Below are 57,671 nucleotides of genomic sequence, written 5' to 3'. Positions count from 1 at the left end.
AGCGATTCTTCGGCGCCTTCCCAGTCCTGGTCGTAGTCGATGTAGGTGATCGCGGCGCCGTTGGGGTTCAGACTCGCGCGTTCGCGCAGCACGGCAGGGATCGAAGAGCCAACCACGGCTGGCAACACTACCTGCCGCCGCCGTACCGCCGCGGTCGCTTTGCCCGAAGTCGGACATCCCCGGCACCCGGCAACCGCGCAAACGTCGGCGCGTTGCTCCCCGGCGACACGGCTTTGAACAGGAAGGATGTGTTTCCAAGCGCGAGGCAGCGCGAGACGCGACGACAAGGCGGTACGGACAGTGCGCCACCGGCAGGTCACTCCGGTAGCCGTCATCGGCATGGCCTGTCGGCTGCCCGCCGGCATCGATTCCCCCGACGAGTTCTGGGATGCGTTGCTGCGCGGCGACGACCTGATCACCACAGTGCCCGCCGACCGCTGGGACGCCGAGGACTACTACGACCCCGAACCGGGGATGACAGATCGGTCGGTGTCGCGCTGGGGCGGTTTCTTGGACGATGTCGCCGGCTTCGATCCCGACTTCTTCGGGATCAGCGAGCGTGAGGCGACCGCGATCGACCCGCAGCACCGGCTGCTCATGCAGACCTCGTGGGAAGCGTTGGAGCACGCCGGATTGCCGCCGAAGTCCCTGGCCGACTCGCCGACCGGCGTGTTCGTCGGACTGTGCCACGACGACTACGCCCACGTCACCGACGCGGCCGGGGCGCTGGGCGACGCCTACGGGTTCACCGGCACCGCGATGAGCATGGCCGCCGGCCGGGTCTCCTACGCACTGGGCCTGCGCGGCCCGTCGCTGACTGTGGACACCGCATGCTCGTCGAGCCTGGTGGCGCTGCACCTGGCGTGCCGCAGTCTGCATGAGCACGAGAGCGACCTGGCCCTGGCCGGCGGTTGCATGGTGATGCTGGAACCACAGCTGTTCGCCTCGGCCTCCGGGCAGGGCATGCTCTCCCCCACCGGGCGTTGCCGACCGTTCGACGCCGCCGCCGACGGGTTCGTCCGTTCCGAGGCGTGCGCGGTCGTGTCGTTGAAGCGGCTGCCCGACGCGATACGTGACGGTGACCGGATCCTGGCCGTGGTGCGCGGTACGGCGATCAACCAGGATGGCCGCACCGACACCATCACCACTCCCTCGTTGGACGCACAAGTCGCCGCCTACCACGCGGCCTTGCTCGCCGCGGGTGTGGACGCCGACACCGTCGGTCTGATCGAGGCGCACGGTACCGGCACACCGGTCGGTGACCCCATCGAATTCCGCAGTCTGGCAACGGTTTACGGTACACCCGGGCACCGCTGTGCGCTGGGCTCGGCGAAGGGCAACCTCGGCCACACCGAGGCAGCCGCCGGAGCGGTCGGGCTGGTGAAAGCGATTCTGTCCCTGCGGCACGGCGTGATACCGCCGATGGCGAATTTCACCCGACTGCCCGACGAGCTCGCCGCCGTCGACACCGGGCTCTTTGTGCCGCAACGGATTACCACCTGGCCGGGACAAGGTCCGCGGCGTGCTGCGTTGTCGTCGTACGGCATGTCGGGGACCAACGCGCACGCCATCCTCGAGCAGGCACCGCCAGTCGCCGACGAGCCGATCATCCGGCCCGTGCCGCAGCCGCGGTTGTTCGCGATCTCGGCCGGCTCCCCCGCGGCCTTGCGAGAGACCGCACACCGACTGGCCGACTGGGTGGACCAGAAGCAGCCCGCGGCCCAGGACCTGGCCTACACCCTGGGACGGCGGCGCGCTCACCGCCCGGTGCGCATCGCGGTGCCGGCCTGCGACACCGGAGAGCTGATCGCGCGGTTGCGTGAATTCGCCGACGGCGACGTCGCCCCGGCCGCCGCCGTCGGGCTCGACGACCGCGGTCCGGTATGGGTGTTTTCCGGGCAAGGCTCGCAGTGGGCGGGTATGGGCGCCGACCTGTTAATCAACGAGCCGGCGTTCGCGGCGGCGGTGGCGGCCGCCGAACCGCTCATCGCCGCCGAATCCGGCTTCTCGGTGACCGCCGCCATGACCGACCCGCAGACCGTTGCCGGCATCGACCGGGTGCAGCCGACGCTGTTCGCCATGCAGGTCGCACTGGCCGCGGCCATGAAGTCGCACGGCGTCCGGCCCGCGGCCGTGATCGGGCATTCACTGGGCGAAGTGTCGGCAGCCGTTGTGGCGGGCGCACTTTCGGTCGAAGACGGGATCCGGGTGATCTGCCGTCGCTCCCGGTTGTGCCTGACGCTGGCCGGCACCGGGGCGATGGCGGCCGTCGAATTGCCCGCCGCACAAGTCCGCGAGGAACTTGCCAGGCGCGGCGTCAAAGACGTGGTGATCGCCGTGGTGGCCGCACCGCATTCCACCGTGATCGGCGGCGCGGCCGACGCGGTCCGCGAGCTGATCGGGGCGTGGGAGAAGCGCGACGTCATGGCCCGCGAGGTCGCCGTCGACGTGGCCTCCCACACGCCGCACGTGGCTCCGATACTCGACGAGCTCACCGATCTGCTGGCCGATCTGAAACCGCGGCCCCCGCAGCTGCCCTACTACTCGGCGACGCTGTTCGATCCCCGCGAACGGCCGGTCTGCGACGCCCGCTACTGGGTGGACAACCTGCGGCACGCCGTGCGGTTCTCCGCTGCGGTCAAGGCCGCGCTGGAGGACGGACACCGGGTGTTCGGCGAACTGTCCCCGCACCCCCTGCTGACCCGTGCCGTCGAACAGACCGCGCAGAGCCTGGACATGCAGGTGGCCGCGATCGCCGCGATGCGCCGCGACGTGACCGGCCCATCCGGGCTGCACGCGATGGCGGCCGATCTGCACGCCGCCGGTGCCGGTCCCGATTTCGCGGAGTTGTGTCCCGAGGGCCGGTTGGTGGATGCGCCGCTGCCGGTGTGGGCGAACCGGCGCCTGCTGCTCACCGCCGCGACGCGGGGCCCGGCCAAAGCCAATACCGTTGCCGCACATCCACTTCTGGGTGCCCACGTGCAACTCATGGAAGAACCCGAGCGGCACGCCTGGCAGGCCGAGGTCGGCACCACGACGTTGCCGTGGCTGAGCGATCACCGGATCAACGGCGTGCCCGCGCTTCCGGGCGCGGCCTATTGCGAGATGGCGCTGACCGCGGCCGCCACGATGCTGGGTGCGCAGACCGAGATCCGCGATGTCCGGTTCGAACGGATGCTGTTACTGGACGACGAGACCCGGGTGGGCTCAGTCGCGGTGGTCGAGTCCGGCGACGAAGCCACCTTCGTGGTGCAGACCGAATCCGGGGGCGAAAGGATCCGGCGGGCCTCGGCCATGCTGCGGCGCAGCGACGACGACCGGCCCCCCGCCCACGACCTGGACACGCTGCTGGCCGAACACCCTTGCCGCGTCGAGGGCGACCAGTTACGAGAGTGGTTCGCTGGCAGGGGAATTCAGTTCGGGCCGGCGTTCGCGGGTTTGGCCGCGGCGCACCTCGCCGATGGCGCGGTCGGCACCGTCCTGGGCGAGATCGTCGCGACCCGGCCGATCCGCACCCATCAATCGGGCTACGCGATACACCCCGCGCTGCTGGACGCCTGCTTTCAATCGGTGGCAGCCCATCCCGCGGTGCGCGGCGTGGGCAACGGCGGGTTGCTGGTGCCCCTCGGCGTGCGCCGACTCCGCGCCTTCGGCGTGGCGCGTAACGCGCGTTACTGCCTCACCACGGTGACGGTCTGCGGCGGCGAAGTCGAAGCCGACATCGACGTCACCGACGAGCACGGGGACATGCTGTTGGTGATACGTGGACTACTGATGGGCACCGGGCGCTCCGAAACCGCCGACCGCGACCGGCTGTTGAGTGAGCGACTGTCGACCATCGAGTGGCGACGCCGCGAACCGCCCTCACCCACAGCCACCGCTGAAAGCTGGTTGCTGATAACCCTTTCCGGCGACGACCCGTTCGCAACGGACCTCGCGGCGATGTTGCGCCGGCGTGGCGCGCGATGCACCGCCATGCGCTGGGTCGGAGACCCCGCGGAACTGCGCCGCCAGCTGAACGTCGGCGACGTGCGCGGGGTGGTCGTGGTCGCCGGACGGGCAAGTTCAGATCCGGTGGCCGTCGATCGCGTTCGGCATCTGATCCGCATCGCCGGTGAACTCCCCGGTGCCCGCGACGAAGCACCCAGGCTCTACCTGATCAGCACAAACGCCCAACCGGTCCGGCCCGACGACCCCGTCGACCTCGGCCAGGCCGGCCTGCGCGGCCTGTCGCGGGTGATCGGCGCCGAGCACCCCTATCTACGTGCCACCCAGATCGACGTCGACCGCGGCACTCATCCGGACCACGTTGCCGGCGAACTACTCGCGGACACCACCGAAGACGAGACCGCGTGGCGCAGCGGCGAATGGCTGACCGCACGCTTGTGTCCGGCGCCGCTGCGTCCCGAGGAACGGATGACCGCGGTAGTCGACCACGCGGACGGCGGTCTGCGCGTGCGGGTCCGCACCCCGGGTGACCTGCAGACCGTGGAGTGCGTCAAGGTCGACCGGAAGCCGCCGGGCGCCGGACAGATCGAGGTCGCGGTCCGCGCATCCAGCGTCAACTTCGCCGACGTGCTCGCGGCGTTCGGACGCTACCCGTCCTTCGACGGGACACCACCCCAGCTCGGCCTCGACTTCGTCGGGGTGGTGAGCGCGGTCGGACCCGATGTCACCGACCACCGGGTCGGCGACCGGGTCGGCGGTATGGCGCCGGGCGGTTGCTGGGGAACGTTCGTCACCTGTGATGCGGCCCTGGCCGCAAAACTTCCCACCGACCTGAGCGACGGCGATGCCGCCGCGGTCACCACCGCATACGCCACCGCCTGGTACGCGTTGAACGAACTGGCCCGCATCCGCGCAGCCGACAATGTGCTCATCCACTCCGCGACCGGAGGCGTCGGCCAGGCGGCGATCGCGATCGCCAGCGCCTTCGGCGCCGAAGTGTTCGCCACCGCCGGCAGCCCGGAGCGCCGGAACTTGTTGCGCGACATGGGCATCAAGCATGTCTACGACTCCCGCAGCACCGACTTCGCCGCGCAGATCCGCGCCGACACCGACGGCTACGGCGTCGACGTCATCCTCAACTCATTGACCGGCGCGGCCCAGCGCGCCGGCCTCGACCTGTTGTCCTTCGGCGGGCGGTTCGTCGAGATCGGCAAGCGCGACATCTACGCCGACAGCCGCCTGGGCCTTTTCTCGTTGCGGCGCAACATATCCCTGCACGCCGTCGACCTGGCCCTGATGAGCGTCACCCATCCGCGCCGGCTGGGTGCTGTGTTGAAAGACGTATACCGGCTCGTCGCGGACGGTTGCCTGGCGCCGCCGTCGCGGACCCACTACCCACTTGCCGACGCGGCCGAAGTGATTCGTGCCATGAGCGCCGCCGAGCACACCGGCAAGCTCGTCCTCGACGTTTCCCATGCTGAGCACAGCACCGTGCTGGTTCCCCCCGAACAGGTCCCGGTGTTCCGGCCCGACGGCTCCTACGTCGTCACCGGCGGTCTCGGTGGCCTCGGACTCTTCCTCGCCGAACAGATGGCCGCCGCCGGCGCGGGGCGCATCGTGCTCAACTCCCGCTCGCGGACGACCCGAAAGGCGTCGGAGACAATCGAATTGGTCAGATCCACCGGCGCCGACGTGGTGGTCGAGTGCGGCGACATCGCCCACCCCGACACCGCGGCCCGGCTGGTCGCCGCGGCAACCGCCACCGGTCTGCCGTTGCGGGGTGTGTTGCACGCCGCCGGGGTGGTCGACGACGCCACGTTGACCAACATCACCGACGAGCTGTTGGAGCGGGACTGGGTTCCGAAGGTGCATGGCGCGTGGAACCTGCATCACGCCAGCGCATCTGCGGACCTGGACTGGTTCTGCTCGTTCTCCTCGGCTGCGGCCTTGCTGGGTTCGGCGGGACAGGGCGCCTACGCCGCGGCCAACAGCTGGCTGGACGCCTTCGCCCACTGGCAGCGAGCCCAGGGTCGGCGGGCCGTGACCGTCGCGTGGGGAGCCTGGGCCGAGATCGGTCGCGGCGCGGCCCTAGCCGACAGCGGTGAGACGACGATGATCACCCCGGACGAAGGTGCCTACGCCTTCGAAAGCCTGTTGCGCCATACCCGTTGCTACTCCGGATATTTCCCGTTCAGCTCCGCTTCAACTGTCGGGTCGCCCTGGCTCACCGCGCTGGCAGCACGCAGTCGGTTCGCCGAATTGCTCTGTGCCGCAACACCGAGCCGGCGATGCGGCGGATCGGAGTTCCGCACCGAACTGATGGCGCTGCCGACCGAGGAATGGCACGACCGGCTTCGGCAGTTGGTATCCGAGCAGATCGGCGACATCCTGCGCCGCAGCGTGGACCCGGATCGGCCGCTGTCGGACTACGGTCTGGATTCGCTGGGAAATCTGGAAGTACGCACCCGGCTCGAGACGGAGACCGGTATTCGGTTGCGCTCCACCGACATCACCACGGTCCGTGATCTCGCCCAGCGGCTGGGCCAGAAACTCGCCCTGACCCACGACGCTCCGGTGTCAATGTGAGGGTCGGCCGCCGCCACGAAATACCCTGAACTGTCGGCACTGCCCGAGGAGCGAATTTGGTCGTCATGGGCCACCTGGGTCTCGGGACAATCAGTGACTGGATCCCCGAACCCGGTTCCGTCTGGTCGTGGCACGCGACGGCGGCGTGCCGGCAAGCGGTGCGGCAGGCGCCGATCAGCGTCGTCCCCCCGAGTTACATCCAGGCCCGGCATCTGCGCTGTTTCCGGCAACAGCAGATTCGCGGTCTGGACATGTCGCGGCTGCTGGTGATCGCGTTCGACATCGGGGGCCAGTGCGACATCCGCGCGATGACCTATGTCTTCAACGCCCATCTGCGCCGGCACGACACCTATCGCAGCTGGTTCGAATTCACCGATACCGGGCACATCGTCCGGCACACCATCGCCGATCCGGAAGCCATCGAACTCATCCCGGCCGAACAGGGCGAGCTCACGGCCAGGCAATGGCAGGAACATCTGCTTACCACGCCGAACCCGCTGGAATGGGACTGCTTCCGCTTCGCGATCATCCAGCGCGACGACCATTTCACCGTCTGCGTCAGTGTCGACCACCTGCACGTCGACCCGATGTTCATCGGCGATGTCTTCTGGGAGATCCGGGCGATGTACAACGCGCTGATGGACGGCGACGGTCCCATCGCCCTGCCGCCGGCCGGGAGCTACGCCGACTACTGCTTACGGGAGCGCGCCTACACCGCGGCGCTGACGCTGGATTCCCCGGACGTGCGGCAGTGGATCGAGTTCTTCGAGGACAACGACGGACACCTGCCGACCTTTCCGTTGCCCCTGGGTGACACGTCCGTACCGGCCGGCGGTGAGCTGCTCTCGGTGCGACTGCTCGACGCCGACCAGACCGCCGGCTTCGAGTCCGCCTGCACCGCGGCCGGTGCCCGCTTCAGCGGTGGCGTGTTCGCGTGTGCCGCGCTCACCGAGTACGAACTGGTCGGATCGCGGACGTATCACGCCCTCACCCCCGTCGGGACCCGCAGCACAGCGGCTGAGTTCCGCACGACCGGATGGTTCATCGGTCACGTTCCGTTTGCCGTCCCGGTCGCCGCGTCGTTCGGCGAGACCGCCCGCGGCGCCCAGACGGCGTTCGATGCCCGCAGTCACCTGGCCCATGTCCCGTTCGAACGGATCCTGGAACTCGCTCCCTGGCTGCACGCGCCGCCCGCGCACCACAGCTTCCCGATGCTGTCGTTCCTGGACGCCGGCGTCCCGCCGCTGTCCGCGGTGATCGCCACCCAGCTGGACCGGATGAACACCCGGGCCTTCAGCGACGGCCGCATCGCCGCGCGAGTCTGCATGTGGGTCAACAAGTTCCACGAGGAAACCACCGTGACCGCCTCTTTTCCCAGCAATCCGGTCGCCTACGAGTCGATCGCGCGGTACCTGCAGACGATGAAATCGGTCTACGTCCGGCTGGCCGAGGGACGCCTCAGCACCCATTCGCCGAGTGTGAATCTCGTGACGTGACACGCCGGTGAACCGTCGCCAGGTTCACTCTCGCCGCCCGGGAAAACAGTAGGAAGGGTGCGATCTGCCCGCGCCGCGCCAGACCCCGCACGAGCCCCGGCCCTGAACCGCGCCGACGCCATGAGCTGGGACTTCGCCATCCCGCGGCGGTCAACACCCGCCCGCTGAAGCGTCCCGTCGCCGTCGGCGTCGGCATCTTTTTTTGTACGTCCGCACGATTTTCCCAAGTGAGACCACGCAACCGGCTACGCTGCTGATCGCCACCTCTGACAATTCAGCGTGGGGACAGAGGGGCACGTCTGCTGCTGCGGCTCGTCTCATAGCGGACAGCCTGGAAGATCGCCCGCCGAAGCGGGCTCGACGCGGTGTTGAGGAGTTGAAGAAGAACCGTGGATAAGACGCGCGTGACGCCGGTTGCTGTGATTGGGATGGCATGCCGCCTGCCGGGGGGCATCGATTCACCGACGCAGCTGTGGGAGGCGTTGCTGCGTGGCGAGGATTTCGTCACCGAGGTTCCCCCCGACCGCTGGGACATCGACGAATACTACGACCCCGAGCCTGGTGTGCCGGGACGTTCCCACTGCAAGTGGGGCGCCTTCATGGACAACCTCGGTGACTTCGATCCCGAATTCTTCAACCTTCCGGAAAACGAAGCCGTCGCCATGGACCCCCAGCACCGTTTGCTGCTGGAGACGTCCTGGGAGGCCATGGAGCACGCCGGTCTGACCCCCGCTCAGCTGGCCGATTCGCTGACCGGCGTCTACGTCGGGTTCACGCACGCCGACTACCAATTCGTGCAGGCCGAGACCGGCACCTTGGAAGGCCCCTACGGCAACACCGGGACCAACTCCTGCATGGCCTCTGGACGGGTCTCCTATGCGCTGGGTCTGCGCGGCCCGGCCGTGACCGTGGACACCGCGTGCTCGTCCGGCCTGTTCGCCGCCCACCTGGCCGCCCGCAGCCTCAATGAGGGGGAAACCGACCTGGCGTTCGCCGGCGGCGTCTACGCGATGCTGGAACCGCGCCGGTTCGCCTCGGGTTCGGCCAACGGCATGCTGTCGCGCACCGGCCGCTGCCACGCCTTCGACGTCGAAGCCGACGGCTTCGTCTCCGGCGAGGGCGTGGTCGTGCTGCTGCTCAAGCGCCTGCCGGACGCGCAGCGTGACGGCGACCGGATCTGGGCCGTCATCCGCGGCACCGCCGCCAACCAGGACGGTCACACGGTCAACATCGTGACACCGTCGGCCGACGCGCAGGAAGCCGTCTACCGTGCGGCGCTGACCGCCGGCGACGTGGACCCCGCCACCGTCGGCATGGTCGAAGCGCACGGCACCGGTACGCCCGTCGGCGACCCGTTGGAATATTCCAGCCTGGCCGCGGTCTACGGCATCGAGGAACCTTGCGCCCTCGGCTCGGTGAAGACCAACTTCGGCCACACCCAGTCCACCGCGGGTGCGCTGGGATTGCTGAAGGCGGTTCTGGCGGTACAGCACGGCGTGGTCCCGCAGAACCTGCACTTCAACACGATGCCCGAGCAAATGGCCGAGATCGAGACCAATCTCTTTGTGGCGCAGGATGTTACGCCGTGGCCGTCGCGTCAGGAGGGCACCCCGCGGCGGGCCGCGGTGTCGTCGTACGGCATGTCGGGCACCAATGTGCACGCCATCGTGGAACAAGCACCCGAGCCGGGCGCCACGCAAGCAACCGGCGCGGTCACCGGCCTGGACGGCGTCCTGGTCTTCCCGCTTTCGGCGAGTTCGGAGGACGCACTGCGCGTCACCGCGGCGCGGTTGGCCGACTGGGTGGACGCACAGCAGGACCTGAACATCTCGGATCTGGCCTACACGCTGGCGCGCCGGCGCGGACACCGGTCGGTGCGCACCGCCGTGCTGGCCGGCACCGCCACCGAGCTGCGCGATGCGTTGCGGGAAATCGCCGACGGTGAGGTCCCCTACCCGGCCGCGGTCGGTTCGGACAAGGGACCGGTCTGGGTGTTCTCCGGGCAGGGTTCGCAATGGGCGGAGATGGGCAAGGACCTGCTGGCCAGCGAGCCGGTGTTCGCCACCAAGATCGCCGAGATCGAGCCGCTGATCGCCGCCGAGTCGGGATTCTCGGTGACCGAGGCGATGACCTCGCCGGAGAAGGTGAGCGGCATCGACCGCGTCCAGCCGACCCTGTTCGCCATGCAGGTCGCGCTGGCCGCCGCGATGAAGGAGTACGGGGCGCAACCCGGTGCGGTGATCGGGCACTCGCTCGGCGAATCCGCAGCCGCCGTCGTCGCCGGGGCGCTGTCGCTGGAAGACGGCGTCAAGGTGATCTGCCGGCGCTCCAAGCTGATGACCCGCATCGCCGGTGCCGGGGCCATGGCGTCGGTGGAACTGCCTGCCCAGCAAGTGTTTTCGGAGTTGTTGGGTAGCGGCATCGACGATGTGACCGTCGCCGTCGTGGCCTCGCCGCAGTCCACCGTGATCGGCGGTGCCACCGAGCGGGTGCGCGAGCTGATCGCCTCCTGGGAGGAGCGCGACGTGATGGCCCGCGAGGTGGCCGTCGACGTGGCCTCGCACTCCCCGCAGGTCGAACCGATCCTGGACGACCTGACCGAGGCGCTGGCCGACATCGAAGCGCTCGAACCCGAGGTGCCCTACTACTCGGCGACGTTGTTCGATCCGCGGGAAGAGCCCTACTGCGACGCCTACTACTGGGCCGACAACCTGCGCCACACCGTGCGGTTCTCGGCCGCGGTGCAGGCCGCGCTGGAAGACGGCTTCCGGGTCTTCGCCGAGCTGTCGCCGCACCCGCTGCTCACCCACGCGGTCGACCAGACCGCCCGCGGCCTGGACATGTCGGCCGCCGCCCTGGCCGCGATGCGTCGACGCGAACTGGGGGCACCTCCCGCTTGCGGGGGACCGCTGCCGCACGGGCTGCGCGGACTCATCGGCGACCTCTATGCCGCCGGCGCGGCCCTGGACTTCGCCGCGCTCTACCCCGCCGGGAACCTGGTCGACGCGACCCTGCCGGTCTGGAACCATCGCCGCCTGATGCTGCTGGAAAGCACCGACCGCCTGGCCCACACCCACGCCGTCGCTGTCCACCCGCTGCTGGGCTCGCACGTGCGGCTGCCCGAGGAACCCGAGCGCCACGTCTGGCAGGGTGACGTCGGCACCGAGGCGCTGCCCTGGCTGGGTGACCACCAAATCCACGGCGCCCCAGCACTTCCCGGCGCTGCCTACTGCGAGATGGCGCTGTCCGCGGCCCACACGGTGCTGGGCGAAAACGCCGAAGTCCGCGACGTCCGCTTCGAGCGACTGCTGCTGCTCGACGAGCAGAGCCCGGTCGGGGCGACCGCGACCGTCGAGGCACCTGACGTCGTGCCGTTCGTGGTGGAGACGAACGAGGGCGGGGAACGTTCGCGGCGCGCGTCGGCGACGCTGCATGCAGCCGACGACGAGGAACCGGCAGTCCACGACATCGAGGCGCTGCTGGCGACGCACGCCAGCGCGGCCGAGGGCGACGACCTGCGCGACGAGTTCGACGAGCGCGGCATCCAGTACGGACCGGCCTTCGGCGGGCTGGTCTCGGCGCACACCGCCGAAGCCGGCGGGGACACCGTGCTCGCCGAGGTGGCCGTGCCCAGCTCGATCCGCTCCCAGCAACGCGCCTACGGCGTGCATCCGGCCCTCCTGGACGCCTGCTTCCAGTCGGTGGCCGCGCACCCCAGCGTCCGCTCAGCCGGCGGCGGCCTGTTGTTGCCGCTGGGTGTCGGCCGGCTGCGCGCCTACGGCCCGGCCCGCAACGCCCGCTACTGCCTGACGACGGTGACCCGCGGCGAAGCCGGCGTCAACGAGCTGGTCGCCGACATCGACATCCTCGACGAGCACGGCACGGTGCTGCTCGCGGTGCGCGGCCTGCAGATGGGCACCGGCGCCTCGGCGAGCAGCGAACGCGACCGCGTCCTGAGCGAGCGGCTGCTCACCATCGAGTGGCAGCAGCGCGACCTACCCGACAAGGCCGTGACCGAGCCCGGCACGTGGCTGCTGATCAGCACGTCGGAAGCCGCCGACATGACGGCCACTCAGCTGACCGACGCGTTGAAGGTGCACGACGCCGACACCACGACATTGTTCTGGCCGCTGCGAGCCGCCGACCACGAGACCCAGGCCGGTCGCCTGCGCGAGCACCTCAACGCGAGCGCCTGCCACGGCGTCGTCGTCGTCACCGCACCCGACCACGGCGACCCGGAACCCGGATCCGGTACGCGCGGCAGCGAGTACGTCGAGCACCTGGTGCGGATCGCGCGCGAGCTGCCCGAAATCATGGGTTACACCCCCCGGCTGTACGTGCTGACCCGAAACGCGCAGCCGGTGCTCAGCGACGACCGCGTCAACCTCGAGCAGGGCGGCCTGCGCGGTCTGCTGCGGGTCATCAGTGCCGAGCACCCGCATCTGAAGGTCACCCAGATCGACGTCGACGAGCAGACCGCCGCCGACCAGGTGGCCCGGCAACTGCTGCAGGCCGAGTCCGAAGAAGACGAGACGGCCTGGCGGCACGACGAGTGGTACACCGCGCGGCTCAACGCCACCCCGCTGGGACCCGACGAACGCCACACCACCGTCGTCGATCACCAGCACCACGGCATGCGCCTGCAGATCCGCACCCCCGGCGACCTGCAGACCTTGGAGTTCGCCGCGTTCGACCGGGTACCGCCCGGCCGCGGTGAGGTCGAGGTCGCCGTCAGCGCGTCCAGCATCAACTTCGCCGACGTCCTGGTCACCTTCGGGCGCTATCAGACGGTCGACGGACGGCAGCCGCAGCTGGGCACCGACTTCGCCGGCGTGGTGACCGCGGTCGGACCCGACGTCACCGACCTCAAGATCGGCGACCGGGTCGGCGGCACGTCCCCCAACGGGTGCTGGGCCACCTTCGTCACCTGCGACGCGCGCCTGGCCACGCCCATTCCCGACGGCCTGACCGACGTCGAGGCGGCCGCGGTCACCACTGCCTCGGCCACCGCCTGGTATGGCCTGCAGGACTTGGCCCGGATAAGGTCGGGCGACAAGGTGCTGATCCATTCCGCGACCGGCGGGGTGGGCCAGGCGGCCATTGCGATCGCGCGTGCCGCCGGGGCCGAGATCTACGCCACCGCGGGCAACGAGAAGCGTCGACAACTGTTGCGCGACATGGGAATCGAGCATGTCTACGACTCCCGCAGCGTCGAGTTCGCCGAGCAGATCCGCCGCGACACCGACGGCTACGGCGTGGACATCGTGCTCAACTCCGTCACCGGCGCCGCCCAGCTGGCCGGGATCAAGCTGCTGGCCCGCGGTGGACAGTTCGTCGAGATCGGCAAGCGCGACATCTACGCCGACACCAAGCTGGGGTTGTTCCCGTTCCGGCAGAACCTCTCGTTCCACGGTTTGGACCTGGGGTTGCTCTCGATCACCGACCCCGCCGCCCTGCGCGACCTGCTCAGCACGGTGTACAACGCGACCGCCGAGGGTGTGTTGCCGGTGCCCGAGTGCACCCGCTACCCGCTGGCCGACGCGGCCACCGCCATCCGGGTGATGGGTGCGGCCGAACACACCGGCAAGCTCATCCTGGAGATCCCCCATGCAGGCCGCAGCAGTGTGGTGCTGCCTCCGGAGCACTCCCAGGTCTTCCGCAGCGACGGCGCCTACATCATCACCGGCGGTCTGGGTGGTCTGGGGTTGTTCCTGGCCGAGAAGATGGCGGGAGCCGGTGCCGGCCGGATCGTGTTGAGCTCGCGATCCCAGCCGAGCCAGAAGGCGCTGGAAACCGTCGAATTGATCCGCGGCATCGGTTCGGACGTCGTGGTGGAGTGCGGCGACATCGCCGAACCGGACACCGCCGAGCGGCTGGTGATCGCTGCCACCGCCACCGGGCTGCCCCTGCGCGGGGTGCTGCACGGCGCCGCCGTCGTCGAGGACGCCGTCCTGTCCAACATCACCGACGAACTCGTCCGGCGCGACTGGGCACCGAAGGTTCACGGCGCGTGGCATCTGCACGAGGCAACCGCGGGCCATCAGCTGGACTGGTTCTGCTCGTTCTCGTCCGCGGCCGCCCTGGTGGGCTCGCCGGGTCAGGGCGCCTACGCGGCGGCCAACAGCTGGCTGGACGCGTTCACCCACTGGCGACGTGCCCAGGGGTTGCCGGCGACGTCGATCGCCTGGGGCGCCTGGGCCGAGATCGGGCGCGGCAGCACGTTCGCCGCGGAATCCGGTGAAGGTGACGCGATCGACCCGGACGAAGGCGCCTACGCGTTCGAGGCGTTGCTGCGCCACAACCGCGCCTACACCGGGTACGCCCCGGTGATCGGGTCGCCGTGGCTGACCGCCTTCGCGCAACGCAGCCCGTTCGCCGAATCGTTCAAGTCGGCAAGGGGCAAGTCCGGCGGTAGCAAGCTGCTGTCCAAGCTGATGGAGCTGCCTCGCGAAGAGTGGCCCGGTCAGCTGCGACGGCTGGTGTCCGAGCAGGTGAGCCTGATCCTGCGCCGCGCGGTCGACCCGGACTGGGCCCTGGCGGAGTACGGCCTGGATTCGCTGGGCAACCTCGAGTTGCGGACCCGCATCGAATCGGAGACGGGGGTACGGCTGCGCTCGTCGGATATCAGCACGGTGCGCGTCCTGGCCGACCACCTGACCGAGAAACTGGCTCCGGCACAGGACAATCCGGACTCGATCTGAAGGCGTGCCCGTGGCCGGGCGAACGCCGGGCAAACCTCGGGCAATCGGGGGCGGAAATTTTTTCGTTTTGACCGTGCCGACCAGCCGAAACGCCTAGCCTGATCAGTGCAGATCGGGCCGGCGCGGGCACGTTTCGCCGGTTCGGCGACGGTCGCCAGCAACCACGATCGCTGGTGACCGAATCGCCGTTCACCATCACGTTATGACTTCAAAACAGCAGCAGACAGTACGGCGGCGAGGTGCGTAGCGCCCACCGGGACCGGCCGTCCTAGCGGTCTGTCGCGCTTCCGAGCTGCTGTTTTAGGATCGAACACGGAGCTCTCCAGGTCACCGGGGAGCAATGTGATTGCAGTCACCTTCGCCGGAAAATTTTTGTACGTTCGCACGATTTTTCTACATGTGACGAACCGACCGGCTACGCTTCTGAATCGCGCTCGACGAAGTGGGCGTCGAAGTACGGGGGTCGGTGGGCGCGTTCACGGCTGCGGAACGACAGCAGCGCGGCGCGAAGTTCGACCAGGACTTTCCGAAGAGGTCTTGCAGCGCGGGTTAAGGAGTGACGTACGACCGTGGAGAAATCACACGCCACACCGGTTGCCGTCATTGGTCTGGCGTGCCGGTTGCCGGGCGGCATCAACTCACCCGACCTGCTGTGGCAGGCCCTCCTCCAAGGCGAGGACTTCGTCACCGAGGTACCTCTCGAGCGCTGGGACGTCGACGAGTACTACGACCCCGAACCCGGTGTGCCGGGGCGTTCGCACTGCAAATGGGGCGCGTTCCTGGACAACATCGGCGACTTCGACGCCGAGTTCTTCAACATCACCGAAAAAGAAGCGACGGCCATGGACCCGCAGCACCGGTTGCTGCTGGAAACCTCCTGGGAGGCCATGGAGCACGCCGGCCTGACCCCGCAGCAAATGCTCGACACCGCCACCGGGGTATTCATCGGCCTGAACCACGGCGACTACCAGTTCGTGCAGGCCGAGACCGGCACTCTGGAAGGGCCCTACGGCAACACCGGAACCAACTCGTGCATGGCTTCCGGACGGGTCTCCTATGCGCTGGGCCTGCGCGGCCCGTCGGTCACCGTCGACACCGCGTGCTCCTCGGGTTTGTTCGCCGCGCACCTCGCGTTCCGCAGCCTCAACGACGGCGAGAGCGACCTGGCGTTCGCCGGCGGGGTGTACGCGATGCTGGAACCGCGCCGGTTCGCCTCGGGTTCGGCCAACGGCATGCTCTCCCGGACCGGACGCTGCCACGCCTTCGACGTCGAGGCCGACGGCTTCGTCTCCGGCGAGGGCGCGGTCGTCCTGTTGCTCAAGCGTCTCGAAGACGCCCAGCGGGACGGTGACCGGATTCTGGCCGTGATGCGGGGTACCTCCGCAAACCAGGACGGTCACACCGTCAACATCGTGACCCCGTCGGTGGACGCCCAGGAGGCGGCCTACCGCGCCGCACTCGCAGCCGCCGACATCGATCCCAACACCGTCGGCATGGTCGAGGCGCACGGCACCGGCACACCGGTCGGCGACCCGGTCGAGTTCGCCAGCCTCGCTGCGGTCTACGGCACCGAGCGCCCCTGTGCGCTCGGGTCGGTGAAGACCAACTTCGGCCACACCCAGTCCACCGCGGGTGCGTTGGGGCTGATGAAAGCGGTCCTGTCCGTGCAGCACGGGGTGGTCCCGCAGAACCTGCACTTCAACACCATGCCGGACAAGATCGCCGAGATCGCAACCAATCTTTTTGTGGTGCAAGAGAACACGCCGTGGCCGTTGCGCGACGAGGGCGCCCCACGGCGGGCCGCGGTGTCGTCGTACGGCATGTCCGGCACCAACGTGCACGCGGTACTGGAACAAGCGCCCGAAACCCCGGCGCCCGATGCCGCGACCACCGCAACCGAGACGCACGGCGCCCTGGTGTTCCCGATCTCGGCCAGCTCCGAAGAAGCCCTGCGCAAGACCGCCGGGCAGCTCGCCGACTGGGTCGACGCGCAGCAGGACCTGAACATCTCGGACCTGGCCTACACCCTGGCCCGCCGGCGCGGGCACCGACCGGTGCGCACCGCCGCGGTAGCCGCAACCGCCACCGAGCTGCGGGACGCGTTGCGCGAGATCGCCGACTCGGAAACCCCATACCCGCCCGCGGTCGGGCAGGACGACAAGGGTCCGGTCTGGGTGTTCTCCGGCCAGGGTTCGCAGTGGGCCGAGATGGGCCGCGACCTGCTGGCAGCAGAGCCGGTGTTCGCGGCCAAGATCGCCGAGATCGAGCCGCTGATCGCCGCGGAGTCCGGCTTCTCGGTGACTGAGGCGATGACCGCACCGGAGAAGGTGAGCGGCATCGACCGGGTACAGCCGACCCTGTTCGCCATGCAGGTCGCCCTGGCCGCCACCATGAAGGACTACGGCGTGAGCCCGGGTGCGGTGATCGGGCACTCGCTCGGCGAGTCCGCTGCCGCCGTCGTCGCCGGTGCGTTGGCGCTGGAAGACGGCGTGAAGGTGATCTGCCGGCGCTCCAAGCTGATGACCCGCATCTCCGGTGCCGGGGCCATGGCGTCGGTGGAACTGCCCGCCCAACAGGTGCTGTCCGAACTGATGGCCCGCGGCGTCAACGATGCCGTCGTCGCGGTGGTCGCCTCCCCGCAGTCCACCGTGGTCGGCGGCGCCACCGAGACCGTGCGCGAGCTGGTCGCCGCGTGGGAAGAGCGCGACGTGATGGCCCGCGAGGTGGCTGTCGACGTCGCCTCGCACTCCCCGCAGGTCGATCCGATCCTCGACGACCTGACCGAGGCGCTGGCCGACATCGAAGCCCTGCAACCCGAGGTGCCCTACTACTCCGCGACGTCCTTCGACCCGCGCGAAGAGCCGTACTGCGACGCCTACTACTGGGCCGACAACCTGCGCCACACCGTCCGGTTCGCCGCGGCGGTGCAGGCCGCGCTGGAAGACGGTTTCCGGGTCTTCACCGAACTGTCCCCGCACCCGCTGCTCACCCACGCCGTCGATCAGACCGCCCGCGGCCTGGACATGTCGGCCGCCGCGCTGGCGGCGATGCGCCGCGAGCAACCGCTGCCGCACGGGCTGCGCGGGCTGGTCGGCGACCTGTACGCCGCGGGCGCCGCGGTCGACTTCGCGGTCCTCTACCCCGGCGGGCGTCTGGTGGACGCGACGCTGCCGGCCTGGAACCACCGCCGCCTGATGCTGCTGGAAAGCACCGACCGCCTGGCCCACACCCACGCCGTCGCCGTCCACCCGCTGCTGGGCTCGCACGTGCGGCTGCCCGAGGAACCCGAACGCCACGTCTGGCAGAGCGACATCGGCACCGAGGCGCTGCCCTGGCTGGACGACCACCAGATCCACGGCGCCCCAGCGCTTCCCGGCGCCGCCTACTGCGAAATGGCCCTGACCGCCGCCCGCACCGTGCTGGGCGACGCGTCGGAAGTCCGCGACGTCCGCTTCGAGCAGCTGCTGCTGCTCGACGAGGAAACACTCGTCGGCACCACCGCGACCGTCGACTCGCCCGGCGTGGTCCCGTTCGTGGTGGAGACGACCCACGAGGGGCAACGCACCCGGCGGGCATCGGCCGTGCTGCACGCGGTCGGGGAGGCCGACGCCGACGTGCCTCCGTCCTACGACATCCAGGCCCTGCTGGCCACCCACCAGACTTCGACCGACGGCGACGACCTGCGCCAGGACGCCGACCTGCGCGGCATTCAGTTCGGTCCGGCGTTTTGCGGCTTGGCCAGCGCCTCCACCTCGGACGCGGAAGACTCCGTGCTCGCCGAGGTGGGATTGCCGGTCGCGATCCGCTCCCAGCAGGGCGGCTATGGGATACATCCGGCGCTGCTGGACGCCTGCTTCCAGTCGGTGGCGGCGCACCCGGCCGTCCGCAACCTCGGGGGTCTGCTGCTGCCGTTGGGTGTCAGCCGGATTCGGGCCTGCGGCCCGGCCCGCAACGCGAGGTACTGCCACACCACGGTGACCCCGTCCGGAACCGGCGTGCAGGCCGACATCGACATCCTCGACGAGCACGGCGCCGTGCTGCTCGCGGTGCGCGGCCTGGAGATGGGCACCGGCACCTCGGCGAGCAGTGAAAGCGACCGCGTGCTGAGCGAGCGGCTGCTCACCATCGAATGGCAAGAACGTGAGTTGCCCGACAAGACCGTTACCGAACCGGGCAGCTGGTTGCTGGTCAGCACCTCCGAGGGTGCCGACATGCTGACTACCCAGCTGACCGATGCGCTCAAGATGCACGACGCGCAGAGCACGACGATGTCGTGGCCGCTGCACGGTGACCACGAAACCGAGGCGCAACGCCTGCGCGAACAATTCGAATCCGCTGCCTTCTCGGGATTGGTGGTGCTCACCGAACGGCAGAGCGGCACCGATGACTCCTCGATCGTCCGCGGTGCCGAGTACGTCAAACTCGCGGTTCGCATCGCCCGGGAACTGCCGGAGATAGTCGGGCAGTCACCCCGGCTCTACGTCCTGACCCGCAACGCTCAGACCGTGCTGAACCACGACGTGCCCAACCTCGAACAGGGTGGGCTGCGGGGACTGCTGCGGGTGATCGCCGCCGAGCACCCGCATCTCAAGGTCAGCTACATCGACCTCGACGACCAGACCGGTGCCGACAACGTGGCGCGTCAGCTGCTGCTGGGCACCGACGAGGACGAGACCGCCTGGCGCGACGACCAGTGGTACACCGCACGCCTGTACCCGAGTCCACTGCGACCGGAGGAACGTCACACCACCGTCGTCGACCACCGGGAACAGGGCATGCGGCTGCAGGTCCGCACGCCCGGTGACCTGCAGACGATGGAGTTCACCGCGTTCGACCGGGTCCCGCCGGGCCCGACCGAGATCGAGGTCTCGGTCACCGCATCGAGCATCAACTTCGCCGACGTGCTGGCGGCCTACGGCCGCTGCCCCACCTTCGACGGCAAGCAACCCCCGCTCGGCCTGGATTTCGCGGGCGTGGTGACCGCTGTCGGCTCGGACGTCACCGATCACAAAGTCGGCGACCACGTCGGCGGCCTGTCGCCGGACGGATGCTGGTCCACTTTCGTCACGTGTGACGCTCGTCTTGCCGTCACGCTGCCGGAGGGACTGACCGACGCGCAGGCTGCCGCGGTCACCACCGCCTCGGCCACCGCGTGGTACGGCCTGGAGGAACTGGCCCGGATCAGGGCCGGTGACAAGGTGCTGATCCACTCCGGTACCGGTGGGGTGGGCCAGGCGGCCATCGCGATCGCCCGCGCCGCCGGGGCCGAGATCTACGCCACCGCCGGCAGCGAGAAGCGTCGACAACTGTTGCGCGACATGGGAATCGAGCATGTGTACGACTCCCGCAGCGTCGAGTTCGCCGAGCAGATCCGCCGCGACACCGACGGCTACGGCGTGGACATCGTGCTCAACTCGGTCACCGGCGCCGCCCAGCTGGCCGGAATCAGACTGCTGGCCATGGGCGGGCGGTTCGTCGAGATCGGCAAGCGCGACATCTACGGCGACACCAAGGTCGGGCTGTTCCCGTTCCGGCAGAACCTCGCGTTCTTCGGCGTCGACCTGGCATTGATGTCGCGGACGCATCCCGCGCAGGTCCGTGGCCTGCTGAACACGGTGTACCGGCTGACCGCCGACGGAAAACTACCGTCGCCCGAGGCCACCAACTACCCGCTGGCCGAGGCCGCCACCGCGGTCCGGGTGATGGGTGCGGCCGAGCACACCGGCAAGTTGATCCTCGACGTGCCGCACACCGGTCGCAGCAGCGTGGTCATGCCGCCGGAGCAGGCCCACGTCTTCCGCGCCGACAGCTCCTACATCATCACCGGTGGTCTCGGTGGCCTCGGTCTGTTCCTGGCCGAGAAGATGGCGAACGCCGGTGCGGGCCGCATCGTGCTCAGTTCCCGGTCGCAGCCCAGCAAGCAGGCGCAGGAGACCATCGAGCTGATCCGCGCCATCGGCTGCGACGTGGTGGTGGAGTGCGGTGACATCGCCGAGGCGGGTACCGCCGACCGGTTGGTGGCCGCCGCCACCGCCACCGGGCTGCCGTTGCGCGGGGTGCTGCACGGGGCCGCGGTGGTCGAAGACGCCACGCTGCCCAACATCACCGACGAACTCGTCGAGCGGGACTGGACACCCAAGGTGTACGGCGCCTGGCACCTGCACCGGGCGACCACCGACCACGCACTGGACTGGTTCTGCTCGTTCTCCTCAGCCGCCGCGCTGGCCGGTTCACCCGGTCAAGGCGCCTACGCCGCGGCCAACAGCTGGCTGGATGCCTTCACCCTGTGGCGGCGCGCCCAGGGGCTGCCGGCCAGCTCGATCGCTTGGGGCGCATGGGGTGAGATCGGGCGCGGCAGCACGTTCGCCGAAACCTCCGGGGACGCGATCGACCCCGACGAAGGCGCCTACGCCTTCGAGGCACTGCTGCGGCACAACCGCCCGTACACCGGCTACGCTCCGGTCGTCGGATCGGCGTGGCTCACGGCGTTCGCGCAGCGCAGCCCGTTCGCCGAAGCGTTCAAGTCCGCCGGCAAGGGCCGCTCGGGCACCAGCCGGTTCCTTGCCGAGCTCGCGGAGTTGGACCAGGAAGAATGGCCCGCCCGGTTGCGCCGCATGATCTCCGAGCAAGTGAGCCTCATCTTGCGTCGCGCGGTCGACGTGGACCGACCGATCTCCGAGTTCGGGATGGACTCGCTGGGGAACCTGGAACTGCGCACTCACATCGAGTCCGAGGTCAAGATCCGGGTCACCACCACCGACATCACCACCATCCGCGGGCTGGCCGATCTGCTTTACGACGAATTGATGTCAAAAGGCGACATAGCAACACCCGCATGAGGTAAAACAGATCAAGCGCCGCTGTTCGACAGCTGGCTGATACGAGGAGGAACGTGTGATCATAGGTGGGGGATCCGCTGACGTCACGCTCGGCGTGGGAATTGTCTACGACTGGGAACCTGGTCCGGGTACCGTCGTGACCTGGAAGCCGACACCTGCGTCGATCGCAAAGGCCAAGCAAGCGCCGGTCGTCGACGCGCCGCCGAGTTTCATGCAGGCCGGCCACATGCGCGGTTACGTGGAATTCGGCGAGCGCGGGCTCGACTATTCCCGGCTGGTGATGGGCTCGTGGGAGATCCCCGGCAAGTGCGATATCCGCACTATGACGCACGTCATCAATGCCCACGTGCGCCGGCACGAAACTTATCGGAGCTGGTTCGAGTACAACGGCCCGAACGATATCGTCCGGCACAAAATTCAAAACCCGCGCGACATTCAACTCGCCCCGGTTCAGCACGGCGAGTTGACGCAGCCCGAATGGCGCAATCTCGTCGTCTCCACTCCGCCTCCGCTGGAATGGGACTGCTTCCGTTTCGGTCTGATTCAGCACGAAAATCACTGCTCGTTGTTCGCCATTGTGGACCACCTGCACTGCGACCCGGCCGTCGTTTCCTCGCTGTACGTCGAGATTCTGACGAATTACCGCGCGCTGCTCGAGGGCAAACCCCCACTGGTCATGCCCGAGCCCGGCAGCCACGACAACTTCTGCATCCGCGAGGCGAAGATGTCGGCCGAGATGACCTTGGACTCCCCCGATGTCCGCAAATGGATCGACTTCGCCGAGAACAACAACGGCGGACTGCCGGAGTTCCCATTGCCGCTGGGTGAGCAGACGTTGACCTGCGGTGGCGACATCCTGATTGAGAAGCTGCTGACCCCCGAGCAAACCGCGAAGTTCGAAGCTCGGTGCATGGCCGCCCAGGCCCGGTTCAGCGGTGGGCTGTTCGGCTGTGTCGCGCTGGCGCACTACGAACTGACCGGCCAGGAAACCTATTACGGAATGACTCCGGTCGACAAGCGCAATTCGCCCGAGGAATACCTTTCCATGGGCTGGTTCACCGGCGCGGTGCCTTATACCGTCGCCATCGACCCGAATTCCTTCGAGGAAACCGCCCGCTCTACCCAGGCGTCGTTCGACGACAACATGAGCATGGCGAATGTGCCCTACGAGCGCGTCCTGGAATTGGCGCCGTGGTTGAAGCGGAATTCGTCGCAGTTCTTCATGACGAATTACATGGACGCTGGTCTGCCGCCGCTTTCCGCGGTTGTCGCTACCGCGCTGAAAGGTGCGAATGCCACGGCCTACAACGACGGCAGAAACCCGGCTTACCTGTATTTCTCGGTAATCCGTCTGTTCGACGAGGTCTCCGTGATGGTGAACTTCCCGAACAACCCGGTCGCCCGCGAATCCGTCACCCGTTATCTCGAGGTGCTGAAGTCGGTGTTCGAGCGTGCCGCCGAGGGCCAGTTCGCGAACGCCGCAGTTCAGGTCGCTCAATAACGATCCGTTTACCCGGGTTCACGCTCCCGTCCTAGAAAGAATGCGGGAGCGTGAAACCGGAAAATGGTGGGCAAAAAGGTTTCGGATCGTACGTCGAGTATGAATTCGGAATTGCGCAAGGACGAATTGCCGCGCCAGCGAGCAAACTGGCGACAATTCCCCGTCCAGCGCCGGCCACCGGCCTGAGCCGGGACCTGAGAGCGCAAGCATATGTCGTCGGCAGCGCTGGCGTGGGCGTTTCGCAAAATTCGCGCACACCCGGTCGGCGGTCCCGCGGAAGGCGCGATCCGGCGCGCCGGGCCCCCGGGTGACAGGCTGGGACGGCCTTCGAATTTTTTGGTACGTTCGCACGAATTTTCCTCCTGCCCAGGACAAACCCGATACGCTGCTGAACGAACTGGGGGTGGCCCGGCGCGGGGCCCGACGGTCGCAGCGCCGCGGGCGACCCACCCCATGCCCTGAACAAATCCGCCGCCGAACGCCGCTGCGGGTCACTCGATTGGGCAGGGATATGGAAGGACGGGTAGACGACCATGGACAGGACGGGTGTCACCCCGGTTGCCGTCATCGGTATGGCGTGCCGGCTGCCGGGCGGCATCGACTCCCCTGAGCTGCTGTGGGAGGCGTTGCTCCGGGGCGACGACTTCGTCACCGAGGTCCCGTCGCACCGCTGGGACGTCGAGGAGTTCTACGACCCCGAACCCGGTGTCCCCGGCCGCACGGTCTGCAAGTGGGGCTCGTTTCTGGACGACGTCGCCGACTTCGACCCGGAGTTCTTCGGGATCACCGAGCGAGAAGCCACCGAGATGGACCCGCAGCACCGCTTGCTGCTGCAAACCGCCTGGGAGGCAATGGAACACGGCGGCCTGACCAGGAGCGCACTGACCAGCGTGCAGACCGGGGTGTTCGTCGGCCTGATGCACGACGACTACCTGTTCATGCACGCCGACGCCGACACCTTGAGCGGCCCCTACGGATACATGGGTAACAGTTTCGCAATGGGGTCCGGCCGGGTCTCCTACGCGATGGGACTGACCGGCCCGGCGATGACGGTCGACACCGCATGCTCGTCGGGGTTGTCCGCCGTCCACCTGGCCTGCCAGAGCCTGCACGACGGCGAGAGCGACATCGCCCTGGCCGGCGGCGCTTCGGTGACGCTGGAACCGCGCAAGGCCGCTTCGGGTTCGGCCATCGGGATGCTGTCGGCCACCGGGCACTGCCACGCGTTCGACGTGAAGGCCGACGGCTTCGTGTCCGGTGAGGGCGCGGTGATGCTGTTGCTCAAGCGTCTGGACGACGCCCAGCGCGACGGCGACCGGATTCTGGCCGTGGTGCGCGGTACCGCCGCCAACCAGGACGGTCGCACCGTCAACATCGTGACGCCGTCGCAGCCCGCGCAGGTCGCGGCGTACCGGGCGGCGCTGGCGGCGGGCGGTGTGGACCCCAGCACGGTCGGCATGGTCGAAGCCCACGGCACCGGCACCCCGATCGGTGACCCGATCGAGTACGCCAGCCTGGCCGAGGTCTACGGCGCCGACGGTCCGTGCGCGCTTGCCTCGGTCAAGACCAACTTCGGGCACACCCAGTCGGCCGCCGGAGCGCTGGGGCTGATGAAAGCGGTGCTGTCGGTGCAGCACGGCGTGATCCCGCAGAACCTGCACTTCACCAAGATGCCGGACAAGTTCGCCGATATCGAAACCAATCTGTTTGTGCCACAAGAGAACACGTTGTGGCCGATCGACGACTCGAAGACGCCACGACGGGCCGCGGTGTCCTCGTACGGCTTCTCCGGCACCAACGTGCATGCGGTGATCGAGCAGGCTCCCGCGCAAAAGGCGACCAAAGTCGTTGAGTCCGAGGCAGACACCCCCCTGCAGGGCGCGCTGGTCTTTCCGTTGTCGGCGACCTCGGAGGACGGACTCCGCCAGACCGCGGCCAGGCTCGCCGACTGGATCGACGACCAAGACGAACTCGACATCTCCGATCTGGCCTACACCCTGGCCCGGCGGCGTACTCCGCGTTCGGTGCGCACCGCGGTCATCGCCGAGGATCGCGCGCAGCTGACCGAGGCGCTACGTGCGGTTGCCACCGGCGACGCGCCCTACCCGCCGGCGACCGGGCAGGACGACAAGGGTCCGGTCTGGGTGTTCTCCGGGCAGGGTTCGCAGTGGGCCGAGATGGGGCGCGACCTGCTGATCACCGAGCCGGTGTTCGCGGCGAAGGTCGCCGAGATCGAACCGCTGATCGCCGCGGAGTCCGGCTTCTCGGTGACCGAGGCGATGACCGCACCGGAAAAGGTGACCGGCATCGACCGCGTCCAACCGACTTTGTTCGCCATGCAGGTTGCCCTGGCGGCGACGATGAAAGCCCACGGCGCCATCCCGGGCGCGGTCATCGGCCACTCGCTGGGCGAATCCGCCGCCGCCGTCGTCTCCGGCGCACTGTCGCTGCAGGACGGCGTCAAGGTCATCTGCCGGCGTTCCAAACTGATGACCCGCATCTCCGGTGCCGGCGCGATGGCCTCGGTGGAACTCCCCGCCGAGGAAGTGATCACGCAACTGGTGGCTCGCGGCATCAGTGACGTGGTGGTTGCCGTCGTCGCCTCTCCGCAGTCCACCGTGATCGGCGGGGCGACGCAGTCGGTGCGCGAACTGGTCGCCGCGTGGGAGGAGCGCGACGTGATGGCCCGCGAGGTGGCCGTCGACGTGGCCTCACACTCACCGCAGGTCGATCCGATCCTGGACGAACTCTACGAAGTGCTGGCCGATATCGAGCCGCTGCAGCCCGAGGTCCCGTACTACTCGGCGACCTCCTTCGATCCGCGCGAGGAGCCGTACTGCGACGCCGGCTACTGGGCCGACAACCTGCGCCACACCGTGCGTTTCGCGGCCGCCGTGCAGGCCGCGCTGGAAGACGGCTTCCGGGTATACACCGAGCTTTCCCCGCACCCGCTGCTCACCAATGCGGTCGACCAGACCGCCCGCGGCCTGGACAAGTCGGCCGCTGCGCTGGCGGGCATGCGGCGCGAGCAACCGCTGCCGCACGGCCTGCGGGGACTGCTGGGTGACCTGTACTCGGCCGGCGCCGCGGTGGACTTCTCGGTGCTCTATCCCGACGGCCGGCTGCTGGATGCGCCGCTGCCCGCCTGGAGCCAGCGTTCGCTGTTCCTGGCCACCAGCGGCTTGGATTCGGTCGCCCGTCGCAGCGCCCTGGTTCCCGCACATCCGCTGATGGGCGTGCATGTCCGGCTACCCGAAGAGCCCGAGCGGCACGTCTGGCAGGGCGAGGTCGGCACGGCGGCGCTGCCGTGGCTGGCCGATCACGAAATCCGTAACGCGGCAGCTTTGCCGGGCGCCGCCTACTGCGAGATGGCGCTGGTCGCGGCCCGCACCGTGCTGGGCGACGAGTCCGAAGTCCACGACCTGCGCTTCGAGCGCTCGCTGCGCCTCGACGACGTCACCCCCGTCGGCATCACCGCGACCTTCGAGGCACCCGACGTCGCCTCGTTCACGGTCGAAAGCAGCCAGGAAGGACGCTACGAGCGTCAGGCCACCGCCGTCCTGCACGCGGCCGACCCCGCCGACGAGCCGCAGGTGCACGACCTGACCGCGTTGCTGGCCAACCACCCGCGCGCGGTCGACAGCGACGAGATCCGTAGTTGGATGGGCAAGCGGGGTCACCGGCTGGGAGCGGCGTTCGCCGGGCTCGGCGGTGCCCACATCGCCGAGAACGCCGGCAACACAGTGCTCGCCGAGGTTTCGTTGCCGGGTCCGCTGCGCCCCCAACAGGGCACTTACGGGCTGGTGCATCCGGCGCTGCTGGATGCCTGTTTCCAGGCGGTGGCCGCCCATCCCAGTGTGGGCAGCGCGGTGAACGGCGGACTGCTGTTGCCGTTGAGCATCCGCCGGCTGCGGGCCTACGGTTCGGCCCGGCACGCCCGGTACTGCTATGCGACGGTGACGGCGTGCGGTGCCAATGGCGGCGCCAACACCATCGAGGCCGACTTGGACATCGTCGACGAGAGCGGCACCGTGCTGATGGCGGTGCGCGGACTGCAGCTGGGCACCGGCGCCTCCCCGGACAGCGAACGAAGCCGCGTCCTGGGTGAGCGGTTGCTGTCCGTCGAGTGGCAACAACGCGAGTTGCCCGACAAGCCGCTGACCGATCCCGGCTCCTGGCTGTTGGTCAGCATGTGTGAGGCCGCCGACCTGACGGCGACAGCGCTCACCGACTCGCTGAAGGTGCATGACGCGCAGGCCACCACGTTGTCGTGGCCGTTCGCCGGCGACCATGGGGTGCACGCCCAACAGCTGCGCAGCAAGTTGGAGGAAGGCGCATTCCATGGCGTGGTGCTGCTGACCGCCCCGCAGCACGATTCCGATCAGCAGTCCGCCGACCGGGGCATGCGGTACGTCGAGCATGTGGTGCGCATCGCCCGCGAGCTTCCGGAGCTGTTGGGTTCGCCGCCGCGGCTGTATGTGTTGACGCGCAACGCACAAACCGTGGTGGCCGAGGACCGGGCGAATCTCGAGCAGGGTGGCCTGCGGGGGCTGCTGCGGGTGATCAGCTCGGAAAACCCGCAGTTGAAGGTCACTTACGTCGACGTCGACGAAGCGACCGGCGCCGAGCAGGTGGCGCGCCAGTTGTTGCTGGCCACCGACGAGGACGAGACGGCGTGGCGCGACGACCAGTGGTACACGGCCCGGTTGCTGCCCACCCCCCTGCAACCCGAGGAACGCCACCGGACGGTCATCGACCACGAGCAAGCGGGGATGCGCCTGCAGATCCGCACCCCGGGCGACCTGGAGACGTTGGAGCTGGCCGCATTCGACCGGGTACCTCCCGGCCCCGGCGAGATCGAGGTCGCGGTCAGTGCGTCCAGCGTCAACTTCGCCGACGTGCTGGCCACCTTCGGCCGCTACCAGACCTTCGACGGGCGGTTGCCCGAACTGGGTCTGGACTTCAGCGGCGTGGTGACCGCTATCGGCCCGGACGTGACCGCCCACCAAGTGGGCGACCGGGTGGCCGGCCTGTCCAACAACGGTTGCTGGGCCACGTTCGTCACGTGCGATGCGCGGCTGGCCGCCGCCGTGCCGGACGGCATGACCGATGCCCAGGCGGCCGCGGCCACCACCGCCTACGCCACCGCCTGGTACGGGCTGCAGGACCTGGCGCGGATCCGGTCCGGGGACAAGGTGTTGATCCATTCGGCGACCGGCGGGGTGGGTCAGGCGGCAATCGCCATCGCACGCGCGGCCGGGGCGCAGATCTTCGCCACCGCCGGCAGCCCCGAGCGTCGAGAGATGTTGCGCGGCATGGGAATAGAGCACGTCTATGATTCCCGGAGCACCGAGTTCGCCGAGTCGATCCGGCGCGACACCGGTGGCTACGGCGTGGACATCGTGCTCAATTCCCTGACCGGCGCCGCCCAACAGGCCGGCATCAAACTGCTGGCGCTGGGCGGGCGGTTCATCGAGATCGGCAAACGCGACATCTACTCCAACACCCGGATGGAGTTGTTCCCGTTCCGGCAGAACCTGGCGTTCTACGGCGTGGATCTGGCGCTGATGGCCGAGAGCCACCCCGCGCAAGTACACGACTTGTTGAGCGCGGTGTACCGCCAACTCGCCGACGGCACCCTGCCGTCACCGGAGATCACCCATTACCCGATGGCCGACGCGGCCACCGCGATCCGGGTGATGGGCGCCGCCGAGCACACCGGCAAGTTGGTGCTCGACGTCCCGCATGTCGGGCGCAGCAGCGTGGTGATGCCCCCCGAGCAGGCCCCGGCGTTCCGAAGCGACGGCTCCTACATCATCACCGGCGGTCTCGGTGGCCTCGGGTTGTTCCTGGCCGAGAAGATGGCAGCAGCCGGCGCCGGCCGCATCGTGCTCACCTCCCGGTCGGCGCCCACCCAAAAGGCCTTGGAGACAATCGAACTGGTCCGCGCGATCGGATCCGACGTGGTGGTGGAATGTGGCGACATCGCCGAGCCCGGTACCGCCGAAAGGCTGGTCGCCACCGCCACCGCCACCGGCCTGCCGTTGCGCGGGGTGCTGCATGCGGCGGCCGTGGTGGAGGACGCCACGCTGCCCAACATCACCGAGGAGCTGATTCGCCGCGACTGGGCACCGAAGGTGCACGGGGCGTGGAATCTGCACGAGGCGATACAGGATCTGGAAGCGGATCGGCCGCTGGACTGGTTCTGCTCGTTCTCCTCGGCGGCGGCCCTGGTCGGCTCACCCGGTCAGGGGGCGTACGCGGCCGCCAACAGCTGGCTGGACGCGTTCACGCACTGGCGGCGGGCCCAGGGACTACCGGCCACCTCGATCGCCTGGGGCCCCTGGGGTGAGATCGGTCGCGCGACGTCCTTCGCCGAAGCGGCCGGGGATGCCATCGGGCCCGAGGAAGGCGCGTACGCGTTCGAGGCGCTGCTCCGGCACAACCGCGCTTACAGCGGCTACGCCCCCATCATCGGATCGCCATGGCTGGACGTCTTCGCCCAGCACAGTCCGTTCGCCGAGGCCTTCAAAGCCACCTCCAAGCACGCCGGCAACAGCAAGTTCCTGCTCGAACTGGACAAGCTGCCCCAGGAGGAGTGGCCGGCCCGGTTGCGGCGCATGGTCTCCGAGCAGATCGGGTTGATTCTGCGCCGGACCATCGACGTCGACCGGATGCTGACCGAGTACGGCCTGGATTCGCTCAGCAGTCAGGAACTGCGCACCCGCATCGAGTCCGAAACCGGCATCCGTATCACGGCGACCAACATCAACACGACGGTCCGGAGCCTGGCCGACCTGTTGTACGACGAGCTGACGTCCGCCTGACACGATGAAATTCGTCTTGGCGGTGCACGGCACGCGCGGTGACGTCGAACCTTGTGCCGCAGTCGGTATGGAGTTACTCCGTCGCGGTCACCAGGTCACCATGGCGGTCCCGCCCAACCTGATCGGGTTCGTCGAGTCCGGCGGGCTGACCGGTGTCGCCTACGGGCCGGACTCGGGCATACAGATCAACCAGGTCGCGGCGTTCGTGCACAACCTGACCAAAGCGCAGAACCCGTTCAACCTCGCCCGGGCGGGCAAGGAACTGTTCGTCGAGGGCTGGGCCGAGATGGGCAGGACGCTGACGCATCTGGCCGACGGCGCCGACCTGCTGATGACGGGCCAGACCTATCACGGGGTCGTCGCGAATGTCGCGGAGTACCACAAGGTTCCGATCGCGGCGCTGCATCACTTCCCGATGCACGTCAACGGCCAGGTCGGGCTGCCGTCGGTGCCGATGCCAGCGCAGCTGGCGCGTACCGTGGGCCGAACCTCCTGGCGGCTGTACTCCTACGTCACCAAGGACGCCGACCGCGCCCAGCGGCGGGAGCTCGGGTTGCCACCGGCTTCGACCGCCGCGCTGGATCGCATCGTGGCCGGTGACGCACCGGAGATCCAGGCCTACGACCCGGCCTTGTTCCCCGGGATCACCGACGAGTGGAACGGCCGGCGGCCGTTCGTCGGTGCGCTGTCGATGAATCTGCACACCGAACCCGACGACGAGCTACAGGCATGGGTCGCCGACGGCGCCCCGCCGATCTACTTCGGGTTCGGCAGCACGCCGGTGCAGTCGCCCACCGAGACCGTCGCGATGATCGCCGACGTGTGTGCCGAGCTGGGCGAACGGGCGTTGATCTACTCCCCCGGCCTGGATGCCGCGGTTCCTGATCACGTGAGACTCGTTGGGCTGATCGACTATTCGGTGTTCCTGCCGCGCTGCCGCGCGGTGGTGCACCACGGCGGGGCGGGTACCACCGCCGCGGGCCTGCGCGCCGGGATGCCCACGTTGGTCCTGTGGGACGTCGCCGACCAACCCATCTGGGGCGCCGCCGTGCAACGGTTGAAAGTGGGCACTACGCGGCGGCTTTCGCGGATCAACCGGAAATCTCTGGTGAAAGAGATCCGGACGATCCTGGCACCGGATTACGCGGCACGCGCCCAGGAGATCTCAAAGCGGATGGCCAACCCCGCGGATGCCGTGGCGCAGGCGGCGAACCTGTTGGAAAAGGCGGCGCGAACCTAATCCAGGGGGAACGACCTGTACCACTTGCGTCGATGAGCTGCGCCCATCTCGCGCAGGATTCCCATCGCAGCCAGCGGGCCCTGCGTCCGGTTCAACCCGCGGATCATCGCCCCGCTGGATCCCCAATGGTATTGGCGGCCACCGAAATGCGCGTTGGCGGTCTTGCGGCCGAAGTGGTTGATGTAGGCCATTTCCGTTGTGTACAAGCCGAATCCGGACTTACGCGCGCGCAGCGCCAGGTCGAGGTCCAGACCCCACCCGTAACGCCCGAAAGTGGACAGGTCCATACCCCCGACGGCATCCCAGCATTCGCGGGACATCACCAGTGCCGTCCCCTCCACGGCAGGCACCACCCGGTAGCGCGGTCGGGGAATGTAGTCCGCGGCGTCCGGCTTTTCCTCGGCCACCGCGTACGGGAACCCCGCGTCGAACATCGGCCCGACGATGCCCGCGTTGTCCGGCAGCCGCGTGTCGAGCAGAGCGGACACGAAGCCTTTCGAGATGCGGGTGTCGTTGTTGAGCGTCATCGCGTGCGAATAGCCCTCGGTGAACGCAGTCCGGAACCCGAGCTCACTGCCGCCGGCCCAACCCAGGTTCTCCCCCGGGGCGGTCACCCGCTCGTTGCTGATCTTCGGGTAATCCCCACGGTTGTCGACGATCAGATAATCCGCGCCCTCCCGCTCGAGGTCGGCCACCAGCGCATGCGTGTATTCGTGTTGACCGAACACCGGCACCGTAATCAGCAGGGACACAAGCGAATCCTATCCTCGGCGCCCACTGCGGGCGGCTTCTTCCAACAGATCCGCCGTGGCGGCAATGCTTTCGGCCGGTTTGGTCATCTGCGCGGCAATCGTGCGGGCTCGCCCGACATAATCTGGCGCCAGGATCGCCTCGAGGTCGGCCACCAGGGTGGCGGCGGTGCTGCTGGAAAACCGCCGTCCCCGACCGACTTTCAACTGCTTCACCTGGGCCGCCCAGAACGGCTGATCGGAGGTGATCCACAGGATCAGGCTGGGGACCCCGGCACGAAGCCCCGCGGCCGTCGTGCCGGCGCCGCCGTGATGCACGACGGCGCGGCAGGCGGGAAAGACCGCCGCGTGGCTGACCGCGCGGACCACCTTGACGTGGTCGAAGTGCGGAATCTGCGTCGAGGCGCTCGGACCGGAGCAGATCAACGCCCGCTCGCCCAACTGCGAGCACGCCGCGGCGATCATGTCGACCCGGTCGGCGAGCGGGCCCACCGGCATGCTGCCGAAACCGAAGTAGACCGGCGGCGTGCCGGCAGCGATCCACGACATCACCTCGTCGTCGGCAGCCGTCGGCAAACCCATCGTCAACGCACCCACGAACGGCCGACGACCGCCCCACTCCGCGGCGAGGCCCGGGAAGCAAACCTGGTCGTAGGCTTGGATTTCCAGGGCGGAGCGGTCGGCCATACGGGTGGGCGCCGGAATCGACGCCTTCGGCAGGCCGAGTTCGCGACGCTGGGCGTCCTCGACCCCCTTCGTCATCCGCCAGTACAGCCAGTCGGTGGTGTGGATCGTCGAGCGGACCACCGGTCCAGGTAGGCGGGCGGGGAAGGCGAGCTGGCCGTTGGCCCGCATCGGGTAGAAGTGCAGCGCGGCCAGCGGGACGTCGTAGTGCTCGGCCACATTGGCCACCACCTCCTGGTAGATCTGTCCGGTCAGGATCAGATCGGCGCCGGCGGCCACCGGTGTCAGCATGGTGCTGAGCTCCAGCCAGCCCTCGGTCACCGGCGCCATGGCCTCCCGCGCCAGCTTGACCGGATTCCGGATCTTCCAACCGTTGTGCAGGAACTGTTCGTCCAGTTGCAGCTGCGAGTCACGGGTCCCGTAGGCCACAGCTTCGAGGCCGACCGATTCGACGAAGCCAATCAGGTTGGGCGGCACGGCAAGACACACGTCGTGCCCGCGGCGCTGCAACTCCTGCCCGACGGCGGCACACGGCTCGATATCGCCGCGCGTGCCGTAACTGGCCACGACAAATTTCATGAGCGGTGAAGCTTCAGTCCTTGACGAACAGATAGATCCGGTAGGTGAATCCGCCGCCGCGCTTGAGGTCTCGGTCCAAGACGTTGACGGCGTAGCGGGTCAGCCCGGTCAGGAATGCCGGAGCACGCCGACCGATGATCTCCTGCGTGCGCCGGGTATTGGCGTCCAGCCCGCGCTTGGCCTCTTCCTGGATGTCACGCTGGGCTGTCTTGCGCAGCGGGATGTCGGCAAGTGCGGCTTCCCATTCGGCCACAACGGGATTACGCCGGGAGTCGGTGTACAGGAAGTGGCCGCCCGGTCGCAGCACGCGGGCCACCTGGGCGAGGAAGCCCGGGAAGTCCGGGTACTGGTGTGACGCCTCGACATTGACCACCGCGTCGAAGGACTCGTCGGGGAACGGCAGATTCTGGGCGTCGCCCTGCACGAAATCCAGTCCCGGAAGTTGGTGCCGCTCGCGGCACTTCTCGATGCTGGCCGGGTTCAGATCGAGACCCGTGTAGGACGCCGGGCCCAGGTTGCGCGTGATGTACGAAGCGCCTCCACCTGCGCCGCAACTGACCTCCAGCACCTTCTTACCGGTGAGATCCACCTGGCTTGCCGTCTGGTGATAGAGCTGTATGCAATACCGGTTCGGCTCGTCGGACGGGTCCAACGGCAAGGCCATCGGCGGGTCCTCTTCGTAACCGAAGTTGAAGAACACCACGTCGTCGCCGACCTGGCGGGTACCCAGCGGCAGCAGGTACTTGGTGGTGATCTTGCCGACCAAGGGATTGGATTGCAGGCGGTATCTCAAAGCCACGGGGAAGAGTGTCGCATGACCGGCCCACGCGGCGTGCCGAAAAGGCCAACCTCGATGACGACCAGATCAGCACGCCCGTCCAACTTTGCCTTCGCCGAGCTACCGACCGCGCGCCCCGATTCCGCGCCGAGACGAGCTTCATCGGAATCAGTAAACCGCCTTGACCTGTGCTTTTTCCACGCTATGGATAATGTGCGGGGTCCCGCGACCGGCGTCCCTCGGTTAATAAGGAAATTTCCATTCCCCCACTTCGTCAGCGCAGTCCTTGTACCTTTATTGGGTGGCTGGGCAGGCGCGATCGCATGACGAAGCAAAAGTTGGTGGCATCTTCGACCGCGTCGGCGACTTCGTGGTCAAGTGGCCGTGGCTGGCCATCGCCGGTTGGATCGCGGTCGTCGCATTCCTGGCTCTGACCTTCCCCCCGCTTCAGGTCCAGGCGGCCAAGCACGAACAGAAACCGCTACCCGACAACGCGCCGACGATGATCGCTCAAGCCGAGATGGAACGGGCCTTCAGCGGAGAAGCCAAAACAAGCGACGCCAAGCCAGCCGGGTCGATGCTGCTGGTCATCTTGACGAACGAAAGCGGACTCACAGCTGCTGACGAAGCCACTTACCACAAGCTGCTGGACAACCTGCGCCAGGACACGCAGGACAAGATGTCAGTGCAAGACTTCATGGGTACACCGGAATTGCGCCAGCTGCTGGAAAGCAAGGACAAGAAGGCCTGGAATCTACCGATCAATCTGCCGGGCGCAGAAGCAGCACCCGAGACTCAAGCGGCACTGACGAACATCCGAGCGATCGTCAACAAGACGGTCGCGGGAACCACACTGACGGCCAACCTCAGTGGCTCGGTAGCCACCGCCGCCGACGTGCAAAAACTCGGCGAAGACGACGTGCACATCATCGAGATGGGCACGATCATCAGTGTCCTGGTCATCCTGATCTTGGTCTATCGCAACCTGGTCACCATGCTGATGCCGCTGGCCACTATCGGCATTTCTATTGGTGGCGCACAGGGCGTCTTGTCGGTGTTGGCCGAACTGGGCCTGACCGTGAACATGCAATGCATCGTGTTCATGAGCGCAGTCATGATCGGCGCCGGCACCGACTATGCCGTGTTTTTGATCAGCAGATACCACGACTACGTACGGCACGGCGAGACCTCCGACCGGGCGGTCAAGAAGGCGTTGATGTCGATCGGCAAGGTTATTGCCGCCTCGGCGGCGACCGTGGCGGTGACCTTCCTGGCGATGGTGTTCACAAAGCTGGAAGTGTTCTCCGCGGTCGGTCCGGCGATCACCGTCTCCATCATCGTGTCGCTGCTGACCGCGACGACGTTCCTGCCCGCAATCCTGGTACTCACCGGACGTCGCGGCTGGATCAAGCCCCGACGCGATCTCACCACCCGCTTTTGGCGGATCTCCGGAACACGCATCGTGCGCCGCCCCAAGATTCACCTGGTCGCCAGCCTGATCGTGCTCGCCATTCTGGCCAGCAGCGCTGCCATGATCCAGTTCAACTACGACGACCTAAAAACAATGCCCCAGGACATGGAAAGTGTGCGAGGGCTCAACGCCTTGAATCGGCATTTCCCAATGAACTCAATGACGCCGATGATGCTGTTCGTCCACTCGCCGCGGGACCTGCGCACCCCAGCAGCGTTGGGCGACCTGGAGATGATGTCGCGTCGCATCACCGACTTACCCGACATCGTGATGGTGCGCGGCTTAACCCGACCTAACGGCGAGCCCCTCAAAGAGACCAAGGTCTCGTGGCAGGCCGGCGAGGTCGGCGGCAAACTCAACGAAGCCTCCACCGCGATCACCGAACACGGCGGCGACCTGGACCATCTCGTCGGGGGTTCCAGGCAGCTGGCCGAAGCTCTGGCCGGAGTGCGATCGCAGGTCAACGGGGCGGTCGCTAGCTCCGCCGGGATGGTCAGCATGCTGCAGAACATGCTGAAGCTGATGGGCGGGAACAAGACGATCCAAGAGCTGGACAATGCGTCGCAGTACGTCGGACGCATGCGGGCACTCGGGAACGATCTCAGCGGAACTGTCACGGACGGCGAAAACATCGCCGTGTGGGCCACCCCCATGGTCGCCTCGCTCAATGCCAGCCCGAGCTGCAACGCCGACCCCGCCTGCGTGCGCTCACGTTCGCAGTTGTCGGCGATGGTCGAAGCCAACAACAGCGGACTCTTGCGGGCGATGGGCAGGATGGCCGTCACCTTGCAGCAGACCGAGGGATACCAGAACCTGGCCCAGACGGTCGGCCAACTCGACGACCAACTGAAGCAGATCGTCGCGTTCCTCAAGCAGGTCGACGGTCTCCCCAGCACCTTGTCACAGCTGCAGACGGGTGCCGGTGCCCTCGCCGACGGCAGTGCCGCCGTTGCCGACGGTGTCCAGGCGCTGGTGGATCAGGTCAGAAAGATGGGCGGTGGCCTCAACGAAGCTTCGGACTTCCTGCTTGGGATGAAGCGTGACGCGGAGCGACCCAGCATGGCCGGCTTCAACATTCCCCCTCAAATCATGACCCGCGAGGAGTACAAGAAAGGTGCGCAGTTCTTCCTGTCGCCCGACGGACACGCGGCGCGCTACTTCGTACAAAGTGCGCTGGGTGCCTCCAGCAAAGAGGGCATGGATCAAGTCAACAAGATCCTGGCAGCTGCCCGGTCGACGCAACCGAACACCGAATTGGCCGACGCGACGGTGGAATTGGTTGGCGTCCCGAGCGGGCTGCGGGACACTCGCGACTTCTACAACGACGACATCAGATATATCGTCATCGCAACCATCGTCATCGTCTTCTTGATCCTGGTTATTCTGTTGCGAGCGATTGTCGCCCCGTTGTATCTCATCGCATCGGTGCTGATTTCCTTCTTGTCGGCCTTGGGTCTGGCCGTCATCGTGTTCAATTGGATTCTCGGACAAGGGATTCACTGGAGCCTGCCCGGTTTGTCGTTCATCTTATTGGTCGCCGTGGGTGCCGACTACAACATGCTGCTCATCTCCCGGATCCGAGACGAGTCACCGCACGGCGTGCGGGTCGGTGTCATCCGCACGGTGGGCTCCACCGGTGGCGTCATCACCTCGGCGGGCCTGATTTTCGCCGCTTCGATGTTTGGTTTGATAGCCGCCAGCATCACCACCATGGCTCAGGCTGGTTTCACCATCGGCATCGGAATTTTGATCGACACGTTCCTGGTACGCACTATCACGGTGCCCGCCGTCGCCGCGATGCTCGGACAGAAGAACTGGTGGCCATCCAAGCTGGGCCAGAAGAACGCCGGAAAGGGCAAGCAGGACAAGCGATCCGCGCAAGCACAACTGTGGCTCAACAGGGCGAGGCATTTCATCACCGGCAAAGCGCCGGGAGCGTCGGTCCCGCCGCCGATTAAGCCGGTCCGCAAAGCACCGGCGAAGCCCGCCGTCAGCACCATCGACGTACTGCCCGGCCACGCGCTGCCACTGTTCGGCCTGAGCACCATGCCCGCCTATGACCTGGCGAAATGCGCGTCGAGATCCAAGCGCAAGACCAGGAGCAGAGGCAGCGGGAAAGTGCCGGTCGATCACCTTCTCACCGACTCCCTACCGTTGTTCGGGTTGGGATACGAACTGCTGGAACGTGATTCGAACGGCAACGGCCACCGCGCCGTCGACTCGGGGACGTCCAAACCCGACACGTCGGTGACCACGTGATGCGGGCACACACCGCGGTGTCGTAGTCGTGACGAAAATGCCCGTTACACGGCAGCATTCGCCCTCCCGTCTTTATAGTGGGTGACCATGCGCCAGTCCGACAGCCTCACCCCGTCCGACAGCGCTAGCCCGTCCGACAGCGCCAGTCCGCTCGAAGCGGTGGTAGGACCGCCGCCGAAAAAGGCACAATTCCGCGACGACATCGAAGGGTTACGCGGCTTCACGCTGTTGGCCATCGTCGGCTGGCATATTTCCATGCCCGGTGTCAGCGGCGGCTTCGTCGGACCGGACATCTTCTTCGAGATCTCGGGCTTCGTCATCACCGGACAGCTCTGGAAGCAGGTGAGCACCACCGGGACCGTCGGACTGCGCAAGTTCTATGGAGCTCGGTCGCGCCGACTGCTGCCGGTATCGGCGACGGTCGGCGTCGTCACCGCGATCGCTGCGGCGTTATTGCTGCCCGTGGTGCAGGCTCAAAGCGCGTTGAAGGACGCCATTGCTTGCGCGCTCTACGTCCCCAACTTCTGGTTCATCGTCCAACAAGTCGACTATTTCGCCGGCGGCGCACCGTCGCCGTTCCAGCACTACTGGACGTTGGGCGTCGAGGAACAGTTCTACCTGTTGTGGCCGCCGCTGATCGTAGGCACGGCGTGGCTCGTCCGGCGGCTGCATCGGCGGGCCAAGACCGGCGCACCGTCCTCGAAGCCTCCGTCGAAGACGCCGTACCTGGTGCTTGTGACGTTGATCGCGGTGATTTCGTTCATGCTGTCGCTGCTGGTCACCTACGTGATGCCGCTCGCGGCGTACTTCTCGCTGTTCACCAGGGCCTGGCAGTTGGCTCTCGGCGCGCTGGTGGCTCTCACGGCCGAATACTGGAGTCGGCTGCCGGCGCGGGCGGCGGTGCTCATCGGCTGGATCGGCATGGGCATGGTCCTGTGGGCCTGCGTCGATTTCACCTCCGACATACCGTATCCGGGTACCGCCGCACTGCTGCCCGTGCTGGGTACGGCGCTGCTGCTCGGGGCGGGCTGCTCGACACCGTCCCAAGGCGCCGGACGCGTCCTGGGATGGTCACCGATGCGGGCCATCGGACGGCTGTCGTATTCCTGGTATCTGTGGCACTGGCCGGTGTTGGTGTTTGCCCCGATCGTGGTGGGACATCCGCTGGGGTTGTTCGGCAAATTCGTCGCGGCGGTCGTTGTCTCCGGTGGACTGGGTGTGCTCACCCTGCGTTTCATCGAGAACCCGTTGCGTTATGCCACGCCGCTAGCCCGGTCTCCGCTGAAAAGCCTTGCGGTTGGCGGTTTCGCCACGTCGCTCGCGGCCTGTGTGGGAGTGGCGTTGCTGATGTGGGTGTCGTCGATACCGATGCCCGTCGCGGTCGCACACGGCGCGGCGGCTCCGGCGGTGACCATCAAACCCCCGCCGGTGCCGACGGGTGACGACACAGCGGCCTACGACGCCGCGGTGCAGAACGTGTTCGCGCAGGTGCAAGCGGCGGTAGCGGCATCTGCCGAGCTGAAGGCGGTACCGTCGAACCTCGACCCGTCAATTGCCGACGCGGCCGGCGAACTCGGCGCGATGATGTTCGACGGCTGCCTGCGCCTGCCCATCCAGGCCGGCCAGCCCGAATGCGCCATGGGCGACAAGTCCTCGAAGACGACGGTAGCGGTGGTGGGCGACTCGCACGCGTCGATGTGGATTCCGGCCTTCCAGCAGATCGGCACGCAGCGGCCCTGGCGTATCGAAACCATGGCCAAGGCCGCCTGCCCGATGATGGATCTGCCGATCGCCAACCGCTGGGTGGCCCCCATCGTCGAATACCTGCAGCACTGCGAGCAGTGGCGCGGCCAGGTCATGGACCGGCTCCGCGCCGAGCACCCGAAACTGGTCTTGGTCAGCGTGTTTCGCGGCTACACCGCCACCCACAGCAACGGTTTCCTGTCCGGTTTCTCGTCGTACGATGCGGCGTGGAACGACGGCCTCAGACGTCTGGTGCAGCAGTTGCGCGGGACCGGCGCCAAGGTGCTGGTGCTCGGGCCGCTCCCCCATTTGAATGCCGCGGTTCCGGGCTGCCTGTCCGAGCACCTCGACGATGCCACCGCTTGCTCGCCACCCATGTCGACGGCGTTCAATCGACCCGGCATCGAAGCCGAAGCGGCCGCCGTGAAAGCCGGTGGCGGACAATACGCCGAACTCGACGCGCTGTTCTGCACGAAGACCCGCTGCCCGGTCATCGTCGGCAACACCTTGGTGTATGTCGACGCTGGTCACCTGACGCTCGAATACTCCCGGTTGTTGGCCCCGGCGATGGCGGCGCTGGCCGACCGCGCGATGGCCGCCAGCTGACCTCTCCCGCCGGCCGACCCCAGGCTAGGCGTCCAAGCGGGCGAACTGGTCCCGTCGATACAGCTCGACGCAATGTGCGCGACGCGGTTTGCCGCTCGTGGTGATCGGTATCGAACCCTGGGACACCAGCACGAGATCGGATGCGCTCAGCCCGTGCCCCTTCGAAATCGCCGATGTCACTTCACGTTTCACGACGCCGTAGCGTTCGGCTGCTTCCTGCGCCGACTCGTCCTTCTTCTTGAGTTCGATGATGGCGACCAGTTTCTCGACGCCGTCCTGCGGAACCGCGATCGCCACGCACCGACCGGGACTGATCTGCTGGATGGTGGCCTCGATGTCGTCGGGAGAGTGGTTGCGCCCGTACACGATCAGCAGGTCCTTGATGCGTCCCAGGATGAAAAGCTCACCCTCGGAATAGAATCCGGAATCTCCCGTTCGCAGCCATGGACTTTCCGGGGTGCCCTCGGAGGGGTTGACGATAGCGGCCCCAAATGTCGCCGCCGTGGTTTCGGGCTTCTGCCAATAGCCGGAGGCGACGTTGCCACCGTGCACCCAGATTTCGCCGACGGTGCCCTCTGGGCACTCCGTCCCGGTGTCCGGGTCGACGATGCGGACCAGCTGAGTGTCGACGATCCCGTAGCTGACAAGCGGTGTGCTGCCGTCGTTTTCGGTGTCGGACCGTTCTGCTTTGCCGTCCGGCAGCTTGCTGGCGTCGAAGTTGACGATCTTGGGTGGCTGGCCGGCTTGCCGGGTGGCGACGAAGACGGTGGTTTCGGCCATCCCGTAGGACGGGCGGATCACCTGCGGGTCGAGGCCGAAGGGAGCGAAACGGTCGATGAAACGCTTCAGCGTGACCGGTTGTACGCGCTCGCTCCCGTTGAGGATGTTGTGGATCCCACTGAGATCGAGACCTTCCAGATCTTCGTCTTTGGTCTTGCGCGACGCGAGGTCGAAGGCGAAGTTAGGAGCGGCCGTGAATGCCAGGGTGTTGGTGGCCAACAGTTGCATCCACCGGGCCGGCCGCTGCAGGAAGCCGATCGGGCTGGTCAGCTTGGCCGGCATACCGGTGAGAATGGGCATGATCAGCCCGAGAATGAAGCCCATGTCGTGGTAGAACGGCAGCCACGACACCACGGTCGACCCGGGCGGGGCCAGCTTGCCGTAGACGCCGTAGTAGGCGGTCATGATCTGTTCGAAATTGGCCATCAGGTTCTTGTTCGAAACCATGACCCCGGCCGGGGTGCGCGTGGAACCCGAGGTGTACTGCAGGTAGATGGTGTCCGGCTGTTCGTACTTCGCGCGGGAGGCGGCACCGGGCCGACCGTCGAGCTCCAACCGGTCGAGCTCGACGATTTGAGTCTTATGGTCACCGGGCTGCGCTCGCACGTACTCGGCCACATTGTCGACGACCCCGGATGCCGTCAGGACCAGGGCGGGAGCCGTGTCGGCCAGCACCGAAGACGTGCGTTCGTCATGCGCGCCGCCTCCCGGAACCGACAGCGGCACCGCGGTGATCCCGGCGTGCAATGACGCAAGGAAACCCACGATGTAGTCCAGGCTCTGCGGGGCCAAGATCAAGGCCCGGTCACCCGTCGTGCCGTGTTCGCTCATCAAGGCGGCGAGATTGAGCATCCGGCGATAGAGCTGCGCCCAGGTCAGGGTGTGCTCGACACCGTCCCACGAGTGGTCGTAGTCGATGTAGGTCAGCGCAATGTCGTTGGGCTGCAAACTCGCACGCTCGCGCACGACATTGGGAAGGGAGGATTCAACCACGGACAACAGATTACCTTTGCGCAGTCTGCTTCATCGCAAGATCCGAAATCCGCAGACCACGTCCGACCGCGGCAAAGTTTCTGGATAATTGCCATACCGTGGATAACCGACTCGCACACATAGACCAGGTGTCGTTTCTCGGATTGCGGACGCTCGGCTACGGAACTTTGGTGCAAGTTGTCTGGATATACAACCGTCCGATAAATGTCGACGGGCTGCACCGCTTTCACGAAAACCTTGGCTTCGGTCTATTGGGCCGACGGATAGAACGGTCCCCGTTGCCCTTCGCCCGGGATCGCTGGGTGACCTCGCGCGGGCCGGCCGACGTCGACATAGCGCCAGCCCCGCGGCCACGTGCCGCGCTGAACGACTGGGCGTACGAACGCGCATGCAAGCCAATCGATCCGGAGCTCGGACCCGGTTGGCACCTTGGCGTCCTGCCGCTGCAGGATTCTGGCGCCGCGGTCAGCTTGGTTGCATCACACACACTCGTCGACGGCCTGGGTGTCTGCGAGGTCATCACTGATGCGGTCGAGGGCCTAATCCGCGAGCTGGACTATCCCCCACCTGGGTCGCGCAGGCTCGGGCGAGCCCTGGTCGAGGACGGATGGCAAACCCTGGCGTCGATCCCGGAGATGGCGAGAGCGGCGAAGGCTGGGCTGCGGTTGGCCCGGCGAGACCGCCAAGACTTCGCCGCATCGGCCGCGGGAGCCCCTCCCTCCCCTCAGTCCGCACGCGAAGGCGAGCAAGTCGTGGTGCCCACGTTGGCGGCTCATGTCGACGTAGCGGATTGGGACTCCTGCGCAATGCGACTCGGGGGTACGAGTAACACACTCTTCGCCGCTTTCGCAGCCAGGCTCGGTGTCCGAATGGGACGCCGCCTACCGGATGGCTCGGTGACTCTGGCGTTCCCGATAGGCGAGCGAGTAGCAGACGATACCCGGGGAAACGCACTGACATTCGCGTCGCTAAGCGTCGACCCCACGCCTGCGGCGTCGGACCTCGGCGAGATTCGCGACAAGCTCAGGGAGGCGCTCACCGCGCGAGCGGCCCAGGCCAACGAATTGTTGGCTCCACTACCGCTGGCAGCCATCACACCGAAGTGGGCAGCGCGGCGGCTGGTCGGCGTCGGGTTGGGCTCAGCTGCCCTGCCGATCGGATGCTCCAATCTCGGACTGCTAGACCGGGCGGTGACGCGTCCGGACGGCACCGTTGCCGACTACACCTACGGACGACTGATCGAACCCGGCATCAGTCAGCGCACTCTGGAAGCCATTGGTGGTCAGCTTTTCATAGCTTCAGGACGGACCCCGGGAACGGTTTTCGTCACCGTGACCGCCTACCAGCCGGGCCGATCGAATTCAACAGAAGAGTTGCGGGAGTTGGTATTTCAAACCTTCAGCGAGTTCGGGTTGAGTGCAGAGATCGACTGCTGATCGATGTGCGACGTGAAGTCAACTAGCCGCCGCTGCTGCAACCGCTGCAGTTTGACTCGATCGGGCTCGCGCGTAGATCAGCACTAGAGCCCCGATGAGAAGCGGCAGCGGAAAAGTTATGTAGATGCTAGCTTCCCAATCCCAACGCGGCGACAGCACAAACTCTTTGATCGCTTCCGGTGTGAACAGCGAGAACATAGCCAGGTACATGCCAAGCATCCAGTGCGAGGCCATTGGTTTCATACGTAGCGCAATCCACCCAAGGCTGCACATCAACAAGATCAAGACAGCTACGCGCGCACTGAAGCCTGCACCGTTGGTGGCACGGCCGAACACGTGCATCGGTTGATACATGTGGCCCGCGCGATGAGACCATAGAGCAAAGATCCCATGGAGCATGCCACAAGTCAGAAACATCGACAGCGTGAAGTAGCAGCCCGTGCGGCGGTCCTTGCGAAATACGCCATAGCCGAGGATGGTCGTCATCAACACGATGGGAACCCGGGCTGTCGCCACGAATCCCGCCAACACTCCCAAAAAAACGGCCTTCCGTGACGAATCGTCAAGTCCTTCAGCGGCAAGCGCGAGGCAAGCCAATGCGATCGAGACTACGAACAAGTCCTGACCGTTGGTGGTCTGCGCCTGGAAGCTGGGCTGGAGAAACATCAAGACTAAGAAGACACTCGCCGCGTATCGGTCATCTCTGCGAAGAAGAAGTACGACCACACCCAGTGAAACTGCTCCCAGGATGGCGGTCAGATGCGTAAGCGTGAAGGGCGACAACAACATAAACCAACCGGGCCCAGGGCTAATCGGCGCACCGTCGGCCAGGTGGTCACGGTACGGTTCATGGCCGTGGAGGAGGAGCCACGCGGGAACTTCGAGCGCGGAAGCCGAAGTGGCGAAGTGCGGTGCATTGCGCACCGCAAGGTAGTGCCGCTCATTGCTCGCAGCTAGCAGCACCAGCAGCACGACAATCGCTACGACTACGGGTAAACCACCACCGAGGAACGACAGCTTGGCCGGCTTGCGCAACATCCAATAGGCAAGACCGGTCAGCAGCGCGGCATAGACGGTGCCGATAACCAGGCCTTGTGATGATTGGGCGGTCGTGACAGCAATCGAGCTCACGAACGACAGCAGCCCGAATTGAACAAGTAATCCGATTCTCAAAGCAGACGTATCGTCGTCTGCCGTAGCCGTGCGGAACACTTATCCCTTTCCCTAGCTGGTGCCACTCGCTGTCGATGCGGGTTCACGCAGACCGATGCTGGCGCGAAACTGACGGGCGCGGCGGAACTCGCCGAACAACGCGGCGACCATTGCCTTCGCGTGCCTCCACCTTTGCGGCCCCAGGATTGCCACCTCGATCAGCATGGACAGCCATGCGGGTAACCACCACACGGCAGCAGTGAGCCGGATGCCCACCGGGGCGGCCGGATCCACGATCGTCCAGGTGAGGATGCGGTGCTGATCGAGCAGATTGCGCCGAGCGGCCATGACCCGCGTCGTTTCGGTGGCGGTGGTGTGGCTGCGCACGGAAAGTTGGTCCGGCACAAAGCAAACGACGGATCGCAACATCAAGCGCGACCAGAAGTCGACGTCGACGAGCTGGTAGATGTCGGTGCGGAAGCCCCCTGCTGCCAACGCCAATTCCCGCCGGAACATGACGCAGGTCGGTTCTCCGATCCAGTTCTCCTTTCCACCGCGTAGCAACATCTGCTGCACCAGGGACGACCCGCGATTATGGGCGCGGAGATTGCGGAAGCGGGTGTGGACGTTGCCGTATCTTTCCGTCCAGAGCCGGTCGTCGCCCTCGATCCGGCGGGGCGCGAACGCCATGCCAACGGCGGCGTCGTCGAAGTAGGGAACCAAAGTCTGCAGGGCGCCGAGCAGCAACCAGTCGTCACCATGCACGAACTGAATGAGATCGCCGTGCGCCAGTTCCAGGCATTTGTTGTGGTTGTCGTTCAGACCCAAGCGAGGCTTATTGCGGACAAGTCGGTCCCCAGGCCGAAGCAACGCCGAAGCGATGGCGACACAGTCGTCGGTCGAATCGTCATCGACCACCAATATCTCGAACTCCACGCCCTGCTGATCGAGGATGCTGCGTAAACAACGGTCGATCGTGGCGCTGTTGTTGTACATCGGCACGCACACCGAGACCCGCGGGCGGGCCGTAGACCGTTCAATGTCGTTGACGTTCATAGACTGTGGGCTCGAGCACTCCCCGCTGTAACCTAGGGAGCGATCAGAGACGAGCTATACCCTGACAGATCAAGATGACGCCGGTGAAGCCCACGATGGTTTGAGTGATCTGCAGCCGGTACGTGCGCAGCCAGTCTTGGATCCGCTGCATCACCACATAAGTCTTGCCCGGCACCGCGAGATAGCAGACCAGCGGAATTTCGATGACCGCAAGCACCAGCAGCATGAACACCATCAACGCGCTGAACTGAGTTGTCACGGCGGCACCCGAGGCAAGGATGACCGTCACTATCACCCAGCCTTCGTAGGGCGGAAATGACGAGGACAGGCCGACGAAGAATGCTGGCCAGAGGCGATCGCCGCTCAAAATCTCCTGGGTCCGGGCGCCCATCCGCTGAAAGAAATTGGATGGACGCTCCTCCACCAACGTGACCGTATGGCTGCCACCCGCGCTCAGCCGCGCCGTCGCCCGTGCACGTTTTGTCATCAGGACCAGCATCAACAGGGCGAATAATCCAATGGCGATATGAAGGCGCCCACCCATGAAGATGACGGTTGTGGTCCGGATATAGGTGAAGGCATCGCCGACAAAATGCAAAGCCCCCAACGTCATCTCGCGCATCAGGACGAAAGCGGAGAGTCCAATCGCCAACCCCATCGCGATGCCGCCGAGCCAGAACGCCATGAGGTTCCGGAACGCCCGCCGCTGGGACATGATGACGATGGCCAGCGCGATCCGCACGGGATCAATCGCCATGCCGAGCCCGGTAATGATCACTATCGTCCACATCACTGGGGACGCTACTATGCCGCAACGAATCTCGCGGCCGAACTGAGAAATCGCCCAAAGATGTGTCCTGAACAGTCATTACACCGAACACGGTGTGTCAGGTCGAACGGCCCAGCGGCCAGGTGTCACGTCGGCGCGGCTAGTGCCGCTCACCCGTGCCAGCACGCCTGGACCACACGATGGACGCAGTCTTGTTGGGTTTCGGACCGGCACGCCCGTACGAAAAGGCACCAGATCTCATTCTCTTCGCACACCGGCGATCGCGCCCAAGGGCCGTTGGCTGTTCGCCCCGCGGCTATGCTGACGGCGGTTCGTGTGAGAGACCGAAAAATGCTGAATTATTGCGGTACCGCACATGACGGCGTCGAGAACCGGGCTACGCAGATTAGGGAGCGTCACACCGTTGAGCCTCAACCGAATCGAACGGCAGCCGCGGGTTTCGGTGTGCGTACCGATGTACAACAACAGTGCGACTATCGAACGCTGCCTACGCAGCATCCTCGATCAGGACGGTGTCGACTTCGAAATCGTGGTCGTCGATGACAACTCATCGGATGACTGCGCAGCAATCGTCACATCGATCCTTCGACCCTCCGACCGCCTATTTCGCAACACCCAACGGCTCGGTCTGAACGGCAATCACAACAAGTGCCTGGAATTGGCACGTGGCGACCTCATTCAGTTCGTGCACGGCGATGACTGGCTGCTTCCGGGTGCGCTGCGCACGCTCGTGCCATGCTTCAACGATCCAAGTGTGGGAATGGCTTTCGCGCCTCGGCAGGTGGTCCAAGACGAGGGACTGCCATGGCGACGGCGGGTTGGGGCCGCTCACAAACATTTCTTGAGGCTGCGCGATCACAACAGCGGGCGGTGGTTGGCCGCTCAGATGATAGTGCGTGCTGGGGCGGGCAACTGGATCGGAGAACCCACCTGTGTGATGTTCCGGCGTCAGCTCGCACTCGACGCCGGGGGCTTTCGCACCGATATTTTCCAGCTCGTTGATTTGGACTTCTGGTACCGCCTCATGGTCCGGTCGGCGGTCTTCTTCGTCCCCCAAGAGTTGTCTGTGCGGACTCACACGGTAACCACCGAATCGATGCGGATAGTGAAGGCCGGGCAGAATTGGCTGGATCAGCTGCGGATTCTCACGTGGCTGATGGTAGATCCTGCCTCGCCCAGCGCAATCCGCTTCCTCGCCGGTGTTCGTTGGTGGCTGACTTGGTTAGCCACGACAGCGAAGAGCGCGGCATACGGACCTCACCGGAAGGCGCGTCTCAAGACGTTAGCGCGAGCACCTGTGGATGAGTTCGCACATGCCCGACAATGGCGTCAGGTCTTGCCCAAAAGGGTGAGTCCAACGCGGACACAGGTTTCTGGCCAATCGTCAGGAGCGCGCGGTCACTGGTCTGACCCATGAGGACGCTCCGCAGCCAAGCCTCATCAGGTTGCGTTCGATGAGCTCGTACGGGTAGCTGGTGTGCTGCCCGATGAACTCGCGTAGGTACACCATCGACTCGTGCCACGGCTGATTGTGGCGCGGCAGAATTGTCTTGAGAAAGGGGAACCGGTGATGCGTAATGAGGCCATCCCAGAAGAACAGTGTGTTGTTGAAGGGATCCCCGGAGAACTTGCTCGCCCACTCATGTGACCGGGTCTGAGCATAAGTCGCTTTGATGCTCGCGGCCGAGACGAACGGTTGGATGCGCAGCCCCGCCGCACGAGCGCGTTCCGATAGCCCGATTTCGTATTCACGGACCAGATTCACCTTGTCGACGATGTATTGAAAGCCGTCCCAGAAGTCGTTGAGGAACGGGCGGGTTCGCTCATTGAGGTCCCACGCGAGGAAGAATGACTGGAGGTGTAGGCCGAACTCCTCGCTTTCGATGGCGCCGTACATATCGGCGCCGTGGAATGAACTCCACATTTCCTCTAGCGGAAACAGCGGGCCGAACACACTGTCGTTGGCTAGGACCAGGCGGTCGAACTGGTCGAGCGACCAACCGCGCCGTTGCAGAAGCGCATAAGCGAGGTGCCAGGACCCGAAATCCATCGCGAGGGTGCGGCGGGTATAGATCCCAGCGCAAAGCGAACGAATGGGATTTACCGACTCCGCTCTGAGCTTCGGCGAACCCGAGACGAGCACGATCGTTGCCCCCAGGCCGTGCAGGGCATTGAGGTAGTACGTGACGTACGGGTCGATCATCCGTTGCGGATCGAAGTGCGCAAAGAGCACCAGCGTGCGACGTCCGGGCGGCGGCTCGGGTGGCAGTTCCTGGTGAGTCTGGCTTACGAAGCGTAAGGCGTTCCCCCTCCAGCGATAGGGCACCGCAGCGAGGTATCTGCGGTAACGGTCGGATTCGACGCGCAACCTGTCGAATTGCTTCAAGGTGACCTCACTTCACCCGTTACGTTGCTGATCGGAGAATCGTGGCCTCAGACGCGGAGCCCTCGCTGAGGCCAGAGACCCGACCTTACGATAGAGGGCGGGCCCGCCGACGCCGATACGAAGGTGATTTGTGGCGCATTGAATACCTCGGCGTTGGTGGCTCCAGCAGCATCGGCCGCAGGTTCCCGAACCGCCGTTGTTGGCACAAGGCCCTCGCGCTGTCCTAGATTGGTGGCTTAATGCCCGCTGAAATTCCCTACATCCGACCGAGCTTCCCTGGATCGGCACAGCTCGCCGAGGACTTCGAAGAGATCGTCAGTAATAACTGGTATACGAACTTCGGTCCGAAGGAACAGCAGTTCGCCCGCGCCTTGGCCGAGTATCTCGGGTCGAACTTGCACGCCGCCACCTTCGCAAACGGCACTTTGGCGCTCATCGCGGCCTTGCACGTCAATGTCGGCCCGGGTACGCGTGACCGCTATCTACTTATGCCGTCGTTCACCTTCATCGCTGTTGCCCAGGCCGCACTATGGGTGGGCTACCGTCCATGGTTCGTCGATATTGACCCCGACTCGCTTCAACCCGAGATCGCCTCTGCGCGTGCCGTATTGGAACACTCGCGCGATGGGGTCGCCGGCATCCTCCTTGCCAATGCATTCGGCGTGGGCAACCCCCAGATCGACGCGTGGGAAGACCTAGCGGCGGAATGGGAACTACCAATCGTGCTCGACTCAGCGGCTGGATTCGGCTCAATGTATGCCGATGGCAGTCGCGTAGGTGGGCGCGCCGCCTGCGAGATCTTCTCATTGCATGCCACAAAACCATTCGCTGTGGGCGAAGGTGGCGCATTGGTCTCTCGCGACGCCGCGCTGGTCGAGCAGGCGTACCACTTCCAGAACTTCGGCTTCAACGACTTGCGTGAAAGCACTCGGCTCGGAATGAATGCCAAATTGCAAGAGATCAATGCCGCAATTGGCCTGCGCCAGCTCGTTGGACTCGACGATCGCCTCGCCAGCCGACGCGACGTCTTCGAACGTTACCGTGCTGAACTAACCGGCGCAGGCCTCCGCTTCCAAACCAATGCCGAAACTTCCTCGCTGTGCTGCGGGACCGCGTGCTGCGCGTCGGCCGACCACCGGGCAGCAGTGCTTACTAGCCTGCACGCCGACAAGATTCAGGCCCGCAATTACTACAATCCGCCACTTCACCGCCACCCGTACTTCTTGGCGAACAACGAACTTAGTGCGTCGGCCGATTTGCCTGTGACAGAAGACGTCTGCTCACGCATAGTCTCGCTGCCGATACATGACTATATGGCTGGGAACGATGTTGACCGAGTCATCGCGGGTGTCGTGCGGACAAGTTAAGAGCAGCTACCCGAACTTGCGCTCCTTCTTCGCGTAGTACTGGATGCACTGCTGGGGGAAACCGCGCCTGGAAAACTCCGCCAAGAGGCGGTCCACGTCGTAAGGAATCGAGTGAAACTCGAGTTCACCGGTGGCGGTATCGAGGATCATGAAGTCCGCAGCATCAATCCATTTGCGGTTCTGACCGATGCTGCCGGGGTTCACAATCGTAAAACCGCTGCGCTCGATCCGATATTGATGATGCGTGTGCCCCACCATGTAATGACGGTCGACTTCAATCGCAGTGTCGGGGTAGATCCTCATGTCACCGATGGTGTGTGTGCATCGGTAGATACCGAGATCGACGTAATCCAGCAGAGTGGTGAGGAACTCCTCGCGGGTGAACAACGGTCTGCAATGCCGGTAGAAGTCCTGCACCAGGGGGATTTCCTGATGAACGGGTTCGTCGCCACGAAAAAGCCGCTCGTGGTTGCCTTCAACGACTCGTATCCCTGGCAGCGTCGAAATGAGATCAACACAGTCGTCACTCCATGGGCCGTAGTTGACCACATCACCCAAGCACAGATACGCATCTGCGTACTCGGCAGTGGCCTGGACGAATTGTTGCAGCGCAATCAAGTTGCCGTGCACGTCACTGAAGACGGCGACTCGCATCAGATCTCACCTCGCTGAAGTAGGTAATCGCGGTACTCGCGCAGTCCCACATTGAGCGGGCGGGGGGAGTAATGCCATGTCCGGCGCGATTTTTCAATTGAAACCGGCGCAAATCCACGAAATGCCCCCGTCTGTGACGGCTCGAGCTGAAGTAGCGTTTGCTCCTCGCCGGACATGGCGATAATTTGTTGCGCCAATTCGAGGACACTGGTGTGCTCCCCCGCCGCGATGTTGTAGATTCCTCCGCCTCCAGAACCGACAGCCATTCGCACACCGTTTGCCACATCCGCGATGTGGACATAGCTGTATCGAGCGTCACCACCGTTCCCGATACGTATCGGCTTGCCCGCTGCCGCTAGCCGCAGAAACGTCGGAATCACCTTCTCAGCCGGCTCGTCGGGACCGTAAGGTGTTGCAACGCGCAAGATTACAACTTTCATTCCCGATTGTTGTGCAACGTTCGAGACGTATATTTCTCCGGCGAGCTTGCTTGTCAGGTATGCGGTTGCGTATTGCGATGGATACGCGGAATCGGACTCGGTACACGGACGATACAGATCCACATAAATGTTGGCCCCCGACAGGTAGACGAACCGTCGGACGCCGCGCTCAGCTGCCTCCCGCGCAAGTTCCATTGAGGCTAAGGCATTGACCTGATGGCACCGATCCGCCTCACCGAGGTCTTGCAAACGCCGGGGAATGTATGCAGACAGGTGGCATACAAGTTCAACCTGATCGAGAGCGTCGTCACGCACTGTTGGGTCACCGATGTCTCCCGAGATGACGCGCGCACACAGCCTTCCGACATCAGTCGGCACCGGTGTTTGATGCTGCAGCGCGGCCACCCGGTACCCATCCTCCGCAAGGGTGCGGACCACATGCCTGCCGATGAATCCAGCCGCACCGGTCACTAATACAAGACCAGTCCGGTTGGCAACGGCATCGTTCATAGCCGCTTGCCGTCACCGTGCAAGAACCCGGTCTCTCCCAGTCCTTGTACATCGTTATTGGGCACCACTAACTCCTGCCAATAGCGCAGGATGGTCACTTCGTTGATCGAGAACGTTGGTGTAACGCGGTTAAGGATGTAATCCGCGATCATCTTCGGCTCATTGAAGCCGGCGAGCGCTCGGGCGGCCGTAGTACCTGAACAGCGCGCATTGATTTCAAAGACGTATGCCTGACCGTCTCTGACACGAAGCTGCACGTTGCAGGCGCCGAACGGCTTCAGCGCTTCGACGATCGTGCGAACCGTCTCCTCCAAGTCGGGACTGTGCTCCACGAATGCCTTATAAGTGTCGCCGTCGCGCAAAATACGCCGCATGATGATCGCCCCATGGTATTTGCCATCGAGAGTCAAGCTGCCACACGTGTATTCGTCACCGTCGATGTACTCCTGCACGATGCAGTTATCTGAATCGACAAGCTGCCGAAACAGATTGAACTCTTTCTCCGTCTTTGCGACGAAAGTGCTGCGTGAGCGTGCACCGCCGCGCTGCGGCTTGAGCACCACAGGTTGCTCGAATCTCTCGACATCGCTCAGCCGTGAGGTCTGCGGCGTCGGGAGCCCTAATGACCTGAGAAATGTACTTGTCTCGAGCTTGTCATCGCATAGCCGAATGATCTCGGGTGAACTGACAACCGGAACAATGCCATGCGATTCGAACCTGGAGATGTTCTCCGACAGGGGTAGCAGCTCGACGTCGTGGCCGACGAAGATCAATCCGCACTGCTCAGCAAGGCAGATCTCAACCATGCGATCAATGAAGCGATCGTCGGACGCGTATCGGCCCAGGTACGCCTTGGGCGCCGCATGCAGACCAGCAGCGAGGGCTTCAGAATCCGTAGCGATTACGCCGTAGGAGGTCTGCGCCAGCGCTTTGAGCACACTTTGGCCCACGCCGCCTCCGACGCCCGTGACCAAGATATTTTTCACGCGATTACCTCGGAGTTCGCAACAAACATCCCGCTCTCGGACACGACCGGCATCGTACCCGGCGGGATAACAGTTCAAGTCACGATACGGGCGTCGTGGCGTAGATCGGCGGGGCACACCGGACACGGCGTCTGTGCGTTCGCTACGCCTGTACTCAACTGCGCGCGCCACGTCTCCGCGACGAGTGCGGCGCGGGTCTATGCACCGGCACGGCATCAAAGCGCGGACCGAGCATCTCCCCCGACTAATGTTGCCTTCGAACGGTCGGACACCCGCATCCGACGCAGTAGCTCGACCGAAGTCAAGAGCGACGAGATCGTCGGGGACGGTTTCGTTGAGAGCGATGCCTTAATCGAGGAAGGTAGCCGATCGTGGCCGATGAGCAGGTCGTCAACCGACCGAAAGTCAGCGTCATATCGACTACTTACAACCACGAGGCCTACATCCGTGAAGCGCTCGACGGTTTCGTCGCCCAGAAGACCGATTTTCCAGTCGAATTCATCGTGGCCGACGACGCTTCGACTGACGGCACTCAGACGATCATCCGAGAATACGCGAATCGGCACCCCCTACTGTTACGACCGATTCTGCGGGCTCAAAACCTTGGAGCGCAGGCGAACATGCTTGATGCCTTCACGATCGCAACCGGCGAATATGTCGCGCTGTGCGAGGGAGACGACTACTGGGTCGATCCCGAGAAGTTGAGCAAGCAAATAGCTTTTCTGGATGCGCACTCAGAGGTGGCAGTGTGCTTCCACCCCGTAAAGGTGATGACTCCCGATGGCCGGACCGATTCAGAATTTCCGCCGATTTCATGGCGCCACGACGTAAACCTAAAAACTTTGATCAAACGCAATTTCATTCAAACCAATTCGGTGATGTATCGACGCGATGAGAGTTATGACGGCATCTCGCATGGCGTCATGCCGCTCGATTGGTACCTGCATGTGCGTCACGCCGCGAAGGGCGACATAGCCATGTTGCCGGATACGATGGCGGTCTATCGACGCCATGCGCAGGGGCTCTGGCACTCTGGTTATGCAGATCCCACGAAATTTTGGTTGACACGCGGCCCGGGAGTGGCCGCGATGTACGATGCGATGCTCGACCTCGTCGTGGGCGATCCGGTGCTCGAAGACGCGGTTGGGTCGGGGGCCAATTGGGTCTTTTCCGAAATGGCCAAAGCACCCGGTTCGGTCGGTGAGTCCGCCCTCTCCCACGCTATAGCAGAGCACCCTCGTCTAGCTGGACTTGCACTACGGCACCTGTGGACCCAAACGCCCCGAGGAAGGTTCAAACAACGGGTTTCGGCAGAAATCTCAGGTTGGAAAGCATATATGGATGCCTACACTGCGCGATTGAGACGCAAACCTGGGACAGCTGCAACCCTCGGTGCACGCGGCCTTGAGTCACGATAACGGGGTGTAGCCGGCGCCGCCGACTAGTTTCGTTGCAGCTCGGAGGTATTGACCACTACATCGTGCCGACGCTGTTGACGCCTGCCCGGCTCTGCGGCGGTTTGCGAACGACGTAAAGCACCGAACTCGGCTCGATGCCATGTTTTTGGAAGGTCTCCGCACCGAAAGTCTGTGCATCGAGAACCGCAACCTCGAACTTGTTGCTGCGCAGGCGCGCACACAGCGTGGAACGGTCGTATAACCGGACGTGGTCGCCCTGACCGAAGCGCCGCCAGCGCTCCCCTTCATCGGTCACCTCGGGATCCTCGTCGAAGCTGCCCTCGGGTGCCATCGGCGTCATAACAATGCCGCGTCCACCGGGAGCGAGAATCCGATGGAGCTCGCTCATCGCGCGCGAGTCGTCAGACACATGTTCAAGTACGTGAGAACAAATGAAGAAGTCGAAGGAGGCGTCTGCATAAAGGGGCATATCAGTGATATCGACGACGTCGTCGACGCCGTCCATCATTAGATCGGCGGTTCGGTGCTCGAAATCGGCACGGTTGCGCAGATACTCCGAAAGCGGAGCAGAGGGCGCAAATTCGAGTACCCGCTGAACTTCCGCGGCTGGCATGAAGCGGTCGAAATACAACCTGTAGAGGCGATCTCGGTCGGCGGCGCCACAAACCGGGCACAGGTAGCGGCGGTGATTCAGGGTCTCGAAGTCGTCTAAAGAGTATGGACAGCCGTACCCAGCCAACGTCCTGCCCAGCATGCGCGTGATGCTCTTGAAGCGGACGCGGTTCCCGCAGAGGTTGCACAGGCCGGAACCAACATGGATCACACGGCGGATGAAGCGGGCATCACCACGGCCCGCGACCGAACGAAGCATAGGGTCTCATTCAACAGCAAGCGGGACATCGACGTAGCCGAACGGCGACATCAAGCTGACGAGCACCTACTGGCGCCGGTTGACTCGAGCACTTAATTAGCCCCCGACGATCGGCGTCCCTGCGCGTAGCCCGCAACCGAAAAGGGGGCTAGTCTAGCCCGAACGGCGTGCGTTGATTTAGGTGGTTGCAGGATCTTTCGTGGCAAGCGAGAAAAAGTCGGTGCGAGTGGTTGTGATATCGCGCGTTTGAAATCCAGCGAAGTGCAGCATCTGTTCAATCAGTTGCGGGTCGAAGATATGGTGGTGCAAGGTGCGGTTCTGAAAATTTTTCAAGCTTCTGCTTCTGAACTGCTCCAAGTCACCGGCGGGTGGGTCCATGGCTAGGTCGTGCAGCGCCAAGATCTCATCCAAGTGAGTGAGATCATCCTCCTGCGTATTCCGTCGGTAGTCGTCCAACAAGTGCTCGAACTTCGTGACGGGACGCCGATGGTCGAAGTTACTGTCTTTGTTCGGAAGGACGAGGATAATCACCCCCCGCTGTTTGATCACTCTTTTCCACTCTAGAAGTGCTTTCAGCGGATTCGCGACGTGCTCCAAACAATTCGACGAAAGCAGGAAATCGTATCGTTCGGCTTCGATCTCGCTCAAATCCGTTGCATCGGTGATGAATTGATGACCGGCCTTCGTGTGATAGTACTTGAAAGTGTTGCCGGCGGCGATGCTTCCTTCCCAGATAGTGTCGGTTGCGAAATTGACCCCATCCAACATCTGCACCGCTTGATAGAGAGGTAGCACCGTCTTGAACAACGTACTCGGCCCGCCGATTTCTATACCGCTTTTTCCCTCCACTGCGGCGCGGTATTCCTGATAAACCGGCAGGCGCGACATGCCATACTTCAGCGTATAGGAAGCGTCGACCGCGGACTGCGGCACGAATCTTTTCATCGCCTTCAGCATTTGCATCCTTTTCGATTACGTCACCTGAAGCGGCGTTCGGAGCCGTCACTGGGTCGCCTCGGTACACCGAGCACCCCCGCCGGCCGCGCCGTTTGTCAGTAGTGGGCCCAGCGTATCCGCTAGCACCTCGATGGGAGCCCAAATCATTAACTCTGCAACGACGCTCTCGTCTTCCGTCAACAGTCGCGCCTGGGCGGGAAGTTGTCTTAGCGGCTCTTTCTTGCACTAGTCTGGCTCGGCGTGATTGCCGTCGAAGGTGTATCTCGGGCCGAGGGCCATCCTCCCGGCGATAACCGCCGGTTCGACATCCAGGGGCTTCGTGCTGTAGCGGTCCTCTTGGTCGTGGCCTATCACGGCGGGTTCGCGGTGCCAGGTGGATTCGTCGGTGTTGACGTCTTCTTCGTCATTTCCGGCTTCGTGATCACCGGGATGATCGACCGAGAGCATCAAGCAACCGGGCGTTTCCGGTTCGGCCGTTTCTACCTCAGGCGGTTCAAACGCCTGACACCGGCTCTATCGCTGATGGTTGCCGTGACGGTGGTGCTGGCGTTTTGCCTCCTGTCCCCGTTTGTCATCCAGGAGGTCACCGCCCAGACGGGCCTGGGGGCGATGCTCTTGGTTGCGAACTTTGCGATCGCTCAGAACACGGGCGGCTATTTCGATGCAGCGGCTGAACTCAACCCGCTGCTGCACACATGGTCATTGTCCGTAGAAGAGCAGTTCTACCTTGCATTTCCTGCCATCCTGCTGCTCGGTTGGGTGCTCACCCAACGCGGACGGCGAGAGATACCATGGACGATAGTCCTTGTCAGTGTGGCGGCCCTCATATCTTTCTCGTTGGCCATGGCGGGACCCGATGCACTTGGTTCATCGTCGGCGAAGTTTCTTGTGGGTTTCTACGGCCCTGTTTCCCGCGCGTGGGAGTTCGGAGTGGGCGCCCTTCTTGCCTACTTCACCGCGAAACATGCTTTGCAATCTGACAGGCATGCCCAGTACCTCGCCTGGTTCGGCGCGGTGCTTCTCGTCGCTTCTGCGTCGCTTATCAACGGCCACACGCCCTTTCCCGGGCCATGGACATTGCTTCCCGTCGTCGGGACACTTCTGCTGATCGCCGCTGGCACCCACCGGACGCCGATAGTAAGTCGCGCTCTTGCACTGCCCGCCGTAGTCAAGATTGGAGATTGGTCCTACTCGATCTACTTGTGGCACTGGCCTTTTCGAGTCTTCGCCGATCACCTGTGGCCGGAAGTAGCGTATGCAGTTCCCCTGGCAACAACCCTGTCCGTCCTCCCCGCGGTCGCGTCCTATCGATGGCTTGAACAACCGTTTCGACGACTGCGCCCACTGTCGCGTAGCCGCACTACCGCGCTCATCGCCGCTGTGCTCTGCCCATCCCTCCTGCTTGCAGCGGGCTTGCATGTCGGCGCCAATGATTACTGGAAGCCGCGATATGAGTCCGGCGCCGTACCTGTTGCGCATCCGGGAGACATCGAGTGGACGGACTTCTACGCGTACCTGCGCGATACCTACTACCCATGCTCGGATCAGGCACTACGAGATATTGCCTACGACTGGGAAGGGATCACTCGCTGCCGGCAGTCCAAGCCGGGGACTCACATCGATGTCGCCGCCGTCGGCGATAGCCATGCCGAGCAATTGTTCCTGGGTTTGGCCGAGGCGCTACCCGATAAGAATGTCGTGTACTACATCAGGGAACTTCCCGTCAGATCCATCCAGGGTATGGATCTGATCATCGACCATGTCGCGTCAGATCCGACGATCAAGACGGTGATCGTGACTGCGGAGTGGTCTTTCCGCGGTGTACCGGATCAATTGGCGAAGACTCTTGAGGCCTTCACTTCGCAAGG

The 57,671-nt window shown here is 65.2% G+C and carries 27 protein-coding genes and 1 pseudogene (1 of these 28 running past the window's edge); 14 read left to right on the top strand and 14 right to left on the bottom strand.

From position 1 onward, the window contains the following. Positions 1-116, bottom strand: the beginning of a protein-coding gene (locus AC5Y47_RS11590) for an AMP-binding protein (RefSeq protein WP_499944126.1). 1,639 nt of this gene lie to the left of the window's left edge; 116 of the gene's 1,755 nt are visible here — the first part of the coding sequence; its start codon is at positions 114-116; the stop codon falls past the left edge of the window. A 130-nt stretch (positions 117-246) separates the two neighbouring features. Between AC5Y47_RS11590 and pks2 (AC5Y47_RS11585) the strand changes: the two genes are divergently transcribed. The 7 genes from pks2 (AC5Y47_RS11585) (at position 247) to AC5Y47_RS11555 (ending at position 31,138) form a co-directional block, all read left to right on the top strand. Further along, a complete protein-coding gene (gene pks2, locus AC5Y47_RS11585; protein WP_499944125.1) occupies positions 247-6,534 on the top strand; it encodes a sulfolipid-1 biosynthesis phthioceranic/hydroxyphthioceranic acid synthase in 6,288 nt (2,095 codons plus the stop codon). Between the two features lie 65 nt (positions 6,535-6,599). Continuing rightward, positions 6,600-8,030 (top strand): condensation domain-containing protein, encoded by a 1,431-nt coding sequence (locus tag AC5Y47_RS11580; protein WP_499944124.1) that lies wholly within the window; start codon positions 6,600-6,602, stop codon positions 8,028-8,030. Positions 8,031-8,419: 389 nt separating this feature from the next. Continuing rightward, entirely contained in the window at positions 8,420-14,731 is a 6,312-nt protein-coding gene (gene pks2 / locus AC5Y47_RS11575; RefSeq protein ID WP_499944123.1) for a sulfolipid-1 biosynthesis phthioceranic/hydroxyphthioceranic acid synthase, read from the top strand. A 569-nt stretch (positions 14,732-15,300) separates the two neighbouring features. Further along, a complete protein-coding gene (pks2, locus tag AC5Y47_RS11570; RefSeq protein WP_499944122.1) occupies positions 15,301-21,570 on the top strand; it encodes a sulfolipid-1 biosynthesis phthioceranic/hydroxyphthioceranic acid synthase in 6,270 nt (2,089 codons plus the stop codon). Between the two features lie 55 nt (positions 21,571-21,625). Beyond that, on the top strand, positions 21,626-23,071 hold the full coding sequence (locus tag AC5Y47_RS11565) for a condensation domain-containing protein (protein WP_499944121.1): 1,446 nt from the start codon (positions 21,626-21,628) through the stop codon (positions 23,069-23,071). Between the two features lie 533 nt (positions 23,072-23,604). Beyond that, a complete protein-coding gene (pks2, locus tag AC5Y47_RS11560; protein ID WP_499944120.1) occupies positions 23,605-29,898 on the top strand; it encodes a sulfolipid-1 biosynthesis phthioceranic/hydroxyphthioceranic acid synthase in 6,294 nt (2,097 codons plus the stop codon). Between the two features lie 4 nt (positions 29,899-29,902). After that, the gene (locus tag AC5Y47_RS11555; protein ID WP_499944119.1) at positions 29,903-31,138 is read left to right on the top strand and encodes a glycosyltransferase; all 1,236 of its coding nucleotides are present in this window, start codon (positions 29,903-29,905) and stop codon (positions 31,136-31,138) included. Here the strand turns inward: AC5Y47_RS11555 and AC5Y47_RS11550 are convergent. The 3 genes and pseudogenes from AC5Y47_RS11550 to AC5Y47_RS11540 all read right to left on the bottom strand — a co-directional run bounded on the left by AC5Y47_RS11550 (position 31,135) and on the right by AC5Y47_RS11540 (position 34,022). Further along, positions 31,135-31,890, bottom strand: a complete 756-nt coding sequence (locus AC5Y47_RS11550) for a glycosyltransferase family protein (protein WP_499944118.1) — start codon at positions 31,888-31,890, stop codon at positions 31,135-31,137. The genes AC5Y47_RS11555 and AC5Y47_RS11550 overlap by 4 nt on opposite strands. A 9-nt stretch (positions 31,891-31,899) precedes the next feature. Further along, positions 31,900-33,150 carry a glycosyltransferase gene (locus AC5Y47_RS11545; RefSeq protein WP_499944117.1) on the bottom strand — a complete coding sequence of 417 codons (1,251 nt, stop codon included), beginning with the start codon at positions 33,148-33,150 and terminating at the stop codon, positions 31,900-31,902. A 13-nt stretch (positions 33,151-33,163) separates the two neighbouring features. Then, positions 33,164-34,022, bottom strand: a pseudogene (locus AC5Y47_RS11540) (phthiotriol/phenolphthiotriol dimycocerosates methyltransferase). Between the two features lie 192 nt (positions 34,023-34,214). Here AC5Y47_RS11540 and AC5Y47_RS11535 point away from each other — a divergent pair. Together AC5Y47_RS11535 and AC5Y47_RS11530 are read left to right on the top strand one after the other, a co-directional pair. Further along, on the top strand, positions 34,215-37,658 hold the full coding sequence (locus AC5Y47_RS11535; protein WP_499944115.1) for an MMPL/RND family transporter: 3,444 nt from the start codon (positions 34,215-34,217) through the stop codon (positions 37,656-37,658). 87 nt (positions 37,659-37,745) lie between these two features. Then, a complete protein-coding gene (locus AC5Y47_RS11530; RefSeq protein WP_499944114.1) occupies positions 37,746-40,007 on the top strand; it encodes an acyltransferase family protein in 2,262 nt (753 codons plus the stop codon). Positions 40,008-40,031: 24 nt separating this feature from the next. Here the strand turns inward: AC5Y47_RS11530 and AC5Y47_RS11525 are convergent, their stop codons facing one another. After that, the gene (locus tag AC5Y47_RS11525) at positions 40,032-41,786 is read right to left on the bottom strand and encodes an AMP-binding protein (protein ID WP_499944113.1); all 1,755 of its coding nucleotides are present in this window, start codon (positions 41,784-41,786) and stop codon (positions 40,032-40,034) included. Between the two features lie 890 nt (positions 41,787-42,676). Here AC5Y47_RS11525 and AC5Y47_RS11520 point away from each other — a divergent pair. Beyond that, a complete protein-coding gene (locus AC5Y47_RS11520; protein WP_499944112.1) occupies positions 42,677-43,216 on the top strand; it encodes a hypothetical protein in 540 nt (179 codons plus the stop codon). 18 nt (positions 43,217-43,234) lie between these two features. Here the strand turns inward: AC5Y47_RS11520 and AC5Y47_RS11515 are convergent, their stop codons facing one another. The 3 genes from AC5Y47_RS11515 to AC5Y47_RS11505 are packed head-to-tail and all read right to left on the bottom strand — an operon-like array spanning position 43,235 to position 46,214. After that, entirely contained in the window at positions 43,235-44,428 is a 1,194-nt protein-coding gene (locus AC5Y47_RS11515; RefSeq protein WP_499944111.1) for a hypothetical protein, read from the bottom strand. A gap of 12 nt (positions 44,429-44,440) precedes the next feature. Then, complete coding sequence (locus AC5Y47_RS11510) at positions 44,441-45,424, bottom strand: glycosyltransferase (protein ID WP_499944110.1); 984 nt, start codon at positions 45,422-45,424, stop codon at positions 44,441-44,443. Between the two features lie 43 nt (positions 45,425-45,467). After that, positions 45,468-46,214, bottom strand: a complete 747-nt coding sequence (locus tag AC5Y47_RS11505) for a GAP family protein (protein ID WP_499944109.1) — start codon at positions 46,212-46,214, stop codon at positions 45,468-45,470. Between the two features lie 403 nt (positions 46,215-46,617). Between AC5Y47_RS11505 and AC5Y47_RS11500 the strand changes: the two genes are divergently transcribed. Continuing rightward, positions 46,618-47,631 carry a glycosyltransferase family 2 protein gene (locus tag AC5Y47_RS11500; protein ID WP_499944108.1) on the top strand — a complete coding sequence of 338 codons (1,014 nt, stop codon included), beginning with the start codon at positions 46,618-46,620 and terminating at the stop codon, positions 47,629-47,631. On the opposite strand, the gene AC5Y47_RS11495 is transcribed toward AC5Y47_RS11500, so the two are convergent. Then, entirely contained in the window at positions 47,599-48,600 is a 1,002-nt protein-coding gene (locus AC5Y47_RS11495) for a rhamnan synthesis F family protein (protein ID WP_499944107.1), read from the bottom strand. The two genes, AC5Y47_RS11500 and AC5Y47_RS11495, sit on opposite strands and share 33 nt — an antisense overlap. A gap of 239 nt (positions 48,601-48,839) precedes the next feature. On the opposite strand from AC5Y47_RS11495, the gene AC5Y47_RS11490 reads away from it, so the two are divergent. Further along, entirely contained in the window at positions 48,840-49,967 is a 1,128-nt protein-coding gene (locus tag AC5Y47_RS11490) for a DegT/DnrJ/EryC1/StrS family aminotransferase (protein ID WP_499944106.1), read from the top strand. 6 nt (positions 49,968-49,973) lie between these two features. Here the strand turns inward: AC5Y47_RS11490 and AC5Y47_RS11485 are convergent, their stop codons facing one another. Genes AC5Y47_RS11485 through AC5Y47_RS11475 form a run of 3 tightly spaced genes read right to left on the bottom strand, consistent with a single transcriptional unit; the run spans position 49,974 to position 52,557 of the window. Further along, positions 49,974-50,621: a metallophosphoesterase family protein gene (locus AC5Y47_RS11485; protein ID WP_499944105.1), complete on the bottom strand. Its 648-nt coding sequence runs from the start codon at positions 50,619-50,621 to the stop codon at positions 49,974-49,976. Beyond that, positions 50,621-51,571: an NAD-dependent epimerase/dehydratase family protein gene (locus AC5Y47_RS11480; protein ID WP_499944104.1), complete on the bottom strand. Its 951-nt coding sequence runs from the start codon at positions 51,569-51,571 to the stop codon at positions 50,621-50,623. Before AC5Y47_RS11480 ends, AC5Y47_RS11485 begins: the two co-directional genes overlap by 1 nt. Further along, positions 51,568-52,557 carry an ATP-grasp domain-containing protein gene (locus AC5Y47_RS11475; protein WP_499944103.1) on the bottom strand — a complete coding sequence of 330 codons (990 nt, stop codon included), beginning with the start codon at positions 52,555-52,557 and terminating at the stop codon, positions 51,568-51,570. The genes AC5Y47_RS11480 and AC5Y47_RS11475 overlap by 4 nt, the downstream gene beginning before the upstream one ends. Positions 52,558-52,928: 371 nt before the next feature. Between AC5Y47_RS11475 and AC5Y47_RS11470 the strand changes: the two genes are divergently transcribed. Continuing rightward, on the top strand, positions 52,929-53,975 hold the full coding sequence (locus AC5Y47_RS11470; RefSeq protein WP_499944102.1) for a glycosyltransferase: 1,047 nt from the start codon (positions 52,929-52,931) through the stop codon (positions 53,973-53,975). Positions 53,976-54,030: 55 nt separating this feature from the next. Here AC5Y47_RS11470 and AC5Y47_RS11465 read toward each other — a convergent pair whose 3' ends face one another. Continuing rightward, positions 54,031-54,846, bottom strand: coding sequence for a methyltransferase domain-containing protein (locus AC5Y47_RS11465; protein ID WP_499944101.1), 816 nt, complete (start codon positions 54,844-54,846; stop codon positions 54,031-54,033). A gap of 177 nt (positions 54,847-55,023) precedes the next feature. Next, entirely contained in the window at positions 55,024-55,803 is a 780-nt protein-coding gene (locus AC5Y47_RS11460) for a class I SAM-dependent methyltransferase (RefSeq protein ID WP_499944100.1), read from the bottom strand. Positions 55,804-56,043: 240 nt separating this feature from the next. On the opposite strand from AC5Y47_RS11460, the gene AC5Y47_RS11455 reads away from it, so the two are divergent. Further along, on the top strand, positions 56,044-57,671 hold a 1,628-nt coding region (locus tag AC5Y47_RS11455; RefSeq protein WP_499944099.1), incomplete at its 3' end, for an acyltransferase family protein.

The organism is Mycobacterium sp. NGS22, from assembly GCF_059813095.1.
Note: the sequence above shows the minus strand (reverse complement) of the source record. Positions and strands in the feature narration are given on the sequence as shown.

What these genes read in the sequence shown, in the direction of transcription:
- AC5Y47_RS11555 (WP_499944119.1), top strand. Translation starts at nt 29,903, where the DNA reads ATGAAATTCGTCTTGGCGGTGCACGGCACGCGCGGTGACGTCGAACCT.
- AC5Y47_RS11485 (WP_499944105.1), bottom strand. Translation starts at nt 50,621, where the DNA reads ATGCGAGTCGCCGTCTTCAGTGACGTGCACGGCAACTTGATTGCGCTG.
- AC5Y47_RS11545 (WP_499944117.1), bottom strand. Translation starts at nt 33,150, where the DNA reads ATGAAATTTGTCGTGGCCAGTTACGGCACGCGCGGCGATATCGAGCCG.
- pks2 (WP_499944120.1), top strand. Translation starts at nt 23,605, where the DNA reads ATGGACAGGACGGGTGTCACCCCGGTTGCCGTCATCGGTATGGCGTGC.
- pks2 (WP_499944125.1), top strand. Translation starts at nt 247, where the DNA reads ATGTGTTTCCAAGCGCGAGGCAGCGCGAGACGCGACGACAAGGCGGTA.
- AC5Y47_RS11505 (WP_499944109.1), bottom strand. Translation starts at nt 46,214, where the DNA reads ATGTGGACGATAGTGATCATTACCGGGCTCGGCATGGCGATTGATCCC.
- AC5Y47_RS11460 (WP_499944100.1), bottom strand. Translation starts at nt 55,803, where the DNA reads ATGCTGAAGGCGATGAAAAGATTCGTGCCGCAGTCCGCGGTCGACGCT.
- AC5Y47_RS11580 (WP_499944124.1), top strand. Translation starts at nt 6,600, where the DNA reads ATGGGCCACCTGGGTCTCGGGACAATCAGTGACTGGATCCCCGAACCC.
- AC5Y47_RS11480 (WP_499944104.1), bottom strand. Translation starts at nt 51,571, where the DNA reads ATGAACGATGCCGTTGCCAACCGGACTGGTCTTGTATTAGTGACCGGT.
- AC5Y47_RS11510 (WP_499944110.1), bottom strand. Translation starts at nt 45,424, where the DNA reads ATGAACGTCAACGACATTGAACGGTCTACGGCCCGCCCGCGGGTCTCG.
- AC5Y47_RS11490 (WP_499944106.1), top strand. Translation starts at nt 48,840, where the DNA reads ATGCCCGCTGAAATTCCCTACATCCGACCGAGCTTCCCTGGATCGGCA.
- AC5Y47_RS11465 (WP_499944101.1), bottom strand. Translation starts at nt 54,846, where the DNA reads ATGCTTCGTTCGGTCGCGGGCCGTGGTGATGCCCGCTTCATCCGCCGT.
- AC5Y47_RS11530 (WP_499944114.1), top strand. Translation starts at nt 37,746, where the DNA reads ATGCGCCAGTCCGACAGCCTCACCCCGTCCGACAGCGCTAGCCCGTCC.